62 protein-coding genes and 2 tRNA genes (2 of these 64 only partly in view) are annotated in these 56,049 nt (G+C 46.0%); 26 read left to right on the top strand and 38 right to left on the bottom strand.

Annotated elements, in window-relative coordinates; all coding sequences use genetic code 11:
- From ACLGLO_RS04250 to ACLGLO_RS04215, 8 genes are all read right to left on the bottom strand, one after another.
- Positions 1 to 513, bottom strand: the beginning of a protein-coding gene (locus ACLGLO_RS04250; protein WP_492127688.1) for a hypothetical protein. The gene continues 675 nt to the left of window position 1, outside the view; 513 of the gene's 1,188 nt are visible here — the first part of the coding sequence; the start codon lies at positions 511 to 513; its stop codon lies off the left edge, out of view.
- Positions 506 to 1,060 (bottom strand): nucleoside-triphosphatase, encoded by a 555-nt coding sequence (locus ACLGLO_RS04245; RefSeq protein WP_492127687.1) that lies wholly within the window; start codon positions 1,058 to 1,060, stop codon positions 506 to 508. Before ACLGLO_RS04245 ends, ACLGLO_RS04250 begins: the two co-directional genes overlap by 8 nt.
- A 129-nt stretch (positions 1,061 to 1,189) precedes the next feature.
- Complete coding sequence (locus ACLGLO_RS04240; protein ID WP_492127686.1) at positions 1,190 to 2,176, bottom strand: helix-turn-helix domain-containing protein; 987 nt, start codon at positions 2,174 to 2,176, stop codon at positions 1,190 to 1,192.
- Between the two features lie 6 nt (positions 2,177 to 2,182).
- Positions 2,183 to 2,629 (bottom strand): DUF61 family protein, encoded by a 447-nt coding sequence (locus tag ACLGLO_RS04235; RefSeq protein WP_492127685.1) that lies wholly within the window; start codon positions 2,627 to 2,629, stop codon positions 2,183 to 2,185.
- On the bottom strand, positions 2,626 to 3,330 hold the full coding sequence (locus ACLGLO_RS04230; RefSeq protein ID WP_492127684.1) for a fibrillarin-like rRNA/tRNA 2'-O-methyltransferase: 705 nt from the start codon (positions 3,328 to 3,330) through the stop codon (positions 2,626 to 2,628). Before ACLGLO_RS04230 ends, ACLGLO_RS04235 begins: the two co-directional genes overlap by 4 nt.
- A gap of 2 nt (positions 3,331 to 3,332) precedes the next feature.
- Positions 3,333 to 4,589: a C/D box methylation guide ribonucleoprotein complex aNOP56 subunit gene (locus ACLGLO_RS04225; protein WP_492127683.1), complete on the bottom strand. Its 1,257-nt coding sequence runs from the start codon at positions 4,587 to 4,589 to the stop codon at positions 3,333 to 3,335.
- Positions 4,590 to 4,886: 297 nt separating this feature from the next.
- Positions 4,887 to 5,792, bottom strand: a complete 906-nt coding sequence (locus ACLGLO_RS04220; protein WP_492127682.1) for a coiled-coil protein — start codon at positions 5,790 to 5,792, stop codon at positions 4,887 to 4,889.
- A gap of 27 nt (positions 5,793 to 5,819) precedes the next feature.
- On the bottom strand, positions 5,820 to 6,521 hold the full coding sequence (locus ACLGLO_RS04215; protein ID WP_492127681.1) for an acetate--CoA ligase family protein: 702 nt from the start codon (positions 6,519 to 6,521) through the stop codon (positions 5,820 to 5,822).
- A 134-nt stretch (positions 6,522 to 6,655) separates the two neighbouring features.
- On the opposite strand from ACLGLO_RS04215, the gene ACLGLO_RS04210 reads away from it, so the two are divergent.
- Positions 6,656 to 6,925, top strand: a complete 270-nt coding sequence (locus tag ACLGLO_RS04210) for a hypothetical protein (RefSeq protein WP_492127680.1) — start codon at positions 6,656 to 6,658, stop codon at positions 6,923 to 6,925.
- On the opposite strand, the gene ACLGLO_RS04205 is transcribed toward ACLGLO_RS04210, so the two are convergent.
- Positions 6,922 to 8,190: a winged helix-turn-helix transcriptional regulator gene (locus ACLGLO_RS04205; protein ID WP_492127679.1), complete on the bottom strand. Its 1,269-nt coding sequence runs from the start codon at positions 8,188 to 8,190 to the stop codon at positions 6,922 to 6,924. The genes ACLGLO_RS04210 and ACLGLO_RS04205 overlap by 4 nt on opposite strands.
- 30 nt (positions 8,191 to 8,220) lie before the next feature.
- Complete coding sequence (locus ACLGLO_RS04200) at positions 8,221 to 8,358, bottom strand: hypothetical protein (RefSeq protein ID WP_492127678.1); 138 nt, start codon at positions 8,356 to 8,358, stop codon at positions 8,221 to 8,223.
- A gap of 121 nt (positions 8,359 to 8,479) precedes the next feature.
- Between ACLGLO_RS04200 and ACLGLO_RS04195 the strand changes: the two genes are divergently transcribed.
- On the top strand, positions 8,480 to 9,316 hold the full coding sequence (locus tag ACLGLO_RS04195) for a GTPase (RefSeq protein ID WP_492127677.1): 837 nt from the start codon (positions 8,480 to 8,482) through the stop codon (positions 9,314 to 9,316).
- Here the strand turns inward: ACLGLO_RS04195 and ACLGLO_RS04190 are convergent.
- The gene (locus tag ACLGLO_RS04190; protein ID WP_492127676.1) at positions 9,302 to 10,438 is read right to left on the bottom strand and encodes a zinc metalloprotease HtpX; all 1,137 of its coding nucleotides are present in this window, start codon (positions 10,436 to 10,438) and stop codon (positions 9,302 to 9,304) included. The two genes, ACLGLO_RS04195 and ACLGLO_RS04190, sit on opposite strands and share 15 nt — an antisense overlap.
- A 223-nt stretch (positions 10,439 to 10,661) precedes the next feature.
- On the opposite strand from ACLGLO_RS04190, the gene ACLGLO_RS04185 reads away from it, so the two are divergent.
- Genes ACLGLO_RS04185 through ACLGLO_RS04170 form a run of 4 tightly spaced genes read left to right on the top strand, consistent with a single transcriptional unit; the run spans position 10,662 to position 13,742 of the window.
- Positions 10,662 to 11,273 carry a 2-oxoacid:acceptor oxidoreductase family protein gene (locus tag ACLGLO_RS04185; protein WP_492127675.1) on the top strand — a complete coding sequence of 204 codons (612 nt, stop codon included), beginning with the start codon at positions 10,662 to 10,664 and terminating at the stop codon, positions 11,271 to 11,273.
- Complete coding sequence (locus tag ACLGLO_RS04180; protein WP_492127674.1) at positions 11,270 to 11,584, top strand: 4Fe-4S binding protein; 315 nt, start codon at positions 11,270 to 11,272, stop codon at positions 11,582 to 11,584. Before ACLGLO_RS04185 ends, ACLGLO_RS04180 begins: the two co-directional genes overlap by 4 nt.
- A gap of 3 nt (positions 11,585 to 11,587) precedes the next feature.
- Positions 11,588 to 12,796, top strand: a complete 1,209-nt coding sequence (locus ACLGLO_RS04175; RefSeq protein WP_492127673.1) for a ferredoxin oxidoreductase — start codon at positions 11,588 to 11,590, stop codon at positions 12,794 to 12,796.
- 4 nt (positions 12,797 to 12,800) lie between these two features.
- A complete protein-coding gene (locus tag ACLGLO_RS04170; RefSeq protein WP_492129137.1) occupies positions 12,801 to 13,742 on the top strand; it encodes a thiamine pyrophosphate-dependent enzyme in 942 nt (313 codons plus the stop codon).
- On the opposite strand, the gene gatB is transcribed toward ACLGLO_RS04170, so the two are convergent.
- The 7 genes from gatB to ACLGLO_RS04135 form a co-directional block, all read right to left on the bottom strand.
- On the bottom strand, positions 13,720 to 15,198 hold the full coding sequence (gene gatB / locus ACLGLO_RS04165; protein ID WP_492127672.1) for an Asp-tRNA(Asn)/Glu-tRNA(Gln) amidotransferase subunit GatB: 1,479 nt from the start codon (positions 15,196 to 15,198) through the stop codon (positions 13,720 to 13,722). The two genes, ACLGLO_RS04170 and gatB, sit on opposite strands and share 23 nt — an antisense overlap.
- A complete protein-coding gene (locus ACLGLO_RS04160; RefSeq protein ID WP_492127671.1) occupies positions 15,195 to 16,610 on the bottom strand; it encodes an amidase family protein in 1,416 nt (471 codons plus the stop codon). The genes gatB and ACLGLO_RS04160 overlap by 4 nt, the downstream gene beginning before the upstream one ends.
- Before the next feature lie 3 nt (positions 16,611 to 16,613).
- The gene (locus ACLGLO_RS04155) at positions 16,614 to 16,907 is read right to left on the bottom strand and encodes an Asp-tRNA(Asn)/Glu-tRNA(Gln) amidotransferase subunit GatC (RefSeq protein WP_492127670.1); all 294 of its coding nucleotides are present in this window, start codon (positions 16,905 to 16,907) and stop codon (positions 16,614 to 16,616) included.
- Between the two features lie 131 nt (positions 16,908 to 17,038).
- On the bottom strand, positions 17,039 to 17,806 hold the full coding sequence (locus tag ACLGLO_RS04150; RefSeq protein WP_492127669.1) for a metallophosphoesterase family protein: 768 nt from the start codon (positions 17,804 to 17,806) through the stop codon (positions 17,039 to 17,041).
- 9 nt (positions 17,807 to 17,815) lie between these two features.
- Positions 17,816 to 18,598, bottom strand: a complete 783-nt coding sequence (locus tag ACLGLO_RS04145) for a TatD family hydrolase (protein WP_492127668.1) — start codon at positions 18,596 to 18,598, stop codon at positions 17,816 to 17,818.
- Positions 18,553 to 20,517, bottom strand: coding sequence for a threonine--tRNA ligase (gene thrS / locus ACLGLO_RS04140; RefSeq protein WP_492127667.1), 1,965 nt, complete (start codon positions 20,515 to 20,517; stop codon positions 18,553 to 18,555). The genes ACLGLO_RS04145 and thrS overlap by 46 nt, the downstream gene beginning before the upstream one ends.
- An 11-nt stretch (positions 20,518 to 20,528) precedes the next feature.
- Entirely contained in the window at positions 20,529 to 20,780 is a 252-nt protein-coding gene (locus ACLGLO_RS04135; protein WP_492127666.1) for a hypothetical protein, read from the bottom strand.
- 95 nt (positions 20,781 to 20,875) lie between these two features.
- On the opposite strand from ACLGLO_RS04135, the gene ACLGLO_RS04130 reads away from it, so the two are divergent.
- Complete coding sequence (locus tag ACLGLO_RS04130) at positions 20,876 to 21,466, top strand: hypothetical protein (RefSeq protein WP_492127665.1); 591 nt, start codon at positions 20,876 to 20,878, stop codon at positions 21,464 to 21,466.
- A 292-nt stretch (positions 21,467 to 21,758) separates the two neighbouring features.
- Entirely contained in the window at positions 21,759 to 22,049 is a 291-nt protein-coding gene (locus tag ACLGLO_RS04125) for a transcriptional regulator (protein WP_492127664.1), read from the top strand.
- Between the two features lie 68 nt (positions 22,050 to 22,117).
- On the opposite strand, the gene ACLGLO_RS04120 is transcribed toward ACLGLO_RS04125, so the two are convergent.
- Positions 22,118 to 22,223, bottom strand: a tRNA-Thr gene (locus ACLGLO_RS04120).
- A 105-nt stretch (positions 22,224 to 22,328) separates the two neighbouring features.
- On the opposite strand from ACLGLO_RS04120, the gene ACLGLO_RS04115 reads away from it, so the two are divergent.
- Entirely contained in the window at positions 22,329 to 22,580 is a 252-nt protein-coding gene (locus ACLGLO_RS04115) for an Lrp/AsnC ligand binding domain-containing protein (RefSeq protein WP_492129136.1), read from the top strand.
- 69 nt (positions 22,581 to 22,649) lie between these two features.
- Here the strand turns inward: ACLGLO_RS04115 and thiM are convergent, their stop codons facing one another.
- Positions 22,650 to 23,459 carry a hydroxyethylthiazole kinase gene (gene thiM / locus ACLGLO_RS04110; RefSeq protein WP_492129135.1) on the bottom strand — a complete coding sequence of 270 codons (810 nt, stop codon included), beginning with the start codon at positions 23,457 to 23,459 and terminating at the stop codon, positions 22,650 to 22,652.
- Positions 23,460 to 23,629: 170 nt separating this feature from the next.
- On the opposite strand from thiM, the gene ACLGLO_RS04105 reads away from it, so the two are divergent.
- Positions 23,630 to 23,926, top strand: coding sequence for a hypothetical protein (locus ACLGLO_RS04105; protein ID WP_492127663.1), 297 nt, complete (start codon positions 23,630 to 23,632; stop codon positions 23,924 to 23,926).
- Here ACLGLO_RS04105 and ACLGLO_RS04100 read toward each other — a convergent pair.
- Positions 23,919 to 24,068, bottom strand: coding sequence for a hypothetical protein (locus ACLGLO_RS04100; RefSeq protein ID WP_492127662.1), 150 nt, complete (start codon positions 24,066 to 24,068; stop codon positions 23,919 to 23,921). The genes ACLGLO_RS04105 and ACLGLO_RS04100 overlap by 8 nt on opposite strands.
- Positions 24,069 to 24,309: 241 nt before the next feature.
- Between ACLGLO_RS04100 and gatD the strand changes: the two genes are divergently transcribed.
- From gatD to ACLGLO_RS04080, 4 genes are all read left to right on the top strand, one after another.
- Entirely contained in the window at positions 24,310 to 25,659 is a 1,350-nt protein-coding gene (gatD, locus tag ACLGLO_RS04095; RefSeq protein WP_492127661.1) for a Glu-tRNA(Gln) amidotransferase subunit GatD, read from the top strand.
- A 3-nt stretch (positions 25,660 to 25,662) separates the two neighbouring features.
- Entirely contained in the window at positions 25,663 to 27,585 is a 1,923-nt protein-coding gene (gene gatE, locus ACLGLO_RS04090; protein WP_492127660.1) for a Glu-tRNA(Gln) amidotransferase subunit GatE, read from the top strand.
- Positions 27,586 to 27,786: 201 nt separating this feature from the next.
- A complete protein-coding gene (locus tag ACLGLO_RS04085) occupies positions 27,787 to 28,398 on the top strand; it encodes an IS607 family transposase (RefSeq protein WP_492127659.1) in 612 nt (203 codons plus the stop codon).
- On the top strand, positions 28,370 to 29,704 hold the full coding sequence (locus tag ACLGLO_RS04080) for an RNA-guided endonuclease InsQ/TnpB family protein (RefSeq protein ID WP_492127658.1): 1,335 nt from the start codon (positions 28,370 to 28,372) through the stop codon (positions 29,702 to 29,704). The genes ACLGLO_RS04085 and ACLGLO_RS04080 overlap by 29 nt, the downstream gene beginning before the upstream one ends.
- On the opposite strand, the gene ACLGLO_RS04075 is transcribed toward ACLGLO_RS04080, so the two are convergent.
- From ACLGLO_RS04075 to ACLGLO_RS04065, 3 genes are all read right to left on the bottom strand, one after another.
- On the bottom strand, positions 29,677 to 29,976 hold the full coding sequence (locus tag ACLGLO_RS04075) for a hypothetical protein (RefSeq protein WP_492127657.1): 300 nt from the start codon (positions 29,974 to 29,976) through the stop codon (positions 29,677 to 29,679). The two genes, ACLGLO_RS04080 and ACLGLO_RS04075, sit on opposite strands and share 28 nt — an antisense overlap.
- A 340-nt stretch (positions 29,977 to 30,316) precedes the next feature.
- Positions 30,317 to 31,522 (bottom strand): pyridoxal phosphate-dependent aminotransferase, encoded by a 1,206-nt coding sequence (locus tag ACLGLO_RS04070; RefSeq protein WP_492127656.1) that lies wholly within the window; start codon positions 31,520 to 31,522, stop codon positions 30,317 to 30,319.
- Positions 31,523 to 31,750: 228 nt separating this feature from the next.
- Positions 31,751 to 34,312: an adenosylcobalamin-dependent ribonucleoside-diphosphate reductase gene (locus tag ACLGLO_RS04065; RefSeq protein WP_492127655.1), complete on the bottom strand. Its 2,562-nt coding sequence runs from the start codon at positions 34,310 to 34,312 to the stop codon at positions 31,751 to 31,753.
- Between the two features lie 349 nt (positions 34,313 to 34,661).
- Between ACLGLO_RS04065 and ACLGLO_RS04060 the strand changes: the two genes are divergently transcribed.
- Complete coding sequence (locus tag ACLGLO_RS04060) at positions 34,662 to 35,501, top strand: hypothetical protein (protein ID WP_492127654.1); 840 nt, start codon at positions 34,662 to 34,664, stop codon at positions 35,499 to 35,501.
- A gap of 34 nt (positions 35,502 to 35,535) precedes the next feature.
- On the opposite strand, the gene ACLGLO_RS04055 is transcribed toward ACLGLO_RS04060, so the two are convergent.
- A complete protein-coding gene (locus ACLGLO_RS04055; RefSeq protein WP_492127653.1) occupies positions 35,536 to 35,874 on the bottom strand; it encodes a hypothetical protein in 339 nt (112 codons plus the stop codon).
- A gap of 168 nt (positions 35,875 to 36,042) precedes the next feature.
- On the opposite strand from ACLGLO_RS04055, the gene ACLGLO_RS04050 reads away from it, so the two are divergent.
- On the top strand, positions 36,043 to 37,107 hold the full coding sequence (locus ACLGLO_RS04050; protein WP_492127652.1) for a DUF711 family protein: 1,065 nt from the start codon (positions 36,043 to 36,045) through the stop codon (positions 37,105 to 37,107).
- Here ACLGLO_RS04050 and ACLGLO_RS04045 read toward each other — a convergent pair.
- On the bottom strand, positions 37,104 to 37,538 hold the full coding sequence (locus ACLGLO_RS04045; protein ID WP_492127651.1) for an SRPBCC family protein: 435 nt from the start codon (positions 37,536 to 37,538) through the stop codon (positions 37,104 to 37,106). The two genes, ACLGLO_RS04050 and ACLGLO_RS04045, sit on opposite strands and share 4 nt — an antisense overlap.
- A gap of 239 nt (positions 37,539 to 37,777) precedes the next feature.
- Between ACLGLO_RS04045 and ACLGLO_RS04040 the strand changes: the two genes are divergently transcribed.
- A complete protein-coding gene (locus ACLGLO_RS04040) occupies positions 37,778 to 38,152 on the top strand; it encodes a class II SORL domain-containing protein (protein ID WP_492127650.1) in 375 nt (124 codons plus the stop codon).
- A 1-nt stretch (position 38,153) separates the two neighbouring features.
- Here ACLGLO_RS04040 and ACLGLO_RS04035 read toward each other — a convergent pair whose 3' ends face one another.
- Together ACLGLO_RS04035 and psmA are read right to left on the bottom strand one after the other, a co-directional pair.
- On the bottom strand, positions 38,154 to 38,729 hold the full coding sequence (locus tag ACLGLO_RS04035) for a DUF998 domain-containing protein (protein ID WP_492127649.1): 576 nt from the start codon (positions 38,727 to 38,729) through the stop codon (positions 38,154 to 38,156).
- A gap of 160 nt (positions 38,730 to 38,889) precedes the next feature.
- Positions 38,890 to 39,609, bottom strand: a complete 720-nt coding sequence (gene psmA / locus ACLGLO_RS04030) for an archaeal proteasome endopeptidase complex subunit alpha (protein ID WP_492127648.1) — start codon at positions 39,607 to 39,609, stop codon at positions 38,890 to 38,892.
- Between the two features lie 451 nt (positions 39,610 to 40,060).
- On the opposite strand from psmA, the gene ACLGLO_RS04025 reads away from it, so the two are divergent.
- The gene (locus ACLGLO_RS04025; RefSeq protein WP_492127647.1) at positions 40,061 to 40,222 is read left to right on the top strand and encodes an AbrB/MazE/SpoVT family DNA-binding domain-containing protein; all 162 of its coding nucleotides are present in this window, start codon (positions 40,061 to 40,063) and stop codon (positions 40,220 to 40,222) included.
- A 12-nt stretch (positions 40,223 to 40,234) separates the two neighbouring features.
- Positions 40,235 to 41,221, top strand: coding sequence for an AbrB/MazE/SpoVT family DNA-binding domain-containing protein (locus tag ACLGLO_RS04020; protein WP_492127646.1), 987 nt, complete (start codon positions 40,235 to 40,237; stop codon positions 41,219 to 41,221).
- A 64-nt stretch (positions 41,222 to 41,285) separates the two neighbouring features.
- Here ACLGLO_RS04020 and ACLGLO_RS04015 read toward each other — a convergent pair whose 3' ends face one another.
- A complete protein-coding gene (locus tag ACLGLO_RS04015) occupies positions 41,286 to 41,672 on the bottom strand; it encodes a hypothetical protein (RefSeq protein ID WP_492127645.1) in 387 nt (128 codons plus the stop codon).
- Between the two features lie 184 nt (positions 41,673 to 41,856).
- On the opposite strand from ACLGLO_RS04015, the gene ACLGLO_RS04010 reads away from it, so the two are divergent.
- On the top strand, positions 41,857 to 42,942 hold the full coding sequence (locus tag ACLGLO_RS04010) for a M24 family metallopeptidase (protein WP_492129134.1): 1,086 nt from the start codon (positions 41,857 to 41,859) through the stop codon (positions 42,940 to 42,942).
- Here ACLGLO_RS04010 and ACLGLO_RS04005 read toward each other — a convergent pair whose 3' ends face one another.
- From ACLGLO_RS04005 to ACLGLO_RS03985, 5 genes are all read right to left on the bottom strand, one after another.
- The gene (locus ACLGLO_RS04005; RefSeq protein ID WP_492127644.1) at positions 42,943 to 45,615 is read right to left on the bottom strand and encodes a DNA-directed DNA polymerase I; all 2,673 of its coding nucleotides are present in this window, start codon (positions 45,613 to 45,615) and stop codon (positions 42,943 to 42,945) included.
- Positions 45,616 to 45,767: 152 nt separating this feature from the next.
- Positions 45,768 to 46,379, bottom strand: coding sequence for an NERD domain-containing protein (locus ACLGLO_RS04000; protein ID WP_492129133.1), 612 nt, complete (start codon positions 46,377 to 46,379; stop codon positions 45,768 to 45,770).
- A 201-nt stretch (positions 46,380 to 46,580) separates the two neighbouring features.
- A complete protein-coding gene (locus tag ACLGLO_RS03995) occupies positions 46,581 to 47,258 on the bottom strand; it encodes a hypothetical protein (protein ID WP_492127643.1) in 678 nt (225 codons plus the stop codon).
- 64 nt (positions 47,259 to 47,322) lie between these two features.
- Positions 47,323 to 47,769: a universal stress protein gene (locus ACLGLO_RS03990; protein ID WP_492127642.1), complete on the bottom strand. Its 447-nt coding sequence runs from the start codon at positions 47,767 to 47,769 to the stop codon at positions 47,323 to 47,325.
- A gap of 87 nt (positions 47,770 to 47,856) precedes the next feature.
- Entirely contained in the window at positions 47,857 to 48,276 is a 420-nt protein-coding gene (locus tag ACLGLO_RS03985; protein WP_492127641.1) for an Lrp/AsnC family transcriptional regulator, read from the bottom strand.
- A 173-nt stretch (positions 48,277 to 48,449) separates the two neighbouring features.
- Here ACLGLO_RS03985 and yciH point away from each other — a divergent pair, with 173 nt between their 5' ends.
- Together yciH and ACLGLO_RS03975 are read left to right on the top strand one after the other, a co-directional pair.
- Positions 48,450 to 48,749, top strand: coding sequence for a stress response translation initiation inhibitor YciH (gene yciH / locus ACLGLO_RS03980; protein WP_492129132.1), 300 nt, complete (start codon positions 48,450 to 48,452; stop codon positions 48,747 to 48,749).
- A gap of 123 nt (positions 48,750 to 48,872) precedes the next feature.
- Positions 48,873 to 49,829: a transcription initiation factor IIB gene (locus ACLGLO_RS03975; RefSeq protein ID WP_492127640.1), complete on the top strand. Its 957-nt coding sequence runs from the start codon at positions 48,873 to 48,875 to the stop codon at positions 49,827 to 49,829.
- Positions 49,830 to 49,891: 62 nt separating this feature from the next.
- On the opposite strand, the gene ACLGLO_RS03970 is transcribed toward ACLGLO_RS03975, so the two are convergent.
- On the bottom strand, positions 49,892 to 51,331 hold the full coding sequence (locus ACLGLO_RS03970; protein WP_492127639.1) for a cytosine permease: 1,440 nt from the start codon (positions 51,329 to 51,331) through the stop codon (positions 49,892 to 49,894).
- 369 nt (positions 51,332 to 51,700) lie between these two features.
- Here ACLGLO_RS03970 and ACLGLO_RS03965 point away from each other — a divergent pair.
- Positions 51,701 to 51,774 (top strand) — tRNA-Pro (locus tag ACLGLO_RS03965).
- A 35-nt stretch (positions 51,775 to 51,809) separates the two neighbouring features.
- Here the strand turns inward: ACLGLO_RS03965 and ACLGLO_RS03960 are convergent.
- Complete coding sequence (locus ACLGLO_RS03960; protein WP_492129092.1) at positions 51,810 to 52,703, bottom strand: VIT1/CCC1 transporter family protein; 894 nt, start codon at positions 52,701 to 52,703, stop codon at positions 51,810 to 51,812.
- Between the two features lie 16 nt (positions 52,704 to 52,719).
- The gene (locus ACLGLO_RS03955; RefSeq protein ID WP_492129091.1) at positions 52,720 to 52,929 is read right to left on the bottom strand and encodes a hypothetical protein; all 210 of its coding nucleotides are present in this window, start codon (positions 52,927 to 52,929) and stop codon (positions 52,720 to 52,722) included.
- Positions 52,930 to 53,245: 316 nt separating this feature from the next.
- Between ACLGLO_RS03955 and ACLGLO_RS03950 the strand changes: the two genes are divergently transcribed.
- The 3 genes from ACLGLO_RS03950 (at position 53,246) to ACLGLO_RS03940 (ending at position 55,473) form a co-directional block, all read left to right on the top strand.
- Entirely contained in the window at positions 53,246 to 53,677 is a 432-nt protein-coding gene (locus ACLGLO_RS03950) for a hypothetical protein (RefSeq protein WP_492129090.1), read from the top strand.
- Positions 53,678 to 53,798: 121 nt separating this feature from the next.
- Positions 53,799 to 55,133 carry a DUF4010 domain-containing protein gene (locus tag ACLGLO_RS03945; protein ID WP_492129089.1) on the top strand — a complete coding sequence of 445 codons (1,335 nt, stop codon included), beginning with the start codon at positions 53,799 to 53,801 and terminating at the stop codon, positions 55,131 to 55,133.
- A 70-nt stretch (positions 55,134 to 55,203) separates the two neighbouring features.
- Complete coding sequence (locus tag ACLGLO_RS03940) at positions 55,204 to 55,473, top strand: DNA-binding protein (protein WP_492129088.1); 270 nt, start codon at positions 55,204 to 55,206, stop codon at positions 55,471 to 55,473.
- A gap of 3 nt (positions 55,474 to 55,476) precedes the next feature.
- On the opposite strand, the gene rgy is transcribed toward ACLGLO_RS03940, so the two are convergent.
- Positions 55,477 to 56,049: the 3' end of a reverse gyrase gene (gene rgy / locus ACLGLO_RS03935; RefSeq protein ID WP_492129131.1), read on the bottom strand. Its footprint extends 3,177 nt past the window's final position; 573 of the gene's 3,750 nt are visible here — the last part of the coding sequence; its start codon lies beyond the right edge, outside the window — the gene reads right to left on this strand; the stop codon is at positions 55,477 to 55,479.

Here is a 56,049-nt window from a genome sequence, read left to right as displayed (position 1 = left end):
ATCCGTAGCTGTAATGCTCACCAGCGCCTCTTTTCCAATGGACTTTATCGCCGAATCGAAATAGTAAATTGGACTTCCATATGGGTCTATGTCCAGAGAGTCAACGGGAACGCCTTCACTGTCCATCCTTAGCAAGAACATCCTCGCATCGCTTCTCTCCGAGAAGAGCCTCGTCCTCAGCCCATTCAGCTCTGCATTTTTCCGGCAGTACTCTGCGGCTAGGGGATCTATATCGGAGGCATATGCCATCATGTCGTCTGCATTGCTCTCGAGCAGAGCTCTTATGGACCTCACACATATACCGGAAAGCGGCTCTACGAAAGTCCTAGTCCTTCCTCCCATTTTTTGGTAAGCTCTGAGAGCAAGCACCGTTAAGTCTCTGTTCGAGGCAGAATAAGGGTTGTAGAAAACCGGCATCCAAGATGGCTCGACCTTTCCATCACTTCTCAAAAAAGAGGGAGAAAAGGGGAGGTAAAAGAGGGCTGAACCTTCTTTGAAGATTTTATCATCCAATGCCGACCATCTTCTCCAGGCTTCTGAGCACTTTAGACAGAGCCTCATTGTACCCAACATTTCTGAGATCGATTATTTCTCCTGCTTCCATAGCTCGGAACAGCTTTGGATTTCTGCTCGGGAGAGAAACGTGAAAAGTCGCTATTATGCTTTTGGACGAAGAAATCGCTTCCAAAACAGCTCCTTCGAATTCTCTGAAGGCAAGCTCCATCGGGCCAATTTCATCAATAACCAGCAAACTGACTTCTGGATTTTCAATCGCCTCTCTGAGGAAGAGCGATATCTTCTTCCCGGCATCTGGGTTGAGCCAGTAGCTTCCATGCCTCATTGAAGAACCAGTGATCCTGTCCTTCCTTGCCAGCACAATGGACTCGCTGGATGGCAGGAGAAGAACATCGAAGCCAACCCTTTCTCCCCCTGCCCTCACTTCGGGCGTAATGAACCCAGCATATGCGTGCGGGAACTTTTTCAAGCGGGATAGAGCTTCCATAATGAGTGTCGTCTTTCCGGAGCGCGGAGGCCCTGTGATGAAAATTCTCGCTTTCACATCTCATCGCCCTTCAAAGACCCCATAATATTCATGATATTTCTCTTGGATAAAAATAAGATCGAAGGAGTGTGATAAACCCCCGCTGAAGAGGCGGAGTTTGAAGAATGAAATTGCCCCGATGGGAGGTCAATCGTCCTGGAGCTGAGGAAGTCGTGAAAGCTGCTCTATTTTCTCTTCGCTCAAATATTCTATTCCTTCTCCTTCTTCCCTTGAGAGCTCCCTATAGCGGTTCTCCTTCACGATTATTATTTTTTTGAGATCTTTGAGCTCGCTGATTTTAGCCAGCTCCTCTCTCTTCTCCTCCAGCGTTAGCGGTGAAGAGGAGCTTTCATATCCTATAAGCACCCCCCTCTCTCCAATTTTGGCAGCTAAATCGAAGAAGGTTCTCTTCATGGTGTAGAGATCTGCTCCTGTTCTGTTCAGCGCTTCATAGATCTTTTTTTCGATTCTGCTCTCTGCTTTTTTTGAGGAAGGCCTCTTCAAGCTTGTCTCATGTGTAAATATATTGAACGGGTCAGCGATCTCTTCTCCGAACAGCTCGAACAAGCTTTCAGCGTAGTCTATTCTCACGCCGAAAGAGTTCCTCTCATATTCATATACAGCTTTTCTTGAGACTCCCAGCCTCTCGGCCACCTCTCCCAAGCTATATCCGAGCTCCTCCCTCTTCTCCCTCATCTTCTTTCCGGATATTCTGACTATGAATTCTCCTCTTTTCGCCATAATATAGAGGTCTTTCGACTCGTTCAGCAGTCTGCTCAGCATAGCAGGGTTTATTACTGGGACGTCATCTTTCATGTATATGACTTCGTCGTGCAGATCAACCTTCTTCTCAAACTCGCTTATTATGAGGGGCTTTGAGCCTGAAGCTCTGCTCATGCCTTTCAGATCCTTCAGCTCATCCGTGGTTATCAGCTGACTGTCTATCGTGATTTTCATATGTATCCTCTTCCTTTTATCGTCTCTCGACCAGGCTATGATATCAATGCTTCTTTTCTCCACGTTGTCCGGCTTCTCTATATTAACATACTTAAAATCAGTCCTCTTTATCTCGCTGTGGACTTCTTCATATATATCATCCAGCAGCTTTGAGAACGCCTTTTCACCGAGCTTCAAAGCTTCTCACCTCGCTATGAGCTTCAACCTGATCAGAGAGGGGTAGCTTCTCAATAGCTCGGAAACATCTTCCCTGCTTATGTCATCCGAAGGCTTCCACGAGAGAGTTCCCGCTTGCAGGTACTTTACCATTCTGATCTGCCAGAGATCTCCTTCTATTTTATATATAACTTGTTCGCCGCTGACTATTATACTTATCTCCACAGGAAGCTTCAATTTTCCTTTGAGGTGGTCTGGAATCCTGCTTTTTACCTTTGAAATATCTTTTCCTTTAAGGACGATCACTTCCCCAGATTTTAAGCGTACTTCAACATCTTCTTCGGGAAGCTCCTCCAATGTGAAATGTTCGCTCAGCTCCTCGTTAGTTTTGCTCAGCTCGCTGAGTACCTTCCTCTCGATCCCCCTCAGCACAGATTCAGTAAAATCTTCCGAGCTCGAAGGACTACCGCTCATGGCCTGCTGTACCGGGCCAGCACCATAGCGTGGTCTTTGTCGTACGGATCCAAATGCACGACGCTGATGGTTTCGAACCCTCCCTTCTCAAGGGTTGAAATCTCTTTTCTGAAAACCTCGGTCGGCTCCTTGGTTACATCGATGCTTCTCGCCTTTATAGCAAAGAACACGTAGCCTCCATCTTTGAGGAACCATTTGGCATTCTCAACAACCAGAGCAGCCTGCTCAGGCTGAGCAACATCCGCGTAAATGACATCGCATAGTTCGACTATATGTGAATATGAAGACGGCATTCTCGCGTCTGCTAAGATCGGAATCAAATTCCTCCTGTCCTTTGCCACTATTAGGAACTCCCTCATAACCCTCGGAGCGAATTCAACGGAATATACCAACCCCTCGCTGCCCACAATATCGCTCACGTGGCTTGGGGTAGTCCCAGCTGCCGCTCCAAGGTAGAGAACCCTGTCTCCCTCTTTTATGGGGACAGAGGAGATGCCCTTCATTATCGCCCCGGCCAGCTTGCTCCTGTAGGGAATCCACTCTCTGTATTCCGTGCCAGCTATTCTGTAAAGCCTCTCTCCATAGACCCTCTTCCCTGGAGCGAGGTTGATTGTAGCAAGCTTTGTTGTCCCATCATCGAACTCTATTGAGAATATCCTGCTGTTCACTTCAAGCTCCCTTACTCTTACCGGCTCGCTCATGTTCATCTACCTCCAAACCTTCTCTTTTTGAATTTGCCTCCTTTTTTACCTCCTTCCTCCTTCCTCTGCGGCTTCGGGGATCCTTCCTTCTGCTGCGCAGCTCTCGCTGGTGGCTTCGCATAAAGCTTCTTGATTTCCTCGATCCTTTTGTTGAGTTCTTCTACCAGCTTGTCACCCACCCATCTCCCTGTGAAAGCATCGACTTTAGCGGCTATGGCCAGCTTCGCAGCAAGAGTTCTGGCCATCTTACCCCTCTGCCATCTCGGAGCTTTGTGGATCTCAGGATACTGGAATATTATGCCGTGCTTTGGCGGCTTCGTTCCGGTCTTCAGAGATCTGAAAAGGGCCTTCTCAGCGCCGAGAACCTGTATGGTGCTTGCCGGGAGCTTGGCGAGGTTCTCCAGGCTTCCAGCTAGGCTGATGAGCCTAGCACCCAGAAGGCTTCCCACCAACGCTGTAATGTTTGGAGCTATCTCCTTCATAACGCTCTCTATGTAGTCGGAGAGCTCCTCTCTCAGTGTATACGTCTCCCAGGCCATTCTGGCAAGCGTCTGTATGGGCCTTATATCGAAATCGCTCAGGTCAGCTCCTATGCTTTCCCTGGCAGCGCTTGCGATCTTTTCCGCTTTATCCTGCGGTATCCCCAGTTTTTTGAGGCTCTCCTCCGTGAAGTTTTCCCTGAGCCCTAGCTCCATAACAAGCTTCACATATTGCTCGTGATTGGGGACTAGGCTGTCAAGCTCTGGGAAGTGGACGCTATACCATTCCCTGAGCCTTATGACATATAGGTTGTAGGTTTTATCGAGATCGTCTATTGCTCTTATTGCCTGAGCTGCCAGCTGGTCTCTCTTCTGGGCTGCCTTCCTCAGCTTCCTTCTGGTATACTCCATGCTAACGGAATGGATGAAGTCGAGGTATTCATCTCTGCTTTTGAAGAAACCAGTATCTGTTGATATCTGCTCAATTATTTTTCTGAAATTCCTGAACACCTCAGAGGCGGGAGAGACGGAAATTTTCAGGCCGGGGTATTTGCTACTGAGTGCCCTAGCTATTCCCTCTATTTCCACTACAACCTCGTCATCTCTGTTCAGCCTCTCAGCAAGCTTCAGCATGCTCGCAGGCAGCTCCCCGCTTTCATACTTCAGCAGCTGCTCGACATTTTCATCGATGTCCTTAGTTTCATGTTCATAGTCAGCTATAGAGCCGTCATCTTTGAGGGCAAAGCTCCCAATGGCATGTTGCGTCAGGTAAATTTTCATCAATATCAACTCCTTCAATACTTTGAATTTAAGAGCTTATTAACTTCTTTCAGAGCTAGCATAAATAGATTTTTGAACCTATTAATCTTTGGATTCCTGGCTTGCCTCTTCATCAATTCATCTTTTCGTATCGCCATTGCTCGATATTATGGGAAGAAGGAGTTCCCGCTGTCTAGACTGAAGCTCTTCTCCTTTTTAATGATGTTGCCAGTGAAAAACTGAGGCGCGGTCTGCTCATGATTCCGGAAGAAATATAAAAACGAAGCTGCTTCGTCTTCAACGTAAGACCTTGAAACTCTACTGAGAGCCGTCAGCGCCCGCTTGTCCGCTACCATCACTGTAAAGCGCTATCAAGTCCTCAAATGTCAGCCTACTTCCTGACTTGAGCTTTTCCTCCGCCTCTTTCCTTTTCTTCTCCAAAATTTCGCTCTCCTTCTTCTTGTAGATGCTCTCTCTGATCGCTGAGCTCCTTTCCTGCGCCTTCTTAAGTTCTTCGTATTTCTTGTCTATGGCCTCCTTCAAGCTGTTGATAGTTGCGCTCTTCTCAGTGATCTGCTTTCCTATCTCATTGATCTTCGGGGAGATTTCATTCATCTTTTCATTCAGCTCAGCAATTTTCTTCCTCAACTGCTCCAAGCTCTGGACTTTTTCCCTGATCTTTTCCCTGACATCCTTCAACTTGATCTTCAGGCTAGCCAGCTCAGCTTTTAGCTCCATGTTCACGGAATCCAGCTCCTTCGCCTTCACCATTTTTTCATACAGCTGAGTAAGCCTCTCAATTTCGAGCATCAGCTTCTTCTCTTCCTCAATCGAAAGCGGGGTTGTCTGCTGCTTCCAGTTCAGCTGTTCGATTCTCCTCTTCAATGCACCAAGGGAGATCTTCTTTCCGTTCTTTTCAGCAGAAACCACGACCTCGTTGTTCTTCCTCAGCATTTCCAGGACTTCTTCGTATCTTTTAAGAAGCTGGTTCTTCTCCTCTTTCAGGGCCTTGAGCTCTTCAAGAATTTTGCCCTTTTCTTCTCGGTACTTCCTCAGTGAGGAGGCAACTTCCTTGCTCTTCTCGATCAGCTTTGCTCTCTCTCCCTTCAGCTCCTGAAGCTCCTCAATGAGCTTTATCCTCTGCTCCTTGAGGTTGCCTATCTCCTCCTTGAGCTGGTGTATCTGTTCACTCAGCTTTTCAAGCTCTTCCGACGCTGCTTCCATTACGAATTAGCACCTTATCTCAAGTTATTATCCCAATATGAACCTGGCGTCCACGGCGTAAGCGCCCTTTTCATATGCTATAACGGGGTTGATGTCCATCTCCTTGATCTCCTTATTTTCGAAGAGGAGGTTCCCAGCCTTCACGATTATTTCCGCGATCGCTCTCTTGTCCTTTGGCGTGTCTCCTCTGTAGCCTTCCAGTAGCTTTCTGGATTTTATTTCATCGATCATTTCTAGAGCTTCTTTCTCGGTAACTGGTGCTATTCTGAAGGAGACGTCTCTGAATATCTCCACAAATATTCCTCCGAGGCCGAACATAACTGTGGCATCGAAGACTGGATCCCTTATTCCCCCTACAATAACCTCAACGCCGCCCTTCGGGAGCATCTTCTGGGCGAGGAACCCGGTTATCTTGGCCTCTGGCTGGTTCCTCTTAACATTTTCTCTAATTTTTCGAACTGCCTCCATAATGCCTTCCAGATCGTTTAAGCCTACAATGACGCCGCCTACGTCCGATTTGTGAACTATGTCGGGAGAAACTACTTTCAAAACAGCCGGGAAACCGACTTTTTGGGCCGCAAGAAGTGCTTCAGATTCGTCTTTCATGAAAAAATAAGGAGCGACTGGTATATTATATGCCTCAAGGAGGGCCATAGATTCGTGTTCGAGAAGCTTCTTCCTACCCTCTTTCCTTGCCGCCGCTACGATGTTCTTTATGCTCTGCGACATTGAGTATCCCTCTGAAGAGATTCTATCTCTCTTCGAAATAAAAATCTAATTTCACTTAAGCTGAAGGAATAAAATACTTTTGCCCCACGTTTTTTTATGGTACAAGCAACATAAAAGTTCAAACGGTGAACGAATTGAGCGAGGACGGCGAGCTCTTAATCATGAAGATATTGAAAGCTCTCAGAAACAAAGATGCTGCTAATGCGGGGGATATCGTCAACATGACGGGCTTGCCGAGATATTACGTCCTTGCGGCATTCCAAATTCTGAAGGAGCTCGGGTATATTGAGCTGATCTACAGCAAGGGGTCTCACAAAGTTTACAGAATATCGGAGAAGGGGCTGAACTTTCTCGAAGGCAACATGCTAGAAGAAACTTCAGAGGGGGAAAAGGCTGAAGCCTAGCGCCTCAAAATGTCTAGGAGCTTCTGCCTCATCAAATCCATCAGCTGCTGGTCGAGATCCCAATCTCTTTCCTCTCTGTTGAAGGAAATGAACGGTATCGTATAAGATTTTATAGAGCTCTTGTTTAAAATGCCGATGAAGTAGTCACTATCCAGCACTTCGCCGAATATTTTGTGAATGTACTTCTCTATTTTCTCTATATCGTCTGCTTTTATCAGGAACAAGACGATAAAATCTCCTGTTCTCGGGTTGTGAAGAGATGAGACAAATTCAAAGATCTTAGACACTTCTGTAATTGTTTTATCTAGAAGAGAAAGCTTCTTTGTTTTTCCTTTTACTACAAGAACTATATTAGTCGGGTCAGAAGTTATAATAGTCCTCTTCCTGAGCGAATTTTTTTCTATTATGTCTTGAGCCATTATATGCGTCCTTAGATGTCTATTTATTTTGCTTACGCTTACATTCAACACCTTCGCTATCTCGGAGATTGGGGTTAGAGCATCATTTTGCAATCTCGCCAGGATGATTAAATCGATCAGATCCACATGCTTAACTTCTACAGGACTAACGAGGTTAGCTGCATTCATAGAATTGCTGGATCCCTTTCCTTCTCTAATGATTTTGCTGGTTACGTTTTTCCATCTCTTTTCAACTCTGCTGAATGCTATCTCATCTTTCAAGTTCAAATCATCATATCTGGAGATATCCATCTCTATTGCATCTGCGACGTTCAAAACTCCGCTTTTCCCTATTTGGCGCACCAACTCTTCCTTAACTTCAACATTGTTAGGAACGTAAAAGAGAGCGATCCCCAGAGGTTTGGGAAAGGCTATATTTCCATGCCATCTCAGTATGTAAGCAAGGTTTTTGTCTATGCCTTTTATTCGGGTTTCTGGATCAAACTCTATTGGCCTATCAAAGAAGACGGCAATCGTGGAAAGACCTAGTTTTCTCAGATCGAAGTTTGCTCTGAACCCAAAACCTTTGCTTTCAAGCTTCTTTATCCTTCTCCTGACGTAGTCCTCGGTCACGCCAAGCTTTTTCGCAATGTTCCTTATCTTAACAGGTGGTCTCTCTTCTTTCACTGCTTCTATTATTTCTACGACGTCATATCCAAGCCCCAGAGGATTGATGAAATCTCTTTGCTCCTTCAAAGCCATGCTACCTGAACCTTTTTGAGCTCTGCATATAGTCTTTGAATGAACATATAAAAATTTTACTTTCTGAACAAGAAGAAATTGAATACTTGATAAAAAAAAATACATACACTGAAAAATTTATAATCCTCCGTCAGTTTAAAATGCTATATCATCTCTCTCCCAGTTGAGCATTTCCCTTTCCCCCTCCAACTCTCCTGAATTGTAAGCACCAGGTTCGGCAAATCCTGCTAAACCCGCCTTTGAAGCGGGTGATTCGCGCTTTGCGATGGCCAACAGATGCACCAAAAAGTAAATCAACAGTTCCTGCAATTGGAATTTTCCTCAATAATTTCTCAAAATCATGATGCACTTTTTCCGTTTGATGTAAAATTTTTATACGTTGAAGTGATGCAGATTGAAAAGGAGGAGCCCAAAAATAGGAATATTGCCCCCGAGAGCGCTGAAGAAGTTGATTGAGGAGAGCTGCTTCGTTATTGAAGTTATCGACTCAATAAACCCAGAGGGAACGAGATCTTTAACGTTGGAAAGAACCGTGAAAAAGCTCGGAAAGCCCTTCCTTCTTGTGATAAATAAATCGGATCTGCTGCCCCGCTGGCTTGCTGAGGCTTGGAAGAGCTACTACGAATTGAAAGGCTACAAGGTAGCGCTTGCTTCTGCCAAAAAGGGATGGGGAAAAGGGGAGATAATGAGCAATGTTATCAAGCTGGCTGAGCTCTGCCAGAAAGAGGAGAGAAAGCTTGGTCTGGTTTGCGGTGTCCCAAAAACGGGCAAGTCCTCAATCATAAACTTGCTGAAGGGATCCGATTCAGCACCAACCAGCCGATATCCAGGAAAGCCTGGATACACGAATTCCTTCACTATCTACAAGATAGCAGAGGGCATTTACATATACGATTCTCCCGGAGTTCTGCCCGATCCGAGGGATCCGTTGGAAAAAAAGATAAGAACCAAACCGCCTGAGCAGCTGAGAGATCCGGTAGAGCCTTCTGTCCAGATACTGGATCTCTTTAAATCAGCTGACGCTGCTGCTGTTGAAAGGCTATACGGTGTTTCTCCGCAAAAAAGCAGCTACGAAATTCTCGAAGACATAGCTATTAAGAGGGGGTGGAGGGAAAAGATCTCCAAAGAGCCTCTGGTGGAGCAGGCAGCCATAAGAGTCATCATGGATTATCTGGATGGGAGGCTGAAAATACTCAGAAAGCCTCCGAAACAGAGCTCACATTCTGGCTAGCTCTCTCCTTATGTTTTCGAGGAACCTCAGCCTCTTTGGCGTAGATGGGTGAGAGCTGAAGAGTTCGAGGAAAGCGCTCTCCTTCCTGTTCATCAGCTTTTCTACTTCCGCATCTATATCGATGTCCTTCGGCAGAGTGTAGACCTTCTTTCTGTTGGGGAACCAGTACTCCATGGGGTCATATGCCATTCCTCCGCTTGCAGAGATCAAGTAGTTGACTATGAAGAGCATTGCAGCTGATTTGTTGAGATCCTCGGAAATGTGCGGATTGTTCTCATATAGCAGGTGCAGCCTGGTGAGCCCCCTCTGCAGCAACCTTGGGTTGCCAGTGAGCTTGGCGCTGAAAGAATCAGCGAAGTACTCTCTGAGCCTGCTGAAGTGGGTGACCAGGAACTGGAATATGAATCCAGCGACGAACAGGAGCGCTCCCACTGTCACGTAGAACAGAGCGCCGTTCCCCCTCTCTCTGCTGTCCCCAGCCAGCCATCCCCACGTCATCAGCATCCTCCCGAGGAAGTATATTGCCGATGGAATGAGACTTATTGCCAGCAGTGCGGCCACATCCCTGTGCTTCAGGTGCCCAAGCTCGTGGCCGAGGACCGCTTCGATCTCATTCTTTGGCAGAAGATTGAGCAGGCCTCTGGTGACTGCTACGTAATTTCCGGAGAGCGGGGATCCGAAAGCAAAGGCGTTGGGAGCCGAAACCTCAGCTATAAGCACAGTCGGCGCTTCCTTCAGCTCAGCTCTCCTTGCAAGCTCCCTCACGGAGCTGACGAGCCACGCTTCGTCATCCTTTGCAGGTCTAGCGCGGTAGACTGCTTTTATCAGTATTGGGCTGAACAGCCACTGCAGAACCATGAAGACGGCAACCAGGGCTATAGTAGAATACAGCCAGTCTGCTCCCAATCCAAAGTACACGCCGACGAGATATATTACAGATATGCTCCCTAGGAGAGTAGCTAAAACCGTGACCAGCATGGACGATTTGAGGCCGATGAGGGATTTGGGAGGCCCCCTTACGATCTTGTCGGCAGATACCGCTAGCACCCCGATTATCAGCGCTGTCAGCAACGAAGCTAGCAACATACCGAGCATCATGTATGGTGAGAATATGAAGAGCATTATTCTTCCCCTTCTTTTCGCTTTTTTCTAAAGAGATTATAAAATAGAGCAGGATTATAAACTTCATTCATTACGATGCTGGAATTTCTTCCTAATTTGGCCAGAGCTTGGAATTAACAATGTTTACTTTTTTGAGCTTATCAATATATACATTCACTCTATTATTCAATAAAATCGTTTATTGAAAATTGTGAGCGAATCTTTACAGGAGGTAGGTATATCTTTGGACAAATTACCCTTTGAAGATGGCGAGATGATTGAAATAACGTGGCTGGGAAGAGGAGGGCAGGGGGCAGTGACAGCAGCTGAGCTCTTGGCCATTGCTTCCATAGAGGAAGAGAAGACAGCCATTGCAATTCCCGAATTCGGAGCTGAGAGGAGAGGGGCTCCAGTGAGGGCATACAACAGGCTGTCCTCTAAGAAGGGTGAGCTTCCAAAGACTCCTGTTATATCTCCAGACATCCTGGTTGTCATAGACCCGAGCCTCGTAGCTAAGGCTGAGCTCTACGTAAACTTCAACAAAATAAAGTACATTGTAGCCAACACAACATTGTCGAGAGAGGAAGCCCTAAAGGCGTTGAAGGCGAACATACCGGCCAGCAATGTTTACACCTTCGATGGCTCTAAGGCCGCCATGGAAATATTCGGAAGGCCCATATACAATACTGTCATGCTTGGAGCATTGATAGGAGCAGTTCCGCTGGTGAAGCCCTCCAGCTTGGAGAATGCTGTGAAAAAGAGCTTTTCTGGGAAGCTAGCAGAGCTCAATCTGAAAGCCATCTCAACCGGAATGAACAGAATAAAAGAATTGGAAGCTGCAGGTGTGGAGCCGTGAGGGAGCTTAAGAGCTGGAAAGATTTCCCCCTTGGGGGCATAATCCCTGAGCCCGGAAACAGCATGGAAAACGATATGAGCGGTTGGAGGAACGAGAGGCCGGAAATAGATCAGGAAAAATGCATCCGCTGCAGGCTGTGCTGGATATTCTGCCCCGATGGAGCGATACTGGAGCTTGAACAGCCGTATACTACTAAAGGAGGAAAGAGCTACAAGCTCACTTACGCTGTGGACTACCAGCACTGCAAGGGCTGCGGTATATGCGCACAGGAGTGCCCCGCAAAGGCAATTAAAATGGTCCCGGAGGTGTGAGCGATGAGCAGACTAGAAGGCAAAAAGAGGGAAGTTAAAGCACTATCTACGAACAAGGCAGTTGCTGAAGCAGTGAAAGATTCTGATGTGGATGTTGTAGCTGCCTATCCTATCACGCCGCAGACCACGGTTGTCGAGAGGATAGCGGAGCTGATAGGAGAGGGGAAGCTTGATGCGGAAATTATACATGTGGAGAGCGAGCACAGCGCTCTGAGCGCTGTAATAGGAGCTTCTGCAATGGGTGCCAGAACGTTCACTGCCACAGCGAGCCAGGGGCTGGCTCTGATGCACGAGGTCCTCCACATAGCAAGCGGACTGAGGGTGCCGGTGGTCATGAGCGTTGCCATGAGGTCGCTTTCAGCCCCAATAAGCATATTCAATGACCACAGCGATCTGATGAACCAGAGGGATTCCGGCTGGATAATAATCATGACGAGCAGCGCGCAGGAAGCTTACGACTCGATAATACAGGCTTACAAGATCGCGGAGAATCCGAATGTACTGCTCCCAGTAATTGTAGCGTACGACGGTTATGTCATGAGCCACACAATAGAGCCTGTTGAGGTTATAGGAAAGGAGGTGGCGGAGGAGTACATACCGAAGAAGCGAACTTGGAATGTACTGGATCCCGATAAGCCGATCACTGTTGGCACTATAACCTCTCCTGAATATTACTACGAGTTCAAATATGCTCAAGCCGTCGCCCTTAGGGAATCTCTCAAGTACATAATAGAGGCGGACGATGAGTTCAAGAAGCTCTACGGCAGGGGATACGGGGTAGTCGAGGGATACATGATGGAGGATGCCGAGATAGCGATCCTGGCCACTTCATCGTACTACACCAACCTGAAATATGCTGTCGACCAGCTCAGGAAGAGGGGCATGAAGGCTGGTGCGGTGAAGCTGAGGCTATACAGACCATTCCCCAAGGAACAGCTGTACGGGCTTATAAAGGGACTGAGGGTTCTCGGCATCATAGACAGAGCGGTGAGCTATGGAATGACGCCAAGCGGACCCATAGCTCTCGATGTCATGTCAGCATACAGGTACAGGGACATGCCAATGGTTCAGAGCATAATTGCGGGGCTCGGGCAGAGGAGAATGCTCATCGAGGACTTCGTCAGACTGTACGAAATTCTGGAGAAGAGGGCCTCCTCCAATTCCATAACAGAAGAATCAATATTCTATGGGGTGAAGGGAGTTGAGCTCTGAAGGAATGAGGATAAAGACGCTCTGGGACATACCTAGGGAAGAGCTGTTCGCAGGAGGCCACTCTCTGTGCGCCGGCTGCACCGCATCGACTATAGTAAGGCACCTCCTCAAAGTTGCCGGAAAAGACACGATAATCGTGAATGCAACCGGGTGCGTTGAGGTATCGACGACGTCATTTCCCTACACGGCTTGGAGGGTTCCATGGATCCACGTTGCGTTCGAAAATGCTGGTGCAGTAGCATCAGGAGTAGAATCTGCAATAAAGGCTTTGAAATCAAAGGGGGTGATCCCGGTTGACCGGGAGATCAACGTCATAGCGCTTGCCGGCGATGGAGGGAGCTTCGATATCGGCTTCCAGGCTCTCAGCGGGCTGCTCGAGAGAGGGCACAAGGTGATGTTCGTCATATATGATAACGAAGCATACATGAACACTGGAGTCCAGAGGAGCGGCGCCACTCCATTTGGGGCGTGGACCACAACAACCCCAGTGACGAGGAGGATCAGGGGGGAGTGGAGGACGAAGAAGGACATGTTCGATGTTGCCGTGGCTCACGGAGTGGACTACGTAGCTACTGCTAACCCTGCTTACCCGGTTGACATGGACGTGAAGTTCCAGAAGGGACTTAGCACCGATGGGCCCTCCCTCGTTCACGTCATCATGCCATGCACCACTGGATGGAGGTTCGAGCCCAAATATGGAATAACCATAGCTAAGCTGGCAACCGAGACAGCTGTGTGGGTCAACATGGAGTACGATAGAGGGAACTTCAGCGTGACAGTCCCAGTGAGGAAGAGGAAGCATGTCAGGGAATATCTCAAGCTCCAGGGGAGGTATTCTCACCTGAGCGATGTGGAGATCGAGCTCATACAGGAGATGATCGACAGAAAGGTCGAAGAGATCAACAAGAGGGCAGGGAAAGAAGTTATAGGCCCTCTTGAAGGCTAGAGCTTCCTGCATAGTCCCTAACTTTTTTTACAAGTATCTCATATGTTTCCTTTGGATCAGCTCTTTTGTTCGTAGCCTCCATGACCTTTCCGACTAGGAACTGGATCGCTCTCGGGTTTCTAGCAGCATCTTCCACAGCCTTCCTGTTCTCCTTCAGTATCCTCTCCACAACTTCTTCGAGCTCCTTTCCAGATACCTTCCCGATCCACCCTCTCTCCCGCATGAGCTCCATGACCTTTTTCCCGGACACCAGTTCAGGAATGGCTTCCTTCGCAACCTTGATTGAGATCTTGCCCTCCCTCAGAAGCTCCAAGAGCTGCGCCATTTCAGAGGGAGGAACAACTTCATGCAACCTGTTCACCCTTTCCTGTCCGATCCACCCCATCAAATCATTGACTATGAAAGCTGCTGCTCTCTCTCCCTCGATCTTGGTCAGCCTCATGACGTCCTCGAAGTAGTCTGCGAGCTTCTTGTTGGAGGTCATGACGTAAGATAAGTAATTGCTGAGCCCGTACTGCTCAGCCAGCCTCTTCCTCCTCGAAGATGGAAGCTCCGGCATCTCCGCCAAAATCCTCTTAAAGTATCCCTCATCGATGACCACTGGAGGCAGATTTGGGTCTGGAAAGTACCTGTAGTCTTCCTCGCTTTCCTTAGTCCTCGTCCCAATCGTCGCCTTCTTCTCCTGATCCCAGTGCCTCGTTTCCATCTCTATTTCCAAGCCCCTCTCTCTGAGAGATCTCTGGCGGGCTATTTCATATACTATAGCAGCTTCTATATCCGAAATGCTACCTATGTTCTTGACCTCCACCCTCTTTCCTCCCTCAAGGCTGATGTTCACATCGACTCTCATGGAACCTTCAAGGTTGAAGTCTGCCACATCCAGATATTCCAGGATTGTCCGGAGCTCCTGCAGGAAGCCCACGACTTCCCTCGGAGAACTGAAGTCCGGCTCCGTTACAATTTCCAGCAATGCTACGCCGCTCCTATTGTAATCGATCAGGCTATATCTGCTTGTCAGCATTGATCCCGTGTGGTAAACGATCTTTCCGGGATCCTCCTCCAGGTTGATCCTCCTTATTCTCGCCCTCTTCAATTCCCCATCCGCATAGTATTCCAGATAACCTTCTCTAGCTATGCTGGCAACTCCCTTTCCCTCGAACTGCGTTATCTGGTAGTTCTTCGGAAGATCGGGATAGAAGTAGTGCTTCCTGGCCCACGATATCTCCCTCGAAGTTTTCATGTTGAGCGCAGCAGCTACCTGGAGGGCCTTCTCCACGGCCTTCCTGTTCACTAATGGAAGAGAGCCAGGCATTCCAAGGCACACGGGGCAGACATTGGTATTTGGCGGACGATTTCTGTAATCTGAACTGCAGCCGCAGAACAGCTTCGTCTTCAGCGACGTTATCTGGACATGTATCTCCAGCCCAATCACTGCCTTTGGAGCTCTCTGAGTCACCTGAGCATCTCCTCCAGAACTTTTGCCATCATGAGGAGCTTATCATCGGACCACCTCGGCCCGATTAGCTGCAGCGAAGCCGGCTTCCCCGATATGGTTCCAGTTGGAATGGTTACGGCTGGAAGCCCTGCCAAGTTCGCTACCATGAGGGGGGCATCGATGGCATTCAGCTTAGAGAGATCCGTGGCATCGTAATTTATGGGGAGCGGAGGGACAAGGGATCCGGGGGTTGCAATGAGGGATTTTTCTTTCAGCTGGCTTTCGACCTTCTGCTTCACAGCGGCTCTCGCTTTCAGCGCCAGGGAGTAGTACATCTCGTAATAGCCCTTGCTGAGGATGAACGCACCAAGCATTATTCTTCTCTTGACTTCCCAGCCAAAAAGCGATCTGTTTTCCATATAGTATGCGTCCCAATCTATGTCTTCTGGCTCCACCACCCTAGTCCCATACCTAACTCCGTCGTAACGCGCCAGATTGCTGCTGGCCTCGCTGAAAGCTATGATGTAGTATATCTGAGGAACCTTGAGGAGCAGAGGTTCTGAAACCTCTTCTATGAGAGCACCCTCATCGCTGAGCTTTGAGACCGTTCTCCAGAACTCTTTGACTAAGGAATCGTCCGACTGAGGGTGCTCCGTCAGCTCTCTGGGAATTTTGATCTTTATGCCCTTCAAGACATCGAAGTCAGGCTCTTCGAATGCGATCCTCTCTATCTTGTCTCCCCAAGGATTTCGAGAGCTCGTTGGATCGAGAGGATCATACACAGAAATAACAGAGAAGAGATATGCGAGGTCGCTGGCGTTGGAAGCCATGGGGCCTATTTGATCCATGCTGTCAGCATACGATATCAGCCCGAACCTGCTGACCGAACCATATGTGGGCTTCAATCCATATATCCCGGTCCACGCAGCAGGGAGCCTTATGCTACCTCCGGTATCGCTTCCGAGCGCAACATCTACTACTCCAGCTGCCACGGCAGCTGCGCTTCCTGAGCTGCTCCCGCCGGGGGAGAGAGAGGTATCTATCGGGTTCAGTGTCGGGCCAAAAGCGCTGGTCGTCCCGAGGGCCCCCATAGCGAATTCGTCCATGTTGGTCTTTCCCACGACAAAGCCCCCTTCTCTCTCTATGAGCTTAATGACGGTGGCCGAATACTGGGGGATGAAGTTCTCCAGAACCCTGCTGCCGCAGGTGGTTCTAATGCCCTTCGTGACGATGTTATCCTTTACCGCCACGGGCACGCCGTAGAGCTTTCCAGGATTAAGCTTTTCCGGAACATCTCCGTTTATCGTGATGAATATGTTGAGCTTCGGATCTTCGTGAGCGATTTTTTCCAGCGACCTTTCGATGTACTTGTAGGGGTCAGAAGAGCCGTCCCTGACCTCTTCTATGAAGCTTACTACCATCCCCCTAGCCATCAATCATCCCTTGAAGACTTTTGGAGCCTTCACATACCCGTCCTGAATAATCGCCTGACTCAAAAGCTCCCTTCCAGTCTCAATGCCTATCTGAGGATCATCATCCCTCAGTCTTCCTTCGGCAATGTGAGTTACTGTCTCATTTCCAACGTTGAGGGATAGAATGTCGTCTATGTAGCTAAGTATCAGCCCGATCTCGCGGGAAAGCCTCTCCTTCTCTTCTTCGCTGAGCTTTATCCTTGACAGCCACGAGAGCCTATCTATGAGCTCATCATTAATTTCAATTTTGCCACTCATCCTCGACCACTTCTGGCGTTTCACATGTACCTAAGCATATAGCTAACAACTATTAATTTCTATTCCGCATTTTTTTGAAAATTTTTCACTGTGTAGCCGGCGTCGAAAGGATAAAATTCGATATAGAGCATCTAGATAAGGGACTCCCGCCTGCTCGTGGAAGAGGATGAGTTGCCAGAGGGGAGAAAATCGAGGATTGTACGAGAGACCTTTTCGGTCTCAATGATAAGCAGATCTTTCCTCGCTGGAAGCGCAGCATTGTACACCTCTGCACTCCCGATACTTGCTCGAAGAACCTTGCTGTTGTGAGCGTGCCCGTGTATCACGATATCGACTCCGCCCAGCATTTTTATGAGCTCCTCTGCTCTGTGGGATCCCATTTCCGCCCATGCGTAAGTGGGCTCCCCCTGCAGTGTTTTGAAGGTCGGGGGATAGTGAAACACCGCTATTTTCTTTCCCTTGAAGTTTTCTTTGAGGAATTCCTCGAATTTCTTTAACCTATCATCATACTTTTTCTGAATGTCCGGGATGTTCTTTCTCTGCCATCTGGTGGGAACATCGAGAATCCCAGTAGTTCCAAAAATCGAAACATCTCCGCCTTCCAGCCTTAGGCTAACTGCTGAGTCGTTTAGCCAAGTGGCCCACGGGTTCTCTTCCACTATCTTTTCCCTCAGTTCATCGTACTCTTCGTTCCCAAAAGTCGCTACAACGGCCGCTGAGCTGCATCTGCTCATTATCTCCCTGACCCTGCTGTAAAAGCTTATCTTTCCCTTCTCAATCATATCTCCCGCTAGTACGAGCAGATCGAATGTCTTGTCAGCGCAGCTCCTTTCAACAGCCTTAATCAGCTCCGCTTCGTATACGGGCAAATGGGCATCGCTTGTGGCTATGATCCTCATGAGTCTCCCCTACCTCAGAAAGCTCAGGAAGTTCTCCGAGATCATTTTTCTGAGATTTTCTCTCTCAATTCCGAGAGTCTCTGACATGAAATCAATCAGAAGGGGGATCTTCTCAGTGCTCAGCTGCTCTCCCCTGTAATTATAAGGGCCATCGCTCTCAGTCAACACCCTCTTCAGATCCGCATGTTTGAGTAGCTCGGAATGCTTCTTCTGAAATCTGGCAGCAACATTGAACGAGATGTAGAATCCAGCATCCTGAATAGCATTCATGACATCTAGCGGACCTGTATACCAGTGGAAAATCGCTCTGCTCACATCGCTCTTCGCGACATAATCATAGACCTCCTTCCACGCACCTGCAGAGTGGAGGTTCAGTGCAGCTCCGCTCTCCCTCGCCATTTTCAGAAACTTCTCGAAGACCTCCACCTGCATGTCATATGTTTGCGGAACAAATTTCCTGTCCAGACCCACCTCTCCCAAGCACGGCCTATCCATTTCGCTCAGAAGCTTTTCGATCTCCATGAGAGATTCTCTGTTTGCCATCTCGATCTTCCAAGGATGAATTCCTATGCAGGGAACCAGAGAGCCGTGCTCCTGCGCTAATGCTAAATTCTTCTTCGAGCTCTCCAAGTCGTCGGAAACTGATAATATCAAGTAGTCTCCTCTGAGCTTTTTCAAATAGCTCTCATCATATTCGTGAGCGTGGGCATGTGAATCCACATATTTGAAAGTTTGGGGAATCGCCATCACAGGATCCCGTTGGTCTGCTTTGAGATCGTTTCCTTTACCCACTTCAGCAACTCTTCATCGTTTTCGAATGAAATGGATTCCTCCTTCGGGTAGAACCTGCGCTTTTCGTCCTCACCGTATGTTATAAATTTGGCGGAAATGCCGCCGCTTTTGATCTCCTTTTCTCCAACGAACGCTATTAGCGGAACTCTCATCGTCCTTGCTTCCCTCAACCTCGGATTTAGCCTGCCATCCGAAAGCAGAACTGCACGTATGCCGGTGGAGACGAGCTTTTCATATATTTCCCTTGCTCTGTTTGACTGCCTCTCATCGCTTTCCTCAACCGGCAGGACTGCAACCTGAATAGGCGAAAGCCAGAAGGGAACTCTCCCTGCATACTGCTCCAGAAGGAGGCCTATGAATCTTTCCATGCTTCCCAGAACTGCCCTGTGTATTATCACCATTCTCTTTTCACTATTATCTCTGTCAGTGTAGGTCAGGTCAAATCTCACTGGAAGATTGAAATCCAGCTGGATAGTAGCTGCTTGCCACTCCCTACCCAGAGAATCCCTGAATATGACATCGATTTTTGGGCCGTAGAAGGCAGCATCCCCTATGGATTTTGTATAGCTCAGCCCGAGCTTCTTCAGAGCGTTCTCGAGGGAGCTCTCTGCATGCTCCCATATTTCATCGCTTCCCATGTAGCTCTTCCTATCGCTTGGATCCCTCAGGCTCAAAGTGAATCTGTAATCTTTGAGTCCCATCGCTTCGTATATCTCGCGGATCAGAGAGAGAACCTGCGATATTTCCTGCTCTATTTGATCCTCTCTCGCAAATATGTGGGCATCATCGATGACGAAGCCCCTCACTCTCGTCAATCCGTGTAGAGTGCCTGCTCTCTCATAGCGGTATACATTTCCCATTTCGAAGTACCTGACTGGGAGCTCCTTATAGCTCCATTTCTTGCGTTTCAGTATGAGGATGTGGAAGGGGCAGTTCATGGGCTTTATAGCATGCTCCTTGTCGTCCAGAGTGAAGAGAAACATGTTCTGCCTGTAGTGAGATAGGTGGCCGCTTATCTGGAAGAGATCTGTTGATGCTATGTGCGGGGTTGCGACAAGCTGGTAGCCCCTCCTCTGGTGGAGCTTGACGATGTATTCTTCGAGAGCTCTCCTCATAGCCGCACCATTCGGAGCCCAAAGTATGAGCCCTGCTCCTGTCAGAGGGGATGTCAGGAAAATGTCCATCTCCTTTCCAAGCTTGACGTGATCTCTCTTCTCCGCCTCTTCCTTTCTCTCCTCAAATATCTTCTCATCGTAACTGCTGGGAAATGCGGAGACATGCACGCTGTTGAGAATGAAAGAATCCTCTCTTCCCATCCAGTGAGATACGCTGACGTTAGCAAGCGCCATTTTCCCAATGCTTCCCACGGCTTCGGGGTGGAGGTCTGAGTCGCACAAGGTCGCCACATCATCGATGAGGATGAGCTTAGGAGAGGACATTCTCTTGAGGAGAGAAATGAGGAGGTCTTCTCCCTTCTTCCTCAGCTCCTCCTCTACGTTCTCTTCGACTATCCTCATGCGGACTCTTTCAGCTAGTTGCTTAGCGAGGGCAACGATGCTCTCTGCTTCTTCCCTCGAAATGTTCCTGCCATCCAAGTAGAAGTCGACTCTGACTTCTCCATCTCTTATGCTGAAGCCTGCTAGCTTGGCATATGGGAAAAGCTTCTTGATGGATGCTTCAACCAAGTGAGCAACAGCGTCCATGAAGATTTCGTTTCCTTTCTTCGTGAAGAAGTAAAGCATCTCTGCCCTTTCCCAATCAGCTTCCACTGTAGCCGGAAGGCTGAATACCTTCTTCCCTTTATCCCTGGTAATCACAAGGAGAAATACTGCCGACCCGAGAGAAGGGTCGAACTTAGGCTCGATCTTGATTCCGGGAGGAACATCATTGGACTCGCTTACATCGACAAGAAGAACCAAGAGGATCCCCCTTATTCTTCCTCTTCTTCTTCAGGCTCAGCGCTCAGCTTCACTCTAGCCATTTCATCTATTTTATCGAGATCCGATTCCTCCTGATATCCTTTCTTGATGAGCTCTGATATCTTCTTCCAAGCTTCATCAATCTTCTTCTTCTCTACCCAAATTATGATGCCTTCGCTGTCCTCGAAGAATACAGCAAACCTCTTCCTTCTGTCGTCCGTCACTACGTGAAGACATGGAGGATATTCGCACTCCTCATCCATATTTCTCCACCTTATTCCTGCCGATTTAAGCTAATTAATCAGGGGCTTCCTCGTAATATATACTTGACTATTGCATTAACATAAGGGGAAAGCGATTGAAGGGCAGAATATTGATAAGCTTGAACAAGAGATTTCCGGAAAACATATACTATGAGCTCAGAGAGAGGGGGTTCGTTTACTTAAGAGACCTTGGATGGCTTATACCCCTGGAAAAGGTGGAAGAGTTCGAGAGAATAGCTGGGACTGCTTTATCCGTGGACGAGGAAGAGCTGAGGAATTTGAAGCTGCTGTCAAGGGAGGTCAGAGAGCAGGATATCGATGTGGAGGAAAAGGGTGAAAGCCTGGGAGAGATCAGCATAGCCAGGGATGAACTGAATTACATGGTTAAGCTTCCAAATGGAAGAACTATTACCATACCCAATTCCATAGTGCAGGTATACAGAGAAGCGGTGGAGGAGCTGAGGAGAAGGGGGGTCTTCAGAATAAAGAAAAAGGAACTCGTGGAAATGGTGCTCAGGAAAATTGGCTTCAAGAAGTTCTTCAGCAGAGATGGAAGCCACTTTTACTGGGAGACTTTTTACGGAGACAGAGTAACGTATCACACGCACTACTACTACCCAGTTAAGATCCTGGAAAGCATGGGATTGATAGTGATCTCCAAACAGGACGAAATAATAATAAAATAGCTGTGCCTGTTTCGCTAATACTTTTATATATTCAGCTCTTCGGAATCCAATAGGATGTTACGAATGCATTCCGTGCATGTTTCTCTCCTGGTATGAAATTCGACAGTTTTCATCAGATGCCTGGAAATTCTGTGTTTGAGCACGGCAGTTTAAATTTAACTTCTGCTTCTGATCTTTCCCTTACTCTGAAAAGCAGAAGGCCTGCGTTGTTTTAAGGTTCCACAATATCTATTAAAAAGAAAGAGGAAGACTAAAATAGTTAATTTTAAAAATCTAGCATAAGGTGTGCTCGATGGGAAAAGACCGCGTGGTTGGAGGTCTGTTGGTTGTAGTATCTGCTGTTATAATCATTCTCTACGGTTTCTTGGTCTTCTTCTCGTCATATGACTTGTTCCTGCTGAAGCTGACGGGCTTCATAGCTGTCGCAGGAATTTTTGGAATACTGGCATGGATAGGATACACGCTAGCAACCACACCGCCTCCTAAGCCCATAGAAGAGATAGAGAAAGAAATTGAGAATGAGCTGAAGAAGCTAGAGGAAGAGACCAAGACCGATGGTGGCACCGAGTCGCAGAAGAGCTGAAGCATCTTTATGCGGGAAATCTGGTTATCTGTTCCTTAAGGTTTTGAGATGGACTTTAAACAGAAAAGAGCCGCCGGCGGGGATCGAACCCGCGGCCCCCGGCTTTCTCTGGCGACCCATTGTCTTCTTTGCACCGTACGAGGCCGGTGCTCTACCGGGCTGAGCTACGGCGGCACCCTTAACATTGAGCTTATGCTCTGCATTGGATTCAAATGTCATAGATAGCACAAAAAAATTATAAAGCTTTGCTAAAAACAGTAAGGCTGGAGCAAGTTGGAGATGGCCCCTCTAACGGCATTCATATTGGTAAACACGAAGATAGGGAAAGAAGAATCTTTTTCTCAGCAGATATCTGCATTGATCAAAAGCGTTGAAGGAATAAAAGAAGGCAGGGTGTATTCTCTCTTTGGGGAGTATGACCTCATCGTTGTAGTGAGCGCTGATCAGATTGAGACCATTGAAAAGTTTGTGACAGCAGCGAGAAAGCTCGAGGACGTGGTGAGAACAACAACGCTCATATCAAGCGATTGACGTTAAACATCTTCTGAGCAATAAAGCACCACGCGACTCAAAAAAGCTGAAATCACTCGTTGAACTCCGCTAGCTGGATACCCGGATTCTCACGTTCTCGCTTATATCCTTTCCGCTGAGTTTGTAAAGCCAATCGTAGAGCTTCACGTGGAAGGATCCCGGGGTCTGAGCCTCTCTGGCGGCCAAGGCGGAAGCTGCTTTGAAAGAGGACATTCCAACCACCGCTCCCATCAAAGGATCGGAAACTGCAGTGAAGGCCCCGACTATTGCGGACACCATGCAACCCAGCCCAGTTACCCTGTCAATCACGTTCCGGACAGCTTCCACGTTGCCTTCTATTGTATAGACTTCTCTTCCGTCGCTGACGAAGTCTTTCGGTCCTGTTATGCCTACTACAACGCTGTACTTCCTCGCGACTTCTCTGGCAAGCTCTCCGCCTCTTTCAGCATCGTACACGGCAGAGTCGACGCCTTTAGTTTTTCCGAACTCCCCCGCGAGAGCTAGAACTTCTCCATAATTCCCCTTGAGAACCTTGACCGCACCTGTTTCAAGCAGCATGAGGGATGCTTCTGTCCTGAGCCTCGTTGCTCCTGCTCCTACCGGATCCAAGATCACCGGCTTGTTCATCTTTCTGGCGATCCTCGCAGCCGTCACCATTGAGTATATCCATCGGTCGTCCAGAGTTCCAATATTTATCACTACGGCATCGGCGATCGAGATCAAATCGCTCAGCTCTTCCGGCGAATGCGCCATTATTGGAGAAGCTCCGATGGCGAGAAGGGCATTTGCTGTTGTATTCATGACAACATAATTTGTTATATTGTGAACTAGAGGTTTCCTAGCTCTGAGCTCCTTCAAATATCGGTCGAACTCTATCATAACAACCACAATATAATCAAATGATTATGGCTAATATAAATATATTATCATTAGAAAAGCAATGTCAATGAGAAGAACGTTCGTATGTATAACAAAGGAAAAGCTTAATTGCTCAGAGGCTGATTTGAAATGTGGTAGCTTTTCGAAATATAAAATAAAGGTTGGTGGGATTGGCCGAAATAGTTAGAATTGAGGGCGTTTCTATAAAGGAAATTCCTACAAAACCGAACAAGTACAGCGTGAGGGCTTTCATAAAGAACGTGGGGGAAGAGGTAGCCGTTGTCAACAGCATATATGTAGTGAATCTCTACGGAAACGTCTACTGCTCCGATTTTCTTGAACTAAAACTCAATCCGGGCGAGGTCGGATCAATAAATCTGGAGTGCGAGCTAGAGAAGATGACTCAATATTTCGTTAAAATCTCTACTAAGAAAGGCTATGAATCAGTATATTCTGTTTCTATATAGCTGAAAGCTCCCATCCTGGATGACCAAGGTTCTGAATTCTGGCTTCCTCTCCGCCCTGAAGGGCAAAGGTTCCTTCGAGCGGTTCACCGGTTTGGAGGGTCACCTCTTTCCATTCACCTCCGGGGCCGGGCCTTCGGCCCATTACCCCTATCCCCTCTAGGGACTCGGGGTTATGGAGCTCATCAATCATAGACCTCTAGAGGTCTCAAACTTCATGCAGAAGGCGTAGTATGAATTATTGCGTGTTGTCTTTAGATTTTGACCATGCATATATTAATTATCATCAATGAGAACAAGTTAGAAGCTATAACTTAAACTTATGTGATTTTCGAACACTTAAATAACCACCTTACAGAAGTTAATGTTTTGTAATTGCGAGGGGCTTGCAATTGGGCAAAGGAGCAGAGATCCCTGGACTGAAGCCCGGAAGATGGGTAAAGATTACAACAAAAAACGGTCTTAAGCTTGTAGGACTTGTTCTTCAAAGATATGAAATATTCGACCCTAGATACATCACTTTGAAACTGACGAACGGATACAATGTTGGAGTTAGGATAGACAATATAGCGGAAGTGGAAGAAGCGGAACAGCCTGAGAGGGGGCCTTCAGAGGAATTTAAGCCAGAAAAAGCTGAGGTCGCTGGAGGAAAGAAGGAGAGGATCCACATACTAGCTACAGGGGGAACCATTGCAAGCAAGATTGACTACGTAACAGGAGGAGTTACGCCGATCCTGAAAATCGAGGAATTGCTTGAAGCTGTGCCAGAGCTTAGTAGAATTGCTGAGTTTTCCAGCGAGGTCTTCTCGAACATATTCAGCGAGAACATGACTCCAAAGCATTGGGAAGCGCTGTCGAGGAGGATATATGACCTCTTCAGGGAAGATCCCGAAAGGGGGGTAATCGTAACGCACGGCACAGATACGCTTGGATACACAGCAGCAGCCCTCAGCTTCTCCCTTGGAAGGTTGCAGTCTCCTGTAGTTCTCATTGGCGCACAGAGAAGCAGCGACAGACCCAGCAGCGATTCCGCCTTCAACCTCATTTCCGCCTCATTTTATGTGCAAAAAAGGATCTGCGAGGTGGCAGTCGTGATGCACGGGGAGAGCGGAGATACCTACGCGCTTGCACACAGAGGGACAAGGGTGAGGAAAATGCACAGCAGCAGGAGGGATGCTTTCCAGAGCATATCTTCCGCTCCCATCGCCAAAATTGACCCGTATTCTGGAAAGGTCACAGTTCTGAGGAAGGACGTCAATATCTGCGGTGAGGAAAGGTTCGATCGCCTCAATGAAGAGCCAAAGCTGAAGTTCTCAGATAAGGTGTTTTTACTGAAGTTCTTCCCGGGAATGCCACCAGAGATCATAGACATTCTCGTCGAGAGAGGCATCAAAGGAATCATCATAGAGGGCACAGGTCTTGGACATGTGAGTGAAGATGCTATAGGCAGCATTAAGCGGGCTGTGGATAGTGGAGTTCTTGTCGCAATTTCGACGCAGTGCCTGTTTGGCTCAGTTAACCTGAACGTTTACAGCACCGGCAGGCTGCTGCTGAAGGCGGGAGCAGTAGGACTTGGAAACATGCTTCCTGAAACCGCCTATGTGAAGCTTTCCTGGGCTCTAGGCAATTATGAGCCGGAGGATGCTAAAGAGGTGATGCTCAAGAACTTAGCAGGGGAGTATGAGCTCAGAGAGCAGTTCAATTACTATCCAAAATGGTACCACGGTGAGGTGTGAAGCTTGGAGCTGGAAGCCGATTGGAAACAATTGGGGCTCAAGGTAGGGCTTGAAATCCACCAGCAGCTCAAGACGGAGAGGAAGCTCTTCTGCAACTGCCCTGCTTCATTGACGGAGGGAGATGTAGAGGATGTGTTCTATAGGAGGTTGAGACCGACCAGAAGCGAGTTGGGGGAAGTTGATGTCGCCGCATATTTCGAATGGATGAAGGGGAAAACATACGAATATCATGCCCCCAGAGGAGCTTCGTGTCTAGTTGAGGCAGATGAAGAGCCTCCGCACCAGCTGAACATGGAGGCCTTATCCATAGCTATGGGAATCAGCATGGCTCTGAACTCGAAAATAGTAGACGAAATACATGTGATGAGGAAGATAGTGATAGATGGCTCAAATACGACTGGGTTTCAGAGGACCGCGCTTGTAGCTATTGGTGGAGAGATAGAAGTGAAGGGCAAGAAATACGGAATACAGACGATATGCGTCGAGGAAGATGCTGCGCGTAAAGGTGAAGACAGGGAAAGCATTTCCTCCTATATCCTTGACAGGCTCGGCATTCCTCTCATCGAGATCTCAACCTCCCCTGACATAGAGACACCGGAGGAGGCTGCAGAGGTAGCTTCATGGATTGGAACTCTCCTCAGGCTGACGGGAAGGGTGAGGAGGGGCATTGGAACGATAAGGCAGGACCTCAACGTGTCAATACGTGGGGGAGAGAAAGTAGAAATCAAGGGGGTTCAGGAGCTTGAACTTCTTTCCAAAGCCGTTGCCTTTGAAGCCATGAGGCAGAAGAGGCTTCTGGAGCTGAGAGATGAGCTCATCAGGAGAGGGATAAGAAAGGAAGATATTGCTTTCCATCCAATAGACGTCACATCTGTGCTGAAGAGCTCTAAGAGCAGGGTCGTTGAGAAGAACCTTGCCAAACCGAAGGCGAAGGCACTAGCGGTGCTCCTCAAAGGATTCAGAGGGTTGCTGGGATTCGAGCTGCAACCGAATAGGAGGTTCGGTACGGAGCTTGCTGACTATGCGAGGTTCTATGGAGATGTAAAGGGGCTCTTCCACGGCGATGAGCTGCCTGGTTATGGGATAACCTCTGAAGAAGTGGAAAAGTTGTATGAACTTTTGGGGGGGAACGCTGAGAGAGACAGCTTCCTCCTCATTATTGATGAGGAGGAAAAAGCGCTCAAGTCTCTTAAAGCGGCGATAGAGAGAGTAAAGGCTGCTTTTGACGGAGTGCCGAAGGAAACTAGAGCTGTCCTTCCAGATGGAACCAGCAGGTTCATGAGGCCTCAGCCTGGCGCCGCGAGGATGTATCCTGAGACTGACATACCGCCGATCCCCGTCAAAGAGAACATCCTTGAAGTGGCGAAACTCTACAGACCAGCGACTCCGGAGGAGAAGAGAAAGTACTACGAGGAGAAGCTTGGATTAAGCAGAGCTCTGGCCGAGCAACTGTTGGGGAGCGAGCAGCAGGAGCAGTTTGAAAGACTCTACAACAGGTTGGGAGGAAGGGTGGATGCGACAACCATTGCTTCTCTTCTTCTAACACATATGGTATCGCTGAAGAGAGAGGGCTTCCCCGTAGAGAATATAGAAGAAGAGAAAATATATGCTTCTCTTCTGCTTCTAGCAGAAGGCAGGATAACCAAAGAGGGGCTCCCAGAACTCATGAAGCTCCTTTCAAAAGATCCACATGCCGAACCGATGGAGCTGGCCAAAAATGCTGGTCTGCTCACTATGAGCGAGCAGGAAGTAAGAGCAGTAATTGAAAAAATAATTGCGCAGTATGAATCAGTGATAAGAGAGAGGGGGGAAAGGGCGAAGTCTGTCCTAATGGGAGCTGCCATGAAAGAGCTCAGAGGAAGGGCCCAGGGGAGCCTAGTTTCAAAGATAATAGATGAAGAGCTGCGAAAGCGTTTGGGGAGCTAAAAAGTTTTTTCCTTCCACCATTTAATCTTTGAAAGCCTTCAGGGAAAAAACCCATCCAAACGGAGTCCCTACTGCTACTTCCAAACTGCTCTCAGCACCCGCATGACGTTGCCTCCTATGACCTTTGATATCTCTCCATCCGAGTAGCCTCTCGAAACAGTTAAATGTTTAATAAGCGATTATAGTTCTTGATGGTCTTAAATGGAAAAGCTGTATACGATGAAGGAAGCTTCGAAGATGCTCGGTGTCCACATAAGGACTCTGCAGAAGTGGGATAAAGCTGGAAAGATACGATGCGTTAGGACTGTTGGCGGCAAGCGCAGAGTTCCTGAGTCCGAGATTAAGAGGATTCTAGGGATGCATGAGGAGAGGAAGGTTGTTGGATATGCTAGGGTATCATCTCATGCACAAAATGATGAGCTGGAAAGGCAGATTGAAGCTATAAAGCAGTATGCTGAAGAGAACGGCTTTGGGAAAGTTGAAATCTTAAAAGATGTCGGTAGCAGCTTGAAAGAAGATAGAAAGGGCTTCCAAAAGCTCCTTGAAATGGTCATGAAAAGAGAGGTCTCGAAAGTCATTGTCGCTTATCCCGATAAGCTAACAAGGTTCGGTTTCAAAACACTTCAGCAATTCTTCCAGGGCTGCGGTGCTGAAATCGTTGTGATAAATGAAGAGGAGAAGGAGCCAAAGGAGGAGTTAGTGGAGGACTTAATAGCGATTATCTCCAGCTTAGCAGGAAAGCTCTATGGAAAGAGGAGCCGCAAGTACAGGAAGGTAGTTGAAGGTGCAAGACAGCTCTTACAGGATTGTTAGCTATAAGATTAAGCACAATTATGATGTTGAAGATTTCCTTCTCAGCTACCGTAGATTACTTCAGAGGGTAATAGACATAATCTGGGACAGTATCAAATGGGTTGAGAAGAGGAAGAAGAATTACTACATGGTTGAGCGCGGGAGGAGAAAGGTTAGAAGATATTACTATGTCAGGAGGCTCATTCCCACAATTCCGAAGACAAAGGAGTTCAAGAGACAGCTTAGAAATGAATTGCTAGAGAGCTGGGACTATGCTTCCCATTATGTTGATTCCGCGATAAAAGTTGCTTACTCCATTTTAAAGTCTTGGAGGAAGAATTACGTTAAGGGGAGAAGGAGGGGAAAGAAGCCTACAGTTAAGGGGCTGTTCGTCAGAGTAAAGGAAACGTTGTACGTCTACAGGGATGGAAAAATTAGGGTAACGATAGCTCCTAGAAGGCGGTACCTAGAGTTCGACTTAAGCAGGGCATGGTTCAAGAGAAGGGCTGAAGGACTGGAATTAGGAGAGCTGATATTAACGGAGCATGAGTTGATAATAACCTTCAGAAAGCCAACGAGAGAGAAGCATACAGAGAGAATCGGATGGGACTCAAATCTGTTAAGCCTCGATGGATTCTCGCCAAAGCATGGGTGGGTGAAAATCGATCTAAGCAAACTGTACCACATCCACAGAGTGCATGAGATGAAAAGGAAGAATGCTCAGAGTGTAGCGAGCAAGAAGCATTCGCTTAAGGAGAAAGCGAAGAGGCATGGCAAGAGGGAGAGGAACAGAGCTGAGGATTTCGTGCACAAGTTGACAACAGAACTGTCCAATAGATTTCCAAGCGCAGTCCAAGGCTTCGAGGACTTGAGCAAAGCTGGAATGTTCAATGAGTCGAGAAAGCATAACAGAGATGTTGCTAAGCAGAACTGGAAGCAAATAGTGCAGTACATGAGTTACAAGTCAATGGTTAAGCTCGTAGACCCCAAAAACAGTAGTTCTTCCTGCCCCGTGTGTGGAGGGAGATTGGTGAAGCTCCGAAAGGGGCAGGTGGTTAGGTGTGTAAAATGTGGTTTAGTTCTTGATAGGCAACTATGTGGAGCAATAAACATATACCTCAAGATGTGTGGATTTCCCCAGAGTCCGAGCACCTTCTACCATGCGGTGATTAAACCCATGATCCCTCGGTGGAAGGTGCAGATGAGGGCTCTGGGAGGGGTTGCCACGAAAGGGGGAGAGGGCGATGACATGCTCCTGATGAACTCGAGAGGGGAGCTGAGCCTGATGAACCTCAAGGCTTACATAGGATTACAAGTGCCTATGTAAGCTGAACCCCATCTTATTATGTTGGGATATTCAGATGGGTTCTCGAGTCCGTCGACGTAGGGAACTTTCTCATAATACGGTAGCCCCTCCTCAGAAGCTGCCTTTATAGACAAGTATTCAGCGAATACTTTGTGCAGTGCTACATGGTCTCCGAAGAGGGTATCGGGGCCGAAGGCAACATAGTCTATTTCTACCAGCTTCTCTATCTGACCTCCTCCCCGCCCTGAAGGGCGAAGGTTCTCTTCGAACGATTCATCGGTTTGGAGATACATCTCTTTCCATTCACCTCCGGGCCGGGTTTTCGGCCCATTACCCCTATCCCCTTTCGGGGACTTGGGGTTATGGATTGCTTTCATCAATCATCGACCTCAGGAGGTCTCAAAACTTCGTACAGGAGGAGTAGCATTGGTTATTATGTTTTGCTTGAGGTTTGCCTCCCGCATGCATTAATTATCATCACTGAGAATATGTTCGAAGCTTCAACTTGTAGAAGCTTTTCGTCCCCACCTAAAAAGGCGAGGCTTTCAATTGTAACATTATTCTAATTTTATTATATTATTAATGAAAAATGGTCACTTTCTGGAGAGGCTTTTCATCGCAGAGGAGGAAAGATTATTTGACCTCTCCGAAATACTCTCCCAGTATTTCTATTCCCTTTTCGAGCTGATCTTCCGGCATTGTGACGAACGTTATCCTCATATGCCCCCTTCCTGCACTTCCGAATATCGAGCCTGGGAGCATGGCCACCTGCTTTTCCTCGACCAGTTTGTAAGCGAACTCAATATCGTCCTTCAAATTAAGCTGCTTCATGTAATCGCTCAGATCTGGGAAAAGGTACATACCCGCATTTGGCCTCCATACTTTAGCTCTGGGAAGATACTTCTTGATGGCATTATAGGCAACATCGCGCCTGCTCTTGTATATGGGAATAACTTCTCTGAGATACTGTTCCTTGATGCCGGAAGACAGGGCAAAGTATGCCATCCATTGAGCGGAAGTCGAAGAAGCTATCGACATTATCCCCTTCAGCTTTGCCATTTCTTCGATCACTTTCTTAGGCGCATATGTGTATCCCAGCCTCAGACCCGGGATAGCTATATCCTTTGAGAAGGAGTTTATCCCGACGAGCTTTTCCAAGGTTCTGCTGTACCTCTGTATCCATATGTGCTCCCCCTCATATACGAGGTGCTTGTATGCTTCGTCATAGAGGAGCCAGACATCGTTGTCTACGGCTAAATCCGCTATAAGCTTCATCGTGCTCTCTTTGAGTATCCTTGAAGTTGGATTATCAGGACTGGTGACGAGAACAAATGAAGTTGACCTCGTTATCGCTTCCTTCAAGCACTCCTCGTCAGGCTGGAACTCGCTTTCTACGCTCTGCGTGCAGGATTTAACTTTCAATCCATACATCATTGCCAGATCCCAGTAGACGCTGTAGGAAGGGTTCAGAAAAACCGCTTCATCTCCAGGGTCGGAAAGAGCAAAGAAGGCCAAATTGAGCCCTTCGACTCCTCCCTCAGTTATGATTATATCTCTTGGGTCGACTTCGAAGCTACCATATTTCTTCAGATCGCTGGATATGGCCTCTCTCAATTCAAGCAGACCCTGCGTCGTTGAATATTTATAGTGATTGAAGCTGTCCTTCAATGCATGCTGGAAGGTCATCTCGATGAGCCTCTTGTCGGGTGGAAGGCCCGGCTGACCCTGAGTGTAGTTGTAGACCTTCTTTCCGCTCCTAGCTAGTTCGTTTACTTTCGAAACTAGTATTCTGTGAGGGGAGGGCTGAATCTGAGAGGATCTAGCTGATATCTTGGCCAAAATCTCACCAAAAAATCATTTAAAAAACTTTATTATAATAAGCTTTTTGAAACAAGCAGGGTTCTTATCAAAAGGAAGTTTTGATTAATATTTTGCTTTCATATTCCTTTGAATGCCTATTGGTGAGCTTCCTTCAATAAGGAAGATAAGTTTGCAAGTTCCCTATTCTGCTGAGATTCTCAGAAGATTATGATAAAATTCGAGGCTGTTGAAAAATGAGGAATAGCTTCAGACCTCGCAGGTTGGACAGCCGCCCGCGTAGTCTTCCTCCGCCGCGAGCATCTCTTTATTACCTATTCTCAGCTTTTTGGCTGTCTGCTTCGTCTCTCTGATTTCTTCGACCTTCTTCTTAATTGTCTCGTCCTTTTGAACAGGGTTCTTCGCTGATATCCCTTTGTTGAGGACTTGAACTTTCTTACTCTTATCTCTGTAAACCGTTATGCCCTTTATTCCAAGCTTCCACGCCAATGTAAATATATACCTGACTGTCTCTGGAGGCTCGCTTTCCCTCAAATTTATCGTTTTGCTTGTTCCAGCATCTACCCAAGCCTGCCATGCTGCCTGGTGCAGGAGGTGCCAGAGGGGGTCAATGTCATGGGCTGTCTTGAATATTTCTTTCAGTCTCTGGTCTATCCCATCTATGGCTTGAATTGACCCGGTTTCAGCTATTTTCTCAATAAGCTCTTTGGAGCTCATAGATGTCCTGTCGAGCTCTTTGAGGAAGACTTTGTCTATTTCGATGAAAGTGCCAACGGATACGATCCTCATAAATGCGAGGGCGAAGAGGGGTTCAATGCTGCTGCTCGTCCCGCCGATGATGCTGATCGTTCCTGTAGGCGCTATGCTCATGACTGTAGCGTTTCTCAAGCCATATTTCTTATACAGATTATCGAGCTCTTTCCAATCCGGCTGGGGGGCTTCTATTTTCAAGCTTTCAGGCAGCTCCAATCCAGCTTTGTCCAGCAGTTCTTCCAGACTCACCCTGCTTCTCCAGATGGGCCTGTACCTCTCCGGATCGAAAGCCGGAAACGTTCCCTTTTCTTGAGCAAGATATATGCTTTCCAGGTATGCATTGTAGGCGATCCATTCAGCTGTTTTGTATGCGAGGTATACTGCTTCAGCGGAATCATAGGAAATGCCGAGCATCGCCAAGAAGTGCGCCCACCCCATTACACCGAGACCTATTTTTCTCGTGAGCCTATTAGCCTCCGTAATCTGCGGAAGCGGATGCTTGTTCGCATCAATTACATTGTCCAGAAATCTTACGGCATTCCTCACGTCCTCTGCCAGTTTTTCCCAGTCCACAAATGTTTTTCCGTCTTTCTCGATAACGTATTTGGTCAAGTTTATGCTTCCCAGATTGCAGTTCTCCCAGTCCAGCAGAGGTTCCTCGCCGCATGGATTCGTTGCGTTTATTTTTCCGAGGTACCAGACAGGGTGCCTCCTGTTTATGGTATCGATGAAGAGCAGGCCGGGATCTCCGCTGTCCCATGCCCCTCTCACTATTTCCTCAAAGAGATCCCTCGCATTTTCCCACCTCACTATTGCTCCTTCATTCTCTGCTATTGCCAGTGCTTCTTCCCAGGTTATAATGGAAGACCCATGGATGGGGATTGACCAGTCATTCCTCTCGAGCTCTCTATAGAGCTCCTCCTGAACCCACTCTTCCTCGATGCTGAATCTCATCAGCCTTGTAGCATAGAACTTGCTGTTGAGCTCAGAGCCGTTCCTGAGCCACGTCTTTCTGGGATTGATGAGGGGGAATGTTCCGCCCTTTTCCACAGCTTCCATGAACTTGTCATAAACTCCGACACTTATATTGAAGTTCTGGAGGAAAACGTCTTTCAGCTCACCAGTCTTGGATTTGATGAACTTCTTGATGTCTGGGTGAAATACATGCAGGACCCCCATATTCGCGCCTCTTCTCTTTCCTCCCTGCTTAATCACCTCAGTAGTAGTATCGAACAGTCTCATAAAGCTCAGAGGCCCGCTCGCTATTCCCTGCGTTGACTTTACAATGTCGCCTTCGGGTCTCAGCTCTGAGAAGTCGAAACCTGTACCGCCTCCCTGTTGCTGAATAAGGGCTTGAGCTCTGAGGGAGTCCATTATTCCGTCTCCATCATCTGTTGTTAGAGAATCTCTGACAGGAATTACATAGCATGCGCTCAGCACACCGTTCCTTGTTCCAGCATTCATCAGTGTAGGTGAGTTGGGGAGAAAGCGTAGCTCGGACATCATGCGATAGAACCTTTCCCTGTAATACCTTCTCTTTTCCTCTGAACTTTCTATCGACGCGATATAGCTTGCCACACGCTTAAACATCATCGAAGGTGTCTCGATATATCTCAAAGTTTCGTGATGCTTCAGCAGGTACCTAGCTTCCAGGACTTTAAGAGCGTTGTATGATAGCCTGAGATCCTCATCTGAGAACTCTTTCCAACCTCCCTTCCCATAAACATGGTTGTATATTCTTCCGAGGACAAAGCGCTTTGCCGCTTCTTCCCAGGCCTGATTCTCCACAATGAGGGCTATCATGTTCTTTTCGATGAGGTCGGCAATGTGAGAAGTCTTAACTTCTCTGCCGCTCAATTTCAGCTCCCTGATAACCTGTTCAATCAGCGATGCTACCTCTTCTTGCACTATGCCCTCGACGCCTTGAACAGCCTTTTCAACAGATCTCTTAATTTTAGCCGCATCCATTTCCTCCATTCTCCCATCGCGTTTGATAACTATCACTTCTTCCTCAGATTTCTGCGCTACTGGACTCTTACTTGCATCTGACGACTTCATAAGCGACACCATTCTGAAACTCGATGCTACCGAAAACTCTCTCTGATCTAATCCCTGCCAGTGATTTTTAAAAATAATATACCATTTTCAATTTTTTATCGCACGCCAAAGTAATATTTTTTCCTATTTGTCATTATCTTTTCTGTGACCTTCCTTTTTATTTTTTCATCTCTGAGGCAAGATCCTTTATTTCAAACATTCGAAATTTTTTAATCCGGAAGTAATATTGGGTTAAGCGGACATTGGCTCGCTAAGATGAGGCCTTATGCTGATGTGTAGCAAGTGTGGAACGAAAAAAGCTGTTCTGAAAAAGCCATTCACGAATCTTTCGCTTTGTTTAGAATGCTACATGAGCGACTTTTACAAACGACTTAAGAGGAATCTCTCGAGAAGCAATCAGCTTGAGTATAGAGGAAAAGTAGCCTATCTTCTTCCCTCGCGATTTGTAGCAGCTGGTTTGCTCGGACTCAGCATCCTCTTATCTATAGAGAAAAAATACTCAGGTGATACATATGTGATGCTAGATGACTGCGGAGTCGCAGAGCTTCTAAGGCCTAGAGTGAAAGAGTTCGCAAGGTTCTTCTACATACCAGAGCTCGAGAATTTGACCTCAGGAGAGCTCAGGCTTAAGGAAAAGAACCTTGCTGGTTGGTGGAGAAAGTACAGATCTGTAGCAGCTTCGGCGTCGTCGAAGCTGGGCTTCAAATCGTTGATAATAGCCATGTGTGCTGAAGCTACCAGTAAAATGGAAATGTCATCGCTCTTATCTTCGAAGATGGATGGAGGAGGGGAGGGAGGACTGTTGCTCACTAGACCGGATGGCTTCAGCTTTATTAACATATTCTACGGCATAACCTGCAGAGAAGCATCCTTGATCTCTTACCTCCTGTATCCCGATCTTTATGAGCTTCAGCTGAAGAAAGAAAGAGAATTCGTTGAAAGCACAGCGGATAATTATGCGAGCAACTTAATATTCAGCGCCGTTAAATGGAGAAGCGGTGAAGTGATTTATTCTATCGATAAGTCTCTGAGATGGCTTTTTGAATTTTCAAGCATAACCAGATGCAGGTACTGCGGGGGGATTGCTATCGAAGGGAATACATGTTCATATTGCAGAGTTTTTTCTTCTCCTCCTTGGGATAGAATTTTGTCTCAAGCTGAAGCGGTGGAGTGTCCAGCGAAAAGCTAGATGTGTAAAATGAGCCTCCGCCATTTGTGCAGCATTAAAAGACGCTCCTTCTATCGTCTTTTTCTCCTCTGTGTATCAGCTCAGCCTTTCTGATTTCCACATATCTGCTTATAAGATAAGACAGAAGAAGCTTCAATCTGTAGTAATAGCGGGGTGATCTGTACTTTTCCAGCTTTTCCTTAAGTTGACTTTTTGTGGGTTCCTGACCCTTGAACCAAGCTTTTACGATTGAGCGATATATGTATTTGAGCAATTGCTCATATTCGTCTTCGATATCAATAGGCAATTCCCCTGATTCCTCAACTAATTCCTCTAAATCATCGCCGAGATAATAGTCGAGAATATCAAGCGCATCTACTGTCTTTCTTCTCATCTATAGCACCTTCTAAGAAGGCCCATGTCTTAAGTAGAGACTCAAAGGAATTTTAACTTTTTCTGAACACCTTTTCTGCCTTAAAATGACGGATCTTTCGGGTGAAAAAAGTTCTTTTACCGCAAAAGTATTTATAGAAAGTCCTTCCCGAGTGAAGAGAGAGGAAAAATGAAGATAAGAGCATTGACTCTCTACACTGAATTAAATGAGCAAAGAGATTTGGACGATTGGCTTCAAGAGAAGATTGCTCTGCTTGAAAAAGCCTCTAGTTTGCTAGAATCTTCCACGGACCTCGAGGTGTGGACAAAAAGGATCACGGTGAATCCGGCCAAGAACGAAACCGTCAGAGAGCTTCTGAATAAAGTAAAAAGGTACAGCGATGTTAAGTTCATGATATACCAGAGACCGCTTTCTAACCTTGACGTTGAGCTGTTGAAGGAAGTCACCACTGCAGGGGCATATTCGGCCCTAGTTGCTGATGACCCGGGACTCATGTGGAAGGTGGTCTCAGCACTGGAGCTTATTTCTGACACTGACCAGACCGCTTCAACCAGATTCGCGATAGAAATGAGCGGCCAGTCTTTCGAGACAGCTTACTTCCCGCTTGCCCTGCATCAGAGCAGGCATTACGCAGATAGGTTCGCACTGGCAATCCTCTACCCGGAAGATGCTATAAGGGTTAAGGGAGACATGATGCAGGCTCTCGAAGAGGTGCTGGGCACAGTACACATGAAGCTCAGGACCTTTTTGAAGGAGGGCATATTGGGAAACGAAGTTGCCGGAGTTGACTACTCGCTGAGCCCTTGGATGGATGAAAGCGTTGCCAGATTCATTCAGGAGAAAGGGGGATGCAGGTTTGAAGATTTGGGATGCATGGAAGAGATTAGAAAGATCAATATATATCTGAATGAATTCTCCATAGCGAAAGGAGGCATAGGCTTCAATGAAGTTATGCTTCCTTTGGGTGAGGATAACGAACTGAAGGCGCTTGTTGAGGAAGATAAGCTGAGTGTTAAGGACTTTTTAATATACTCGACTGTATGTGTGGCTGGAATAGATATGATTCCGGTGGCTTACAATCGCAATAGGCTTTTGCGTCTGTTGACAGCAAGCTATTCGATAGCCAGACAAAAAAAGAGGCCATATGGTGCCAGACTGATAGCAGTTAAGAAACCTGGGAGAAAAATCTACCTCGAGGGATTTGGAGAAGTCCCAGTAGCGGAGTACGGTTAAGACCCAATTTTCTTTTCTGCGCATTCGAACAGCTGCTTTACTATATCAGCCGCTACGTTTTCCACGACCTTTCCAAGCGCAGCGAGCATTCCTCCCAGCTTAGCATCCGCAGAGTACTCCAGTTTAGTCTTTCCCTGATCTGCATCGCTCAAGGTCACTGTAGCTTTCGCCTCAAATGAATTTCCAATGCTACCTCCCTTCAAATAGACCTCGTAGATTTCTTGGGGCTTCACTTCCTTTATGTATCCTTCTGTATTGAATGTGCCAGAAATAGCGCCCACCTTGAATTTAACTTTTGCCTTGAAGTTTGTCCCTTTTATCTCATGGCTCTGAATGCCGGGAACGCATTCAACAACTCTAATCGGATCGTTGAAGAATTCCGCCACTTTAGCCCTCGGAGCATTTATCAAAAGTGAGTTCTTTATCTGCATTCTTTCTCCACCGAAGAATTTATATCGTTTAGCATTTTTTATTTTTTTCTGTTATTTTTTAAACAAAAATACATTGTGTTTTTTCCCATGAGCCGAATTGCAGTCCTCCGTATCGAACCTAAGGAAAAGAAATGCAACGGCGCAGTTTATTGTAAAAGAAAGGCCTTCTTTATCGTTTGAATATAAGCAATAAATATATAAAAATGTTCTTTTAAATAAAAGTAAATAGGTGAGAATTCTTGAAAAAGTTTGGAGATCTGATATATTCACCTGAGCAAGCGAGTGGGGAAGCAATATCTAAAGTGGAAACACACACACCGAAGATAGAGGCTCCCGAGAAAGTGAAGGCAAACGAGCCTTTCGAAATAAAGATATATGTCGGTCCTCATCCAAATCAAGTAGCACATTCTATACGAATGATAAAAGTCTATTTTGAAGAAGAAGGGAGAGGATTCAACCCGGTACATATCGCTACAGTTCAGCTGGAGCCAGAATATGCTGAGCCGAAGCTCACACTGACAGCAAAGCTAAAGAAGAGCGGGGTTCTGTATGTGCTAGAATATTGCAATCTCCACGGTCTTTGGGAAGCTAGGAAGGAAATCAAGGTTGAATAAATTAAGCTCTTTCATTTTTTTCGCTTAGTATAATTATAATGAAGGCTGCAAAGTAGCACAGGATATTGAATATTTCGAGAGTAGCTACTGAAGGCCATGATATAAAAAATGAACCTACGGCACTCACTAAAAACAATGTTATAAGATACAAACCCTCTCTCCGCTTGCCATTTCTCAAGAAAGAGATGCCAAAAAGCAGTATTGAGAATGACATGAGAACGAAAAACTCAAAGGAGACGTAGCGATGAGGGTATGTTCCTTCTGGAAACAGTCCAATTAGCATAAGAGAAAAGGAACCAACCAAATATACTCCTACTCCAATGCAGCCCAATTTTCCTGGAGCAATTTTCGACAGATGAATCGAATACGCTATAGCAAAAAGAGAAGATATTATCAGCGTTGAGTTGAAGACATATGAGTAGCTTCGTCCAATCCTGCCCAGATCGCTGAGGGCGTTTTTGGTTATCTCGAACCAAGGGTTAAGGAGTATGGAAATGAGTATTCCGATGAATGCTGCAATGAAGCTTAAAAGACCGAAGTATCTAAGCAATTTACTCATGCTTTCCGGAAATCCCAAAATTCATCTCCAAATATTCAATTTTTGATATACTCGCATTTTAATTTGCTTCCGAATCTGCCGCAAATGTGCCACATATGAAAGATAAGCTCTGAGCAGAGTTAGGAAGCTTGTCTATCTCGAAGACTCTCTCCCAATTATGGGATGAGGGATGCCTGTTCTAAGCCCTCTTCAAAAACTTGTCTATTTCTTCTATACTGAGCTTACGGAATTCTCTCTTTTCTGTTTCAATTATTCCAACATCGAAGTTGACAGCCTTTAGTTCTTGATCGCTCGATTCCTTGAGGACTTTAAGAGAGAGAGCTATAGCTTCTTCCAGTGGCATATCGTTTTTATAGTTCTTCTCTAGCTTCTCCTCAATCGCAGATTCGCCTCTGCCTATCGAAGTCGCAAAATACCCAAAATACTGCCCGGCTGGGTCAGTTTTGAATAGCTGTGGTCCGGAGGAATCCACTCCTCCTATCAGGAGAGAGACGCCGAATGGCCTGACTCCTCCGTGCTGAGTATATGCTTGCTTCAAATCGCTTATCTGTTTGGTCAAGTACTCTATTGGTATGGGCTCTCCATAGGTCAGTCTGTGGCTGACTGCAAGCTGCCTCGCATACTCTATGAGTACCCTTCCATCTCCTCCGAAGCCAGCGAATGAAACTCCGATATGCGAGTCAATCGCGCTCACCTTCTCTATACTGGCAATATCTACTAGCGACTTTGATATGGCCTTTTCTGCTGCCAACACAACCCCTTCTCTAACTCTAATTCCAACTGTGCTCCACCCTTGCTTCACTGCCTCAAATGCGTATTGGACCTGGTATAATCTGCCGTCCGGCGAAAAGACTGTCAGAGCCCTATCATATCCCATCATAGCAGGTGAAAATGCCATATTGCTTTACACCTTTCAGCTTTTTTGCATTTATACAACTGAAAGCTATTAATAATTTCGCTCATGCTTTTGAGGCTCCCATTCTAAATCTATTCACCTATTCAAAAAGGGTCAGCTCGTCGCGAGAAATTCATCGGCGGCGAAAACGCCTAATCCCCATATTGGGACGGCCACATCATCCCCCCATTGAAGTTCACATCCTTTGCTTTCTGCACTTGAGCTTTTACTGATATTGATTGAAATTAAAAGGTCAGCATTATTTAAGGTTTAAAATCCTTCCATATCATAGAGTTTCACAACGCCCATTTTAAAAGCTTTGATATATTGAAAACTCATTAAAATCAAATAGGTCTTTTTTGATATATTTTTTCAACATAATAAATGATCACTAATAATTTTAAACGGAAAACAGTAATTATAGATTCAGTTCATTTGATATGAAGTGATGCAAATGAAGATAAGGAAACTTGCATCCATTGGAAAGCGGATATACGTGGAGCTTCCAACAGACTGGATCGAGAAATACGGTCTGGTTCCCGGCGATACGGTTTACATGGTGGAGAAAGACGGAGAGTTAAGAATTATACCTCTGCCGTCTCTAAGTAAAAAATGAGGGGCATTAGGGGTGGAGATAAGAAAAGTTCAGAAACTTGGCACTTCCTCTTTAATAATAACTCTTCCGAAAACATGGGTAAATCGATTAGGCATAAAGCCAGGGGACTCTGTTTACCTCGTTGAAAAGGAGATGGAGCTCAGGATAGTCCCTTTTTACAGCGAGAGCGGTTTCAGCGTAGCTCTCAACATCGATAAAGATGAATTCGGAAAAAGCTTGGAGATTCTGAAGTGCTCCATGCAGATGGGCTTCTCCAATATAAGAATGAAAGCAGCCTTCCCTTTTACCGGCGAAATGGAAGAAAGCATTAGAAAAGTTGTATCGATGGATGGAGATTATGAAGTTAACAGGATTGATCCTTTCACTATAGAGGTTTCCCTGATAAACAGGATGACTTTCGAAGACATCGGTGCGATGATAAGAGAAGTAATCTCCCTCCTCGAGAAGTCCTTCTCTCTTATCTCCGAAGCCATCGAATCTCCAAACCCTGACCTTATTGAAAAGCTGGAAAAGATCCAAGAACTCTTCGAACGGAGAAAGCTCACTAGGAAGCATATAGCGAGAATAATAGAGGGGAGCAGAGGGGATTTGATTGAGGAGAGGAGGGTTTGCTCCTTTGTTTCATCGTCCTACAGCATATGCATGGGGCTCTCTAGCACTCATAGAGCTCTCCTGGAAATAATCAGAAAAAGCGGTCCTGAGAAGCTGGTGAGCAAAGAGCATGCGGAGCTTATGAAGGGGATCTTTTCGGATTATTTGAATGTCATATGGGAAACGATAGGATCACTCACGAATGAAAGCTTAAAAAGAGTTGAAACAGCCAGGAGCATCCTAGGCTCTCTCATGAAAGATATTGGAGAAGTTTTGTCTGAAGACCGCATAGACGGACCTTTGAGAGATATCGTTGCCCTGATATTCAACTCTACATATTACTTTGATATGCTACTCAGCGATATATATTGCTACATTGAATCTAAGAAGCTGCAGATCGCATCGTGAACTGATCTCTGAATACAAGAGCTTCAGAATTTATATGGAGTCAAACTCACTATGCTTGATTCGCTCAGATGCCCTTCTCTTTCACCTTCTTTTCGATCCAGAGCTTGAGGATTTCACAGGTTAAAGGGGATGGGTTTTTATCCGCTTCACATTCTTTCAAATACTTGCATGAGAAGCATGGAATCTCCGAAACCGTTTTCAGTGATATCGGTATTTCAGGAACTTTAATTTTGGAAGGAAACAGAACGAGCTCCTCTTTGCTTCCCTGCTTAACCTTTACGACTTTGAGGATCTTTCGCTTTTCCAGTTTGGCTACCAGTTCGGTCATTTCGCTGTCTTCTACCTTGAAATGCTTTATCAAGCTTTTCATGGAAATGCCGTTTTGACCTGATGCCTCTACAATTTTCACTAGCTCTCTCTGAAGAAGCTTGCCGTCTTTCGAATTTTTCAATATATATTCACCTTTGATGGCGAAGGGGGCTGTTTGGTTTTCTACTAATATTTTACAGATTAACTGCTTATTAAATTTGAATTTTTAATCGAACTTGAAAGTCAAGCGTTCATAGAAGCGCCAAGATTTCTTAAGATTAAATACGATCCTGTGAGATGATGAAGTAAAGAGGAGAGTGAAGAGCATGCCTTCCATAGAGAAGGGAAGAGTGAGGAGGATACTCTCCCACGGTTTCGCTGCGCTAATCGCTGTTTCGGGTCCCAACTTTTTCTATTTGACTGGAAAAAACATAAAGAGCTACGAGAGGCCTCTGATGCTGATAGCCACGTGGGACGACTGCTTGATTGTTGCTCCAAAGCTAGAGGAAGAAAGAATTTCTGACCTTTCATGTGGAGGAAGAGTAATTTACGAAGATGGAGAAGATCCCTTCCACATACTACAGACCGAAGTCAGAGCACTGGGAGTTAAGGGGAGAGAAAAGATAGCTCTAGATCCCGAGATGAAGCTGGATCTCTTCTTCAAGTTGAGCCACGCACTCTCCGATTTCAATCTTGCAAGCGGAAGGAATGCCTTTCTGCGGGAAAGAATGAAGAAGGACGACTACGAGCTTGAGAACATTAGGAGAGCTGCAACTATTTTGGATGATCTGTTCAGAAAGGCAGAAGAGCTGATCTCAGAAAAGAAAACAGAAGCCGAAATAATGGTCTCCCTCTCACTTCTTGCCCATAAGCTAGGAGGAGATGCTGTGGAATCTCTATCTGTGCAGAGTGGACCGAACACGGCTATCCCTCACCATGAGTATTCCAATAGACAGCTAACGAGAGGGGACCTGGTTCTGCTCGATTTAGTGGTTTCATACGAAGGCTATAAAGCTGACCTAACAAGGGTTTATTCACTGGGGAAGCCAAATGAAGAAGCTGAAAAAGTCTACGAGTCGGTCAGGGAGGCTCTTGAAAGAGGATTTTCTGAGCTGCATGTTGACATGAAAGCTGGAGAGCTAGATTCAATTGTGAGAGGAGAGCTTGCAAAAAGAGGATTAGATAGGTATTTCACTCACAGGACCGGGCATGGGATAGGAGTAGAAGTTCACGAACTACCCAACATAGCGCCTCGATCGCATGATGTCATCCAGGAGAGGAGCGTCTTCACTATTGAGCCTGGTGTCTACCTCCCTGGGAAGTTCGGGATAAGGCTGGAAATAGATGTGGCTGCCTTCAAAAACGGGAGCGAGATCATTGGGAGCTACCCATTGGAACTGAGAACGATATAGCTATCTTCCGAAAAAGCTCTCCAGTCTAGCTACTCCCTCTATGTCTTCCCAGCTTATGTTTATGGTTTTCAATATTTGCTCAAAGGTCGTTCTGGTGATTTCAAGGTATTTGTCCACGTCAACTTCCGATAGCTTTGCAATTGCAACTGGCTTGACGCCATCCTTCCCCTTCACTTTTACGTAGGAAATGATATCTCCTTTCACCAGTTGTCTGTCGAAGTTTTTGAGGAGGAGAGCTGCTTTAACGTGTTGAGGGGTATTCTTCACGTACCCTTCTATATCTTTGTTGAGCATAACATTGAATGCTAGCTCGTCGAGAGTATACCCCATGCCTTTCAGTCTCCTGTAGATTTCCTTGACTTTGTCCTTCACCTTGTCGTGGATTTCAGTGAAGTCTTTTGGACTCTTGATCTCTTTCAGCAACCCGATGACTTCCGAGAAGGAATTCTTCAGGAATTCAGGCTGGTTTCTCTTCTTCCCCAGCAGCCCCTTTATAACAACCTCATCTCCATTGGTCACTGCGAGATAGTTCTTCTTGAGCCCCGAGAATGCGACATACCTGAATTCCTTGTCGATCTCGAGGTCCAAGCTGAACTCCCTTTCGACTTCACTGACAAGCTTCTCAAGAGCTTCTTTCTCTGGATTCCAGATGAACATGCTATCGGTGTCTCCATAAAGCACTTTCAAGCCCAAATTCACTGCCTTCTTTATGGTGTTCATGATCGTAAATCTCCCTATGGCTGTAACGCTTTCCGCAACAGGAGGAGCGTAGAGAGCGAAAGCATCGCTGCCGAAAACTCCATAACTCGCGTTGAGGAGGACTTTCAGAGCAGACTGCACAGTATTGTACCACTCCTTCTGTTCGCCGCTCAGACCTTTGTCCTTGCTCTTCTTCTTGTACACCTTGACCCTCAGATCCCTCATAGTTCCTATCATGAGAGAAGTCATTCCTTTTCTATCCATGCAGACAACGTGCTTCACATCGGGAATCTCCTTCAAATTCCTGCAGTCATATGAGGGGTTTACAGTCTCGTAGCTGAGGTTCCAGACTTTCATTATCGATGGATACAGGCTGGCGAAATCCAAAACCAAAATATTGAAGAATACTCCGACTGGAGGATCGAGCACTATGGCTCCTGCATATTTCTTACCCTTTATCACTGCTCTGCTCTTTATTTCTTTCTTGTACTTCAGGATGTCCTCTTGCTTAGGAATGAGGAAATTTCTCCTCCTGTGCTCCCAATAGAGCATGTTCCTTATCCAGTTGCTTATCTGAGTTCTGCTCAGCTCTTCTATCCCTGTTTTGGTCAACCGTGACAGCAGAATGAGCAGCTTCCACGTAAGGAAATTTTTCCAAGCAACCAGAGAAAGCGTAATCTCAGCATCTCTGTAGTTGTACTCAACAAGTTTAGAGATCCCCAGCATTCCTGGGCTCTCATCGATCTTGACTTTTCCTCTTCCAATGATGGTCTGCGCTACACTGTCGAGAGTGTTTTCCCTGTAATTCCCCCCAAAAGCATATGTCTTAAGCGCTTTGTTGTCGAAAACTTTGTAGAGATCTATGTGGATGGCTCTGACGAATGTGTAGTAATCCTGGAACTCCTTTATGGGGACTTCCTGAGGCTTGAAGCCGAGAACCTTCGCTCTGTTCCTGAGATATGGCAGATCGAAGTTATCACCGTTATACGAATAAATGACCTGGTACTCTCCAAGCAACCTGAATGTTTCCATCAGCATAGCGTATTCGCTGTCAAATATCTCAACCTCAACTTCATCGGAAAATCTTACCCTTATTGGGGATTTTGAGGCGTATGGATATGCCAAAGCCAGCACTTTCTTCCTTCCGTCGGTACCTGCTATCGCTATCGAGAGAACTGGATATGGAGCGGTTGCCACGTTAGGGAGCCTGTTAGAATAGGGGGAATAAACTTCCACGTCCACTGCAGCCATATTTGGAAATGGTGGAGGGAGCTCGAAGAGGCTATAGAGCTCCTCAGCGAAGCGATTGACTTCTTCACTCTCTCCTGCGAACAAGCTTCTGAGCTCACCGTAGGACTGAGCAGTTTCTGCAGGAGCGAGAATCTTCCCGCTGACTTTATACTTGTAACCTGGAATCAGGCCGCGGTCGTAAATGAAGTTCTGGTGATATTTGATATTGCTCTCCCAGCTTTCCTTGAATCTGCTTCTCAGTTCCCTAACTGCCAGAGGATCTGAGACTGTTATTTTTGTATATTTTTCTCTCTTCATAGTGAGGGGGTTGATTTTTTCGATTCTCTCGATTGAAAGCATTCGATCTTTCATATCCTTTGAAATGAGCTTTTCTGCTTCAGGAGGCTCTTCGGCAACTATGAAATAGGGCTTGTGGTCAGTTTTGTCGTACCAATATGCCAACCGCTTTCTGTCCTCATCATAGAAGCAGAGGACTACCATGTTCTTGTCTGAATCATAGTAATATGAGAGCAGATGTGCGTTGTTTATTACGGCCTCATCGGTAGTTGCATGCCACACTATGATCTCACTGGAGTTCGTCGCTTTTTGGACAGAGTCCATTTCTTCTGGAGGCCTTCCATTTGCCTTAATAACTTCCTCAGCAATGATAGATACTTCCTCTTTTTTCTTAACAAAGTCCAGCAAAGTCGGCGCTCCGTTCTTCCTTCGCTCTCTCGGCATCATTTTCCAAGACCCTGAGCTCTTTGATAAGTCACTGAAAGGATATTGCCCTAACTCTAATAATAGTTTTATTCAAGAACGAATCTCTTTCTCTTCTTAAATGGTATTACAAACAAAGACTTCCCCTTTCAAGCAGTCAGACCTGTTCATCTCACTCAAGGAGGAAAGAGCTTGCTCATTTTAAAGAGGTTTGCTTCAATGTGGGGGAGCTTTTCGCTAATGCTATCGAAGTTCTGTATAATGTAAGGTAAATGAGATATTGAAGCTACAGTCGACCACTGATTTGGGCCTTCATGCCTTGCAGATAATGTCACAATGATGGGGTAAACGAAAGCCCTCTTATTAGGCGTCAATTTCGCTGCCCATTCCAAGAATCTTTCATTGGAGACCAGCGTTAAAGTCCTCTCAAATAGCTTTTTGGAAGAATCAAGATATCGAGAAAGGCTCAGCTTCGCGCTATTCCAGTGCTTGCAATCCACAGTGAATATGAAACTGCTTTTTAGAGCGATGACGTCTGTTTCCGTTCTCTTTGGCTTGGTAGTTCTGAAATTTCTCAATACGTGGAACTGAGCTTCCTCGAAAATGCTGGCCACTTCCTGCTCGAACTCCTTCCAATCGAGGTATTTTGAAATGTTCCTTGGCTCCACTCCTCTCTCAATAGCGGATAGAGCTAGCTTGATTCTATTTGCGACTCTGATGATGTCTCCATCCAGCTCTAACCCTCTGAGATTTTTCACGGCAATTCTAAGCTGCTGTTCGTCTACCATCAAAATCTGAGATAAATAATCCAATGTGGCCGAACCTTCTCTCAGCAGATGTTCAGTTAAATTTTCGAGGGAAAGGAGCAAATTGATTCCCCATTGTGCACATTATTTTCAGACCGATGACCATCGATCGGTTATTCTGCATCCTCCGGTATTATTTTGGATGGCTGACTTTCTACATGCCCTTTTTACGAGGAGCCCTGATTAGTAGCTACGCATTATTTGAAACCTCACTGTGTCATTGTCGACCGCCATTTCTAATGGCATAGACGGGGCATTTGAAAAGCTCAATTTGTTTATAACGAGCTCTTTTCTGCTTGTCCTCTCATTAAACCTGAGAGAGAAGATTGCATCACTATAGTACAAGAGGAGCCTTGAAAATGGAGAAGAATAGATGTAGCTATCTAAGAATATGTTTATAGTCGCACTTTTTCTCCCGCTGCTCTTCAATTTTTTCACAATGAAGCCAATTCTTTCGGGAAGTGTTTTTTGCGTCTCTTTCAAATAGGGAATGAAGAAATACATATGGTTTGAGCTTCTATAGTATAGCTCTATAGCTTTAAGAAATTCCTCCTCAGATTCGTAAGACCTGAAGTGTATGTTGGGGGAGTCCTCAATTATTTGTCGAAACTTCGAAGTTAGAGGAGTTGGAATGACAGATGTGTTGAACAGATTATTGAAATCGAGGTAAAAGGTTCCTACAAATATATCCCTGTCAGGCTCTGCTTCGCTTCTCGATAAAATAAGAAATAGGAATAGTGCTTCAGGATTCGCAATTGGGTCGACAGAATATAAAATCAGTGAAATTGGGGGGTAGTAGATTTTCATGTCTCTCAAAATGGCGAGTTCAGGCTGATTTAGCACAAGCTCCTCTGTAGCCATCAATTCTTCACCCGAAGCCACGAAGATGGTTATGAGGGCTTTGTGTTTTATTCTTTCCCACGATTCAGTCCTCTTTTTCGCTGAACGGTGTGATGAGGATGTCTATGTTGCTTACATTGTTCAGAACCGACTGACTTACACTGCCTACGAGAACTTTTTCCAGAAGACCTTTCTTGCTCTTTCTTCCTATTACTATCAGATCGACTTTTTCCTCCTCAGCTGTCTTAATTATTTCACTAGCTGGGATACCGGTTTTTATTATAAATCTCACCTTTTCTAGTCCGACAGCTTCAATGTATTTTTTGGCCTTTTCGATAATCTTTTGAGCTATCTCTCTCTGTTTGGAAACAACTTCAGGAGGAATCGGTTCTCCATAGAAAATTTCTATCGGCTCTATAACCGTTATAACGAGCAGTTCGGAACCGAAGTGTTTGGCTATTTCGCATGCTTTATTCAGCGCTAGCTTTGAGGAGGGGCTTCCATCATAAGCCAGTAAAACCTTTGAATACAATTTTCTCATCTCTGAAGTTAGCTGTTAAGGAATTATTTTACTATGCTATCATATTAATGTTTCTTTTTCCATTCATGTGATGACTGTTCAATATTCTTTCAGCACCATGACTGTGACCGTTGAAGAAACATGCGGGACTTCTCTTATATTGTCTATACTTTCATTCAATTTTTCCACAGTTGGAGATGAGACAATAGCTACTATATCGTAATCTCCTGCCACTTCGAATACTTTATCCACATACTTGATCTTCTTAACTGACTGGGCTACTTCTGTAGTCCTGCCTTTAGCCTCAGTTTTAACGAAAACTAGAGCTCTAACCACTGATTCGGTGCTCAGCTCAATTGTATACCTCCTGATCACTCCGCTGCTAACTAATCTGTCGATTCTCTTCTTGACTGCTGTTTTGCTGAGCCCAAGCTCCTCTGCTATTACGCTGAGTGGGGTTCTTGCGTTCGATTTCAAAATATCGATTATCCTCTTATCGATTTCATCGAGATCCTTCATCTTACATCCCTCACAATTAGTATCTCTGGATGAGGCTACATTCTATTTCCAGCTTATTCACACGATAAAAGATCGTGAAAGGTAAGCTTTATTTATTTGGTGTGCATAACTCTCTTTTTGACATTTAGGAAAATAAGATATGTAGGGTTGCAAACCAGATGGTGGAAAAAGATATAGAATCTCTATGTGGAGGACTACCACCAGAGCTCTGTGAACAACTTGTAAGGGAACAGCAACTGATAAAAATAAGGCTGGAAAAGAGAAAGTTCGGCAAAGAGGTAACGATTATCGAAGGAATAGACGAAAGAGACGTCGATGTAAAGAAGCTGGCTTCTCAGCTCAAGTCAAAGCTCGCAACCGGGGGGACTGTTAAAAACGGCAAAATAGAGCTACAGGGCGATCACAGAAGTGTTCTGAAAGATCTGCTGATAGAGCTGGGTTTTCCTCCAGACAACATTGTAGTTGTGAGCTGATTCCAGAAATCGGTTAGTAGAAGAACTATCCAAAAGATTTATAAGGAAATAAGAGAAAAATTTATAAAGACTTTTTTAAACTCTATTAAAATTGCTTTGGGCTTCTATCGGTGAACTATGGCTATGGATGAAAAAACTTCTAAGGAAGAGTCTGAAGAAAAGGAGAAAAAGGATAAGACTGAAGAACAGTGCCCTCCCGAAGCCATTGTCTTTGACCAGGAGAGAGGAGAGTACATTTGCACTACTACTGGGGAAGTTTTGGAGGAAAAGCTAGTCAATCAGGGACCTGAATGGAGAGCATTCACACCAGAAGAAAAGGAGAAGAGGGCTAGAATCGGCGGCCCCCTTTCTCCTACGGTTCATGACAGAGGCCTCACAACACTGATAGATTGGAGAGACAGAGATGCCAGTGGCAAAAAGCTGGAGCCCAAAAAGAGGCTGGAATTTCTCAGGTACAGAAAGTGGCAGATAAGAAGCAGAATACAGTCCAGCATTGACCGAAATCTAGCGCAGGCAATGAATGAACTTAATAGAATATCCAACCAGCTTCACCTGAACAGGGCCGTTAGAGAGGAAGCCGCTATAATATACAGAAAAGCCGTCGAAAAGGGCCTGGTTCGTGGAAGAAGCATAGAGAGCGTTGTTGCTGCTTCAGTTTACGTTGCCTGCAGGCTGAAGAAGCTGCCGAGAACTCTCGATGAGATCGCGCAGCATACAAGGGCGAACAGAAAGGAAATCGCAAGGTGCTACAGGCTTCTCGTTAAAGAACTGCAGATAAAGGTTCCCATTGTGGATCCGATTGATTACATCCCGAGAATGGGAAGCCTGCTAGATTTGAGCGGAAAAACTATGAATATTGCTGCAAAGATCGTGAAAGAAGCTAAACAGAAAGCGCTTACAGCAGGGAAAGATCCGACGGGACTGGCGGCTGCTGCCATATACATAGCTACCCTTCTCGAGAACGAAAGAAGAACTCAGAAGGAGATAGCGAATATTGCTGGCGTCACTGAGGTGACTGTAAGAAACAGGTACAAAGAGCTGGTGAGCGAACTAAACCTGGATATCCCCGAAGAAGAGTGATTTTGATTCCTGAACCGCTTCTTAAAACTCTGAGTTTAAGATTAAAAAAGAAAAATTTGTTTTTATTTAGCTTTCTCGGGAACGGCGTATTTCTTGTATGCAAACGCCAGCAGCAGGTAGAGGAATAGCGAAATGAAGAAGCCGTAGTACCAAGCCAGCTCCTCTCCTGGCACAGGTATCCCATAATAGAATTGGAGCGTTCCTCTCGCCCAAGATATGACATATTCTCCGACGATTCCGATCAAGAATGAGCCCACGCCTACCCAGTTTATCCCTCCGCTGTACCAATATTTGCCCTGAGGAGTTGGGTTGTAGAGCTCGTTTAAGTCATATTCTCTCTTCCTAACTACCCAGAAGTCCACAACCATTATTCCAGCTATTGGCCCCAGCCACATGCTGTAGTACCAGTTGAAATTGGTCAGATAGTCGGCGACATCGAGCGACTGCTTCCAATTTACCATGCTGTACGGTCCTATCAAGAGCCAGGCCAGCAAAGTAGCAATGGTGAGCGATTTAACCCAGCCGAGTCGGGTTATCCTTATGACAGCGTTGGTCGCTGCCGGAACGTCTCCGGTTAGGTTGGTGCTTGCTGTAGCCATAAAAGCGAAGATCAGCCCAAAGAACGCAACTGCAACGCCCGGCGCATATTTCGCAATTATGTCTATTGGGCTGTAGGTGCCTCCCGTCATTGTGGTGGCAACGAATCCCAACGCTGTTCCAACTACCTGCGGAAAGATCAGGCCGAGGATGTGGCCGGAAACTAAGCTCGACGTGCTCTTATTCCACCTGCATATGTCGCTGACGTTGAGGGCTATGGTGCCCCACCAAGCTGTCTGAACTGCCACTGCTAGGAAGAAGCTGTTGCTCGTCCAGGAGACGCCTCCTGCAGTCCACGACGGTATCTTTCCTGGAAGGTTGGGGAGGCCTGTCAAATAGTAGGTGAACCACGCGAAGAATATCAGCAAAAGCGGGCCGGCGAAGGTATCGAAATACTTTATTCCTGTTATCCTGAAGTAGCCGAAAGTCCAAACCAGCAGCAAGTAGAATATGAACGTATACGGAGCGTAGAGTAGTCCGTTCGCTGTTATCCAGTCAGCTGGCTTTCCCAAAATGACGAATATCATTTCGGTCATTGCCCATGCGGCTATGTATCCGTCTACCCCGTACCAGAATATGCTCACAATAGCCCTGACAATCAGAGGAAGCAGAGAGCCTCTGTATCCGAATGCCGGTCTCAGCTGGACTGGAAATGGAATGCCGTACTTTACTCCAACATAGCCGTTGAGGTACATTACAATAGCTACAACAGTATTGCCTATGAATGCAGCAACAACTGTTTGGAGGAGGTTCAGCCCCAATATCTGGCTTATCCATCCTAGGAAGAATATTGAAGTTGTTATTGCCATCGAAAGTATCATGAGAACATATTGCCATCCAGTGGTAGTCCTTTTGTCGCTAGGTATCGGCAATAGATCCGGGTGATCCTTATATGAAACCCCCATGTTTTCCACCTCAAAATTTCAATCTGATATTTTAAATTTTATTCTAGATTATATTTAAAATTTTTCTATAACAAAAGCGATTTGTGCCGTCTCAATCAGTTTCCTTTCCGCTATCAAGAGGGAAGGTTCTATTCAGGAAGTTTGCTACCCTCATCTGCCGGAGAAATATTTTTGTGAAGCATTTATTAAACAGCAACTCTCTCCTCGTTGTTCATGCAGCTTACGCGGTCCTCTGCTTCCAACTCATCTTCAGTCGGTGTTTTTTGAAAAACTTATAATTAATTCGATTTCAAAAACCACTGCATAAGCCCAGAACTCCTTCGTCTGGAAAAACAAATATAAAAAGGCATTGAGGAATTTCATGCATGAGGGGCCGTAGTCTAGCTTGGTAGGATGCGAGGCTTGGGCCCTCGTGGTCCGGGGTTCAAATCCCCGCGGCCCCACTTTTCCAGAACTCCTGTCAACAATGTTGGGTTTTTCACGTACCAAAAATTCCTCTTATACCGAAGAACGTTCCAAGCACGTCGCCGAAAAGGTATGATGCCAGGGCCGTTCCCATCATCAGTGCCGTTGACTCCAAAAACTCCCTGAGGAATTCCTTTTCCTGAAGAACAGATGCATAGTAGGTGAAACCGGCGATCATTGCTACTCCAAGCGAGACTGAAACAGCAAAAGCAGAAAGCATATGCCGTATTATGAAATAGGGCAAAGCTAGAGCCACAACCGCTAATATGTAAGAGACCCCTGTCATGAGCGCGGACGTTCTTGGAGACTTTCCCAATTCATGCTTGGCTTGGAGGTATGCTGCAGAGGCCATGGAGATAGCAGCGGAAAGACCGACAACTAGACCTGCTATACCGGTCACTATCGTGGATTCTGTTACACCAAGAAATCCAGCGTGCACCCCGTTTATCTCGACTATGGCGTCTGCTAGGCCAAGAATAATGAAGCTCATGTACTTCACAATGCTTTCATCTATATCGGAAACCGTTTCCTTTTCATGCTTCTTCTCATCCTCTATGATTTTTCTGAAAAACTCTACCTTTTCTTGCGGCATGGCTTTCTCAATTCTTTCATAGCTTTCGACGACTTCCTCTTCATGCCTTTCCAAGTAGAGTGAGGTAAATGTAAGCCCAAACAGCTTTCTCATGAAAATCATTCGCAGGACCTTCCTCTCGAGACCCTTTACGGGACATTCTTCTCCCAAGAGATCTTTCCAGAACTCGTAGTGCATTTTCTCTTCTTGGCTCATTTTCAGGAGAATATCCCTTTTCTTTGGATCCTTCTCTCTCCCAGCCAATGCTTCATAAATCGCACTATCGGTCAGCTCATCCTCACAGAACTTCCGTATCTGTTCTTTAAGCTCTTCCATTTTTGCTTTCCCTTCTTCAGTCCAGCTTTTTTTCTTTCTTCTCCTGCATTTCTTCAAACTCCTTGATGAGCTTTTTAATTGTTTCATTTATACATGAAATGTCGCCTGATTCGTAGAAGACCCTGGTGAAAAATTTTGACATGCATCTGCTCGAATGAAATACCAGCTGAACTCCGCCTCTTGTGAGCACATATCCTTGGCCTTCATAAAATACTCTGCCGCACACAACGCATTTATGCTTAATTGTCAAGCTCCATCCTCCGCGTCTTCTGAAGCGATGTAAAGCTATTTTACCCTCTCTATATAAAACATTTTTCGGCGCATTGATGAAGTTGTGCCGTAGCTGAACAGTGATGCAGGCCTGTGTTGCTGAGCGCTGAAGATTACGCAACCACGATGATGATGCTTAGAAGGTTTGAGCCTTGGGGCGATGAAGGTGTTATCCCCGTCTGAGTGATGGTTTGGGGGAGTTAACAGTGAAGTGCAAATGCTGGACTAAACTCACGCTTTTTTCAATAGACTACGTTTCGCATTCAGTATTAGTGGGAGTATTGCAGCAGAAGGGTTTGAATTTCATTCAGGATGAAAAAATGCTTGATTTGAAGCTGAATATTCCCTGTGAAGACTGGCCTTTTCTGAAGAGCGAAGTGCTGCAACTCGTGAGAGAAGGATACGGCTCGGTAGATATAAAGTGTTGGGGAAAGGGTATTGCGATTCTCAAAAAGTATGAAGTCATTGATTCGTCCACCGGGCACAAATTCTTAGTACTTCCGAGGATTGAAAAAAAGGAAGTGAAGCTGAGGCTCATAAGGAACAGCTCAGCATTGCATCTGAAAAACCGCCAGGGATCCTCAGAGATCCCCCTTGACAAAGCGGTCTCTGAGAGCGCTTTTCAATTACCTCTCAGCATCCTCATCGATATCCTGCCAAAAATAGCCGATGAAGTGAAGTGGATTGAAAATATAAAGAACTAAGTATGATAAGTAATCTTTATATTTCTATTTAGGTAGTGCAGTTAAGAGGCTGACGTGATGAGTGCCCTATCGACGACGCATGTGCGGATGAGTCCCAGAATCCCGGCTGAGGTGAAAAACCTTGGTATCATTCCAAGTGACACCCTCTGATGTAGATGTTATCCTGACGCTACTGATATCCTTCCTAGAGGGGGGGTTGCTCGGCTTAGAGAGGTACAAAACAGGACTAGAGCATCCCGAAAAGGAGGGAGGTGCTGAGGAAATCCCGGGAGTCAGGACATACGGTTTAATGAGCATATTGGGAACCGTTACAGCTTTAATTATAAGTGGGAAAATTTCCGTTTCGGTGCTCTCTTCATACACAATAGCTGCGTTGGATGTTATCTTCTTAGCTATCATCTTAGTTAGCTACGTTAGATACAGGATGTTCGTGTCTGGAATAACCGGCCTCACCTCTTATTTCGTTTTCATACTAACTTTCATCGTCGGCTTTCTCACAGGCTACGGCTTTTATATCATTTCCATGGGATTGACATTCTTGATAGCCGGAATACTGGCGATAAAGAAAGCAATTACCGCCTCTGTGGAAAGGTTGAGCTACGAAGATATTTCTGCTGGGTTGGAGCTGGGCTTCGTCATTTTCATCCTTGGACCTCTGGCTTTCGGAACAAACTACAGCATATTGGGTCTTAGCCTGAAAGGCCTCTACATATTCTTTGCTCTAATACTGGCAATATCCTACCTAAGCTACATGGCATACAAAATCGTTGGACCGAAGTCTCTGCCGTTGATTGCTTTCTTTGGTGGCCTTATTAACAGCGAAGGGACTCTCATGAACTTGCTGGAAATGGGAGTAGCAGGAAGGATGCTGGCCACTGTGGTTGCCTTTGACGATGCTGCTATGGTAGTGAGAGTAGCGACCACAGTTTTGATCAGCGCGATTGCTTTTATGAGCCCGAGCCAGTACATTGACTTTGCCAAGATGATAAGTATCGGCGTTCTAATTACGATTGCTTTTCTCTTCTTAATATCATATCTCGTTTCACATAGAAAGAATGGAGACAATAGAGGCAGTGTAGCAGAAATAAAGATCACCAGTCCATTGAACACGAAAGTTGCTCTCATTGGAAGCGCTCTTTATGCCTTAATCTTGTTCCTTGTGAAGGTTGTGGCGAGCTACGCAGGCAACTATGCCATTTTCACGGCATCTTTCATGGGGGGTCTGGTCAACGCGCTCGCAACGGTTCTTTCCCTCCTATCGCTTGGCAGTTCTATTTCTAATAAGGTCATCATTGCTGGCTCTCTGCTTTCGATTTCAGCTGCTATAGCAAATAAAGTAATATATGCTTTCGTTTCAGCTAAGAATAAGAGGGATGTTGCGATAGTGGCGCTGTGCACAGTTCCCCCAGCTATACTTCTGGCAGCATATTCTCTGTTTCTCTATATGTACGGATGAAGAGTGTTGGAAAAGTTATTATCTCTAGTAGTTAAAGCCTGGATAGTAGAAGAAGGGGGGTTTGTTAAAAATGGCAGAAAAAGTGGGAGATCTGATAATAGTCAGCACAGGCGACACAAGCGAATATGCATTGAGAGCAATAGTGTCGCTGAGAGGACTCTCAGATGATGAAGTGGTGGTAATAAAGGGAAGAGGAGATTTCATTGAAAAGGCAATAGATGTGTACAATGAGATGAAGGCCCGCATGGGAGACGCTCTCAAGCTCGTCAAAGTCAACATTGGTTCAGAGAGAGTTGGAAGGAGGATCTACCCATACATAGAAATAAAGGTCAAGATCTGAATGTTAAGTCTGAGCTTCTTCTAGGAATCCTTTGGTGATCGAGTTCAGCACCGATCTTCCTTCTATGAGGCCATATGAACGAAGCTTCTCATAAAGCTCACCGATGATCTTCTCATACGAATCTCTCCCTTCCTCTATAGCATCCATTCTCTTCTCAAGCTCTCTGGTTGCTTCTTCAATGACAAGATCCGGATAGTTTGAAACCAGATAGTCATGCACCTCCATTCCCATTGACGTAGGAACAACGAAGCTTCTCTTCTTCGATATCACAATATAGCCGTGCCTCCTGAGGCTGTCTATGATCTTGGCATAGGTGCTTGGTCTACCTATCCCTCTTTCCTTCATGAGCTTGATGAGGTTCCCCTCGGAATGAAGGGGAGTGAGAGAGGAGCGGTATATCTTGATCCCGGAATCGATGACTTTCAATTTTCTATCGGATATTTTCGATTCTAGTTCGGGGATCAACGATAGTTTGCTGAAAGATGCGGCTCCTTCAACAACTTCTCTTACAGCTATTTCTTTCTCATCGACATCACCATCAGGGGACTCGATCCTGAGCGTTGCTATTTCCAACTT

This window comes from Fervidicoccus sp. SLHALR4 (assembly GCF_058692745.1).
The sequence above is the reverse complement of the archived record's forward strand: the minus strand, read 5'-3'. Positions and strand labels throughout refer to the sequence as shown.

Coding starts and splice junctions, on each gene's coding strand:
- ACLGLO_RS04235 (WP_492127685.1), bottom strand. CDS start 2,629: ATGAGCGGTAGTCCTTCGAGCTCGGAAGATTTTACTGAATCTGTGCTG.
- ACLGLO_RS04230 (WP_492127684.1), bottom strand. CDS start 3,330: ATGAGCGAGCCGGTAAGAGTAAGGGAGCTTGAAGTGAACAGCAGGATA.
- ACLGLO_RS04225 (WP_492127683.1), bottom strand. CDS start 4,589: ATGAAAATTTACCTGACGCAACATGCCATTGGGAGCTTTGCCCTCAAA.
- ACLGLO_RS04220 (WP_492127682.1), bottom strand. CDS start 5,792: ATGGAAGCAGCGTCGGAAGAGCTTGAAAAGCTGAGTGAACAGATACAC.
- ACLGLO_RS04215 (WP_492127681.1), bottom strand. CDS start 6,521: ATGTCGCAGAGCATAAAGAACATCGTAGCGGCGGCAAGGAAAGAGGGT.
- ACLGLO_RS04205 (WP_492127679.1), bottom strand. CDS start 8,190: ATGTATTTTTTTTTATCAAGTATTCAATTTCTTCTTGTTCAGAAAGTA.
- ACLGLO_RS04190 (WP_492127676.1), bottom strand. CDS start 10,438: ATGCTCTTCATATTCTCACCATACATGATGCTCGGTATGTTGCTAGCT.
- ACLGLO_RS04175 (WP_492127673.1), top strand. CDS start 11,588: ATGAGCAGACTAGAAGGCAAAAAGAGGGAAGTTAAAGCACTATCTACG.
- ACLGLO_RS04170 (WP_492129137.1), top strand. CDS start 12,801: ATGAGGATAAAGACGCTCTGGGACATACCTAGGGAAGAGCTGTTCGCA.
- ACLGLO_RS04160 (WP_492127671.1), bottom strand. CDS start 16,610: ATGGCTAGGGGGATGGTAGTAAGCTTCATAGAAGAGGTCAGGGACGGC.
- ACLGLO_RS04155 (WP_492127670.1), bottom strand. CDS start 16,907: ATGAGTGGCAAAATTGAAATTAATGATGAGCTCATAGATAGGCTCTCG.
- ACLGLO_RS04150 (WP_492127669.1), bottom strand. CDS start 17,806: ATGAGGATCATAGCCACAAGCGATGCCCATTTGCCCGTATACGAAGCG.
- ACLGLO_RS04135 (WP_492127666.1), bottom strand. CDS start 20,780: ATGGATGAGGAGTGCGAATATCCTCCATGTCTTCACGTAGTGACGGAC.
- ACLGLO_RS04125 (WP_492127664.1), top strand. CDS start 21,759: ATGGGAAAAGACCGCGTGGTTGGAGGTCTGTTGGTTGTAGTATCTGCT.
- ACLGLO_RS04115 (WP_492129136.1), top strand. CDS start 22,329: ATGGCCCCTCTAACGGCATTCATATTGGTAAACACGAAGATAGGGAAA.
- thiM (WP_492129135.1), bottom strand. CDS start 23,459: ATGATAGAGTTCGACCGATATTTGAAGGAGCTCAGAGCTAGGAAACCT.
- ACLGLO_RS04100 (WP_492127662.1), bottom strand. CDS start 24,068: ATGGGCCGAAGGCCCGGCCCCGGAGGTGAATGGAAAGAGGTGACCCTC.
- ACLGLO_RS04085 (WP_492127659.1), top strand. CDS start 27,787: ATGGAAAAGCTGTATACGATGAAGGAAGCTTCGAAGATGCTCGGTGTC.
- ACLGLO_RS04075 (WP_492127657.1), bottom strand. CDS start 29,976: ATGTATCTCCAAACCGATGAATCGTTCGAAGAGAACCTTCGCCCTTCA.
- ACLGLO_RS04065 (WP_492127655.1), bottom strand. CDS start 34,312: ATGAAGTCGTCAGATGCAAGTAAGAGTCCAGTAGCGCAGAAATCTGAG.
- ACLGLO_RS04060 (WP_492127654.1), top strand. CDS start 34,662: ATGAGCGACTTTTACAAACGACTTAAGAGGAATCTCTCGAGAAGCAAT.
- ACLGLO_RS04055 (WP_492127653.1), bottom strand. CDS start 35,874: ATGAGAAGAAAGACAGTAGATGCGCTTGATATTCTCGACTATTATCTC.
- ACLGLO_RS04050 (WP_492127652.1), top strand. CDS start 36,043: ATGAAGATAAGAGCATTGACTCTCTACACTGAATTAAATGAGCAAAGA.
- ACLGLO_RS04045 (WP_492127651.1), bottom strand. CDS start 37,538: ATGCAGATAAAGAACTCACTTTTGATAAATGCTCCGAGGGCTAAAGTG.
- psmA (WP_492127648.1), bottom strand. CDS start 39,609: ATGGCATTTTCACCTGCTATGATGGGATATGATAGGGCTCTGACAGTC.
- ACLGLO_RS04025 (WP_492127647.1), top strand. CDS start 40,061: ATGAAGATAAGGAAACTTGCATCCATTGGAAAGCGGATATACGTGGAG.
- ACLGLO_RS04010 (WP_492129134.1), top strand. CDS start 41,857: ATGCCTTCCATAGAGAAGGGAAGAGTGAGGAGGATACTCTCCCACGGT.
- ACLGLO_RS04005 (WP_492127644.1), bottom strand. CDS start 45,615: ATGATGCCGAGAGAGCGAAGGAAGAACGGAGCGCCGACTTTGCTGGAC.
- ACLGLO_RS04000 (WP_492129133.1), bottom strand. CDS start 46,379: ATGGTAGACGAACAGCAGCTTAGAATTGCCGTGAAAAATCTCAGAGGG.
- ACLGLO_RS03995 (WP_492127643.1), bottom strand. CDS start 47,258: ATGGCTACAGAGGAGCTTGTGCTAAATCAGCCTGAACTCGCCATTTTG.
- ACLGLO_RS03985 (WP_492127641.1), bottom strand. CDS start 48,276: ATGAAGGATCTCGATGAAATCGATAAGAGGATAATCGATATTTTGAAA.
- ACLGLO_RS03975 (WP_492127640.1), top strand. CDS start 48,873: ATGGATGAAAAAACTTCTAAGGAAGAGTCTGAAGAAAAGGAGAAAAAG.
- ACLGLO_RS03970 (WP_492127639.1), bottom strand. CDS start 51,331: ATGGGGGTTTCATATAAGGATCACCCGGATCTATTGCCGATACCTAGC.
- ACLGLO_RS03960 (WP_492129092.1), bottom strand. CDS start 52,703: ATGGAAGAGCTTAAAGAACAGATACGGAAGTTCTGTGAGGATGAGCTG.
- ACLGLO_RS03940 (WP_492129088.1), top strand. CDS start 55,204: ATGGCAGAAAAAGTGGGAGATCTGATAATAGTCAGCACAGGCGACACA.